Genomic DNA, 57,277 nt, shown 5'->3' on the forward strand with positions numbered 1-57,277 from the left:
ATCACGAAGATTACCAGATCTCACAGCTATGACGTATTGGCAATCACCAGGGCGGCGCAGAGCAGATACGGCCCGGCGGGCCGTCTCTGCATGGCCCGGCGGCTTTGACACCCCCATCAACGCTCGGTATGATACCCTGGGACAGAGAGCGCCGCCCTTCCGTCCCGATGGCGCTGGCACAAACGTCGCTCGTATCGCGACTCCAGCGAGTCTGGTCACCCGTCATGCGGGGAGGGTCTGGAAGGGAGCAGCCTGCAGGAGCTTTCCGTTCGAGAAGTCGCCGGATACGCTACGATAATTAAGGACACAACTCATGCACTCCGCGCAGGACGCGCTTGACTTTCTGGGGATAGATTATGTCGAACTGTACGTCAGCAACGCGCGCCAGGCCGCGCACTTCTACCGCACCACCCTCGGTCTTGTCCCGGTGGCCTATGCCGGCCTCGAAACCGGCCTGCGCGACCGGGCCAGCTACGTGCTGCAACGCCGCGATGTGCGCTTCGTGCTTACCGCGCCGCTGCTGCCTGATCACCCTATCGGCGCCTACCTGGCCCGTCACGGAGACGGGGTCAAAGACATCGCGCTGCGCGTGCGCAATGCTGCCGCGGCCTATGCCGCCGCGCTGCGTAACGGCGCCATCGGCGTTCAGGCGCCGACCAGCTTCGAGGATGCTGGCGGGCGGGTAGTCAAAGCCACCATCGCCGCCTACGGCGATACCGTTCATAGTTTTATTGAACGTGAGGGCTATGAAGGGCTGTTCATGCCGGGTTTCCGGCGCATCGAGCGCCAGGAGCCTGTGCCCGACACCGGCATCTTCGCCATTGACCATATTGTTGGCAATGTTGAAGCCGGGGCGATGGATCGCTGGGTGGCCTTCTACCGCGACGTGCTTGGCTTCAAGCAACTGGTGCACTTCGACGATCGCGACATCGCCACCGAATACTCCGCGCTCATGTCCAAGGTGATGCAGAACGGCAGCGGCAAGATCAAGTTTCCGATCAACGAACCGGCCGAAGGTCGCAAGAAAAGCCAGATTGCCGAATATCTCGAGTACCACGGCGGCCCCGGAGTGCAACACATCGCCCTGGCAACCAGCGACATCTGCGCCACGGTGGACGCGCTCCGCGCCGCAGGCATCTCCTTTCTCACCGTTCCAGCGGCTTACTACGACGACCTCGAACGCCGCGTGGGCGCGATTGATGAGAGCCGCCGGGCTCTCCAGGAGCGGAATATTCTGGTTGACCGCGACGACGAGGGCTACCTGCTCCAGATCTTCAGCCAGCCAGTGCAGGACCGGCCGACGCTCTTTATCGAGATCATCCAGCGAAAAGGCAGCCGTGGATTTGGCAAAGGCAACTTCAAGGCGCTCTTCGAGGCCATCGAGCGTGAACAGGCCCGGCGAGGGAACCTCTAAGCCTGTATCCACCTGGAGGGCCTGGTGGTGCAAGTCTGAGGATTGCACCATTACAGAAGGACTGCTATGCGACTGGTTTCCTTCGTTCCACCCGATGGCGCGCCGCGCGCCGGCGCCCTCCTTGGCGATACGGTGGTTGACCTGGCGGTCGCCGCCCCCCTGGTGATCGAGGAGGCCGAGGGCCTGCGCTGGGATATGGCCAGTCTTCTCCGCGCCGACCAGAACGAGGTCAACCTCGAGAGCGCCGCTGACATTCTGGCCGCCGTGACACACCTGCTCGGCGGCCAGACGGCAACCTCAGAGGAAGACTGGCACGGCGTAGAGTCCGCTGGCCTGGCCGGCAGCCTCTCGATCGGCGGGGCGGCCTTGCTGCTGCCAGTCAGCCAGGTGCGCCTCCTGGCGCCGCTGACTCGCCCGACCAGCCTGCGGGTCTACGAGAGCTTCGAGGAGCACGCCATCGCCGTGCGAACCATTCGCGGCGCCGGTCTGCCCGACACGTGGTACCGCGGCCCGATGTTTGCATTCGCCAACCACGGCGCCATTTTTGGCCCCGATGAGGCGGTGCCGATGCCTCGGGGCGCGATGCTTGATTATGGCCTCGGCCTGGCCTGCGTCATCGGCCGGCAGGCGCGTGACCTGCTCCCCGAAGAGGCCCTGACGGTGATTGCCGGCTATACCCTGGCGAATACCTGGGTGGACCGCGACGCTGAAGAGAATGAACGCGCCCTTGGCCTCGGCCCCGCCAAGTCGCGCGATTTTGCCACCTCGCTCGGCCCCTGGCTCGTCACCCCCGATGAACTTGAACTGTATGCCGACGACGATGGGCGCCTGAACCTGGTGCTGATCGGGCGCGTCAATGGCATCGAACGCTGCCGCGCGGCGAGCGGGAACCAGTTCTACAGTTTCGCCCAACTGATCGCCCACGCCAGCCGTGGTGTGACCCTCTTTCCCGGCGATGTGATCGCCAGCGGCCCCGTCGGCGGCGGTACGCTCCTGGAGAGCGGCGGCGGCTATGGCCCCTGGCTGGAACCCGACGATGTAGTGGAACTGGAGGCCACCGCCCTCGGGGTGCTTCGCAATGTGATCGCCTGAGGGCCGCGAGTTGCGCTGGTACGCCCTATCTGGTATAGTCGCACTAACCTGCCCTCACCGGTGCGAGGGCCTGCAAGGACAGAGTCCTCTCAGAAAACATCCCGGAGGAGCGCGGAGAGCTATAACCTCCGCATCTCCCCCCAGCCGGCACGCCAACGGCTGCACAGCGCAATCGTGTCTACACTCGAACAATGGAAACGAGCGAATACACAACCCTGGCCTCGGTCGAGTTGCGCCACTGGTGGCACCGGGGAATGCGCGCTATCAGTGCGGTCCTGCTTGACCCGCACTACACCAGGTGGCCCGGTCTGCGCCTCCTTGATGCTGGCTGCGGCGCCGGCGGCGACGGGTTGTTTCTCGAACGTTACGGCCAGGTGATCGGCATAGACTACAGTCCCGAAGCGACGGCCTGGGCCAGTCAGCGCATGCCCGGGCGCGTCGGGCGAGCGTCGGTGCTGGCCCTCCCATTTGCAGACGACAGCTTTGATCTGGTTACCTGCTACGATGTGCTCTACCACCAGGGCGTGCCTGACGAGGCCATGGCGCTGCGTGAGTTCCGGCGCGTGCTGCGTCCCGGCGCCCGGCTGCTGCTGCGCCTGCCGGCATACAACTGGCTGCGCTCGCGTCACGACCGGCAGGTGCACACGCGCCGCCGCTACACTGCCAGCGAGGTGCGTGCCATGCTCACCGACGCTGGCTTTGCGGTCGAGCGCTGCACCTACGGGCTAACCCTGCTCTTTCCCCTCTCGCTGGCCACGCGGCTGCTCGAGCGCTTTACTCCCGACCGGGGCGATGCATCGGCCATGGCCCTGCCCGCCGCGCCGATCAATGAGGCGCTTCATAGTATTATGGCCCTCGAAGCCGCCTGGATTGCCGCTGGCAGGAACTTCCCGTTTGGCCTTTCGGTGATCGTCCTGGCCCGAAACGCCAAGCCCTTCACTCCGCGCCCGAAGGCTGTCGCATCACACCCCCAGCCTGTGGAGGTGCCCTGATGTCCCTCGGCGCGCCAGCGACCCTCTTGCAGGAAGCTCTCGACCGCCTCAGCGCCAGCCCGCGGATGTGGGACGCGCTGCGCTGGACGGTGGAAGCTGGCTTTGAGGGCGAACGCCTGGTGATCGCCCGCGAACTGCGCCCCTGGCACGGCGACCGGCGCCGTTTTCTCGATCTAGGTTGCGGCACCGGCATCTTCGCCACGGAGTTTCCGCCCGGGCGCTATATCGGAGTTGATATCGCGCCCGGCTACCTTCGCTTCGCCGCCCGGCGGCGTCCGGGCAGCTATGTCGTCAGCGCGGGCGAGGCCCTGGCATTCGCCGACGCCAGCTTCGATGCGGCGCTGGTGCTCGGCGTGCTTCACCATCTGCCCGACGCCACCGCTCGCGCCGCGATGGATGAACTGGCGCGCGTCCTGCGCCCTGGCGCGATCGCTCTGGTGATGGAAGACACCCCGCCCCCCGAGGGCGAGAACCTCGCCGGTCACCTTATGCACGCCCTTGATCGGGGCGAGCATATCCGCTCGGAGGCCGAATATCGGGTCGTCTTCGGCCCGCGCTTCGCCATCGAACGGGCCTATCCGATGCGGAGCGGTATCTGTGATTATGCCGTTTTCGTTCTCGAACGCACGCCATGATCAGCAATCAGTCGCGCCAGTCTGTCAAACCGTTGCTCCCAGGCGCACAACGCGCACCAGTAAAAAGGTCGGCCATGCTTCCCGTTATCGCCATGCTGCTCACCGCCAGCACCCTGACCGTCGTCGGCGAGGTGCTGCTCAAACTGGGGATGAACGCCGTCAGCGCCCGCGTCGGCCACTTCTCGTTCAATCCCGGCGTACTCTGGGCCACCTTCACCGACTGGCGCGTCCTCATGGGCTTCGCGCTGGTCTTTGGCGGCGCGCTCTTCTGGCTCGGGGTGATCTCCCGCGTCAATCTCTCGTTCGCCTACCCACTGCTGGCGCTGAACTATGTGATCATTCTCATTCCCTCACGCCTGTTCCTCAACGAGACGATCACCCCCTACAAGCTGATCGGCGCGGTGATCGTGGTGATCGGGGTGGTGATTATTACCTGGGGCGCGGCGAGCCAGCACTGATCGCGCCTCGACGGTCATTCTCCGCGCGGGGCCTGTGGGCGGAACTCCTGGCGCTGCTGGGCTGCGCCCTCGCCCTGTGGCTGCTGGCCTACCAGGCCCCCTTCGACCACACGCTGTTCGTCGGCGGCGAGCCGGCCCTGCAGCGCCGCGAGGACGATGCGCCCTTCCTGCGCGGCGCCCATGGCTCCGAACCGCCCGAGCGCGTGCTCACCTCCGACGATCCGCGCGGCTACATCTGGTGGTGGGAGGCGCTGGAACGCACCGGCGGCCGGCCCTACCGCTGGATGCGCCCGGAGGCGGCGATCGTGCTTCCCGGCGCCGGCGGCGGCCTGCACGTGGTCTCCCTGCTTGCCGCGGGCAGCCCGGTCGGCACCGAAACGGTCTGGGAGACCGGCCTGGGGACGCCGTACACCCTCACCCTCCCGCCCGGCGAACCGCGACGCTACCACCTGCTGGCCCGCTCCGCTCGCACTGGCGATCTGCGCATCAATATGCGCTCAACGTCCTTCGTCCCCCCCGGCGATCCGCGCGAATTAAGCTTCATCCTCTACGAAGCGCGCCAGCGTAGCGCGAACGGCCCGCCCCGCGCTCCGGCCTGGCCAGTACTGGCCTGGCTGACTCTGAGTCTGACGGTGATCTTTATCCTCGCCCGCGACCTCGGCGCGGGCCGACGCGGCGCACTGGCGCTCGCTGGCGGGGCCGCGCTGGTCGCCGCCTGGCTCCTGGCCTTTCACCGCCTGGCCCTCACGGTCGTTGCGCCACACCTGGGCATACTGGCGCTCAGTTGCGCCGCTCTGGCTGTCCTGGCTCTGCTGCTGACCAAACCCGGCGCCGGAGCGGCAGCGCGTCCTGTCATCGGCCTGATGGTCCTTGCCTTCGCCCTGCGCATGGGAGGCATGCTGCATCCCCAGGCCCTCTTCAGCGACCTGGGGTTGCATGCCAACAATCTGTTCAAGGTCACGCTGGGAATGGTCTTTTTTACCACCGGCCTGCCCGGCGATGCCGGCGGCGGGCAGCAGCCCTACCCGCCAGGGACGTACCTGCTGCTGCTGCCGGGCCAACTGGTGGCCGCCAGCGACGCGACGCGCCGGCTGCTGGTGCAGGGGGGCGCGGCCCTGCTCGACGTGCTGAGCATTAGTCTGATCTGGGCGCTGCTGGGCCGGGCAGGATTTAGCAGGCGCGCGCGGCTGCTGGGCGCGGCCCTTTATCTGCTGCCGACGCCCGCGCTGGAGTCGTTTTCTATCGGTGAATACGCCAACCTTGGCGGCCAGGCCCTGGCGCTCCCGCTCCTCGCCATGCTCGGCCTGGGGCTGGCAGGAGCACAACCGTCGGCGGAGCGGCCACTGCAAGGGCGCGCGCGCACCATGGCCGCGCTGACGGTCGCAGTGGGGCTGGGGTTGCTGGGCCATTCCGGAGTGACGCTCTCGGTGGGCGCGCTCATTGCCGCCGCCTGGCTCTTCGCCTGGGCCGACCGGTTGAGGGGCCGGACCCCCGCCATCGCGCTGGCGAAACTGACGCTTGCCAGCGCCATCGGCCTGGGAGCGGCGATCCTGTTCTTTTACAGCGCGCCGATTTTCGTTGAAGCCATAGCCGAACGTGAGAGCGGCGGCGGCGGCGCGCCCCTGCCGCAGGTGCTGTGGGACACGCTGGCGGCCCTGGCGGGCCTGGCGCCGCCGCAGGGCGCGCGGGTGCGCCTGCCGCCGCTGATCGGCCCGCTGGCCGTGGCCGGGCTGGCGCTACTATTGCTGCGCCGCGACCCGCAGGCCGCGCCGCTCCGCGTGCTCCTTGCCGCCTGGTGGGCCGGCGTGGCCCTGAGCCTGGGTCTGCTAATCGTGGCAGGCCAGGGGGTGCGCTGGGCCATCTTTCTCTACCCGGCGCTGTGCGTTTCCGCCGGCCTCCTACTGGACAGGCTGGGCCGGCGCGGCCGGGGAGGCCAGGCCGTGGCCCTGGCAACCCTGATCCTCGTTCTGGCTGTGGGCATGGGCGCCTGGATCGTGCAGATCCGCGACTACATTCACACCTGAGGCGGCCACAAACGCGAGGGCGTGGGAGGGCTTTGCCTTCCCACGCCCCTGTTCAGCCTGCAGAAACGCCCGACCCCCCACCGTCGGCGTTACACCCTCAACTCCGCGCAATGTCGCGCACTACATCGGTTACCGACAGCACGCCGATCGGCTTGACCCCCTCGCCAGCATCTTCCACCACGACCACGCGATGGATGCGCCGCTCCATCATGAGACGGCTCGCGTCCTGCACGGTATCATTCGGGCGCACCGAAACCACATCCGTCACCATGATGTGTCCGGCGGTCAGACCGCGCCAGTGCTTCCAGTACTGCTCGTAGAGGCGCGCATTCACCAGATCCGTGCGAGAGATCAGCCCGATCATGTTGCCTTCATCGTTGACCACAACGAGCGCGCTCACATCTTGCTCCGACATCTGTCGCGCCACATCCTGGATCGGGGTCTCGCGACGACACGTCAACACGCCGTGATGCATGACCTCACCCACAAGACGTTCCATATGCGCTGTCCTTTCGAGGCGTGACTATCCATTTGTGACACAGGGTACATACGAGTATAATCCTTCTGACACGCTGCGTCAACTACTCGTGCGGGTAGGACAGGTGGGGAGGGTGAGGCTATCCTCCCTACCCGTTTGCATATGAGGCAGCGGGGCAATGGAGGAAGGGCGTCCAACTACGCCCCCCAACGGTTCTCAGGTGCAGGGTTTTCCGGAACCTCCTCGCGTCACATTCGTCATCAGGGGCATTGGGACGCCCAGATCCTCCCTCTCTACCTACGGTGGAGAGAGGGGCAGGGGGGTGAGGATCAGAAGCGCATTGGAATGCCGAAAACCCCTTCTCGCTCGAAAAACCCTACACCTGAGGCCCCCCAACGGGGAGAAGCTGGGAGGGGGGCGGAAAGGCCAGGAAAATTACTTTACGGACTGTTCAGGAGTAATCCCCGGTCAGCAGAGCGCGCGCCAGAGTGAGGGCCACGACCTGACGGCTGCCCGCGGCGCGGAGCGCCGCTGCGCAGGCGCCCAGGGTCGCGCCGGTAGTCAGTACATCATCAACCAGGATGACATGGAGTGGCGGCGGCGCCGGCGCGTGCCAGGCAAAAGCGCCAGCTACGTTCGACTGACGCTCGCGTCGCCCCAGACGCGCCTGGTGTCCGGTATCACGCTGACGCACCAGGCCGCCAGCAAGCAGAGGAACGTCCCAGCGGCGCGCCAGGTGGCGCGCCAGCTCCGCGCTCTGATTGAAGCCGCGCTCCGCCAGGCGCCGAGGGTGCAACGGCACGGGGATCAGTGCGTCACCGTGCGGACGCTCGTTGATGGTGGCCGCAAGGGCGTCTGCCAGCGCCCGCGCCACGCGCCGTTGCCGCCGGTACTTGAGGGCATGCACCGCCTGGCGCACACTTCCCTCGTAGCGCCAGGCTACCACGACGGCGTCCAGGCCAGGAGGAGGCGGTTGTTCTTCGCATGCCGGGCGCGCCGCCGCGCGACAGGCGGCGCAGAGCAAGGCGCCGGTATGCCCACAACCTGCGCAGCGATCGGGAAAGATGAAGCCCAGCGCGCGCTCCAACCAGTCAACCAGCAGCGCCGCCATCGCGAGACCTCCTGAAGTGAACGAAAGCGGTCGGCGGGGCAGCAGGAATGCCAGTAGCTCCGCAAAGGGAGGGCGCGTGCGTCCCTCGCAGGCATCCTCTTCTTCATTCCAATGTTGGGGCGCGCCGCCCCGGAGCGCCCCGCCATGTATACCGCCGATGCCAGCGCGCAGGTGCGTTGTTGCGAACGTGCTATAATGTTCGACGGTAATCTGTTGGTCATTGGCGCATTGTTATGCCTTTCGGCGCGCATATGTCCATCGCCGGCGGGGTTGCCCGGGCCTTTGCCCGCGGGCGACAGGTAGGCTGCGAGACGATGCAGATCTTTTGCAAGAACGAGCGCCAGTGGGAGGCTCGACCGCTTACGGAGGAGGAGATTGCCGCCTTCCACGCCGAGCGGGCCTGCAGCGGGATCGACCCGGTGTTCGTCCATGCAAGCTACCTCATCAACCTGGCAAGCCCGGATCCGGCGCGCTGGGAGCGCTCGATTGCGGCCTGCGCGGATGAACTGGAACGCTGCGCCCGGTTGGACGTTCCTTATCTGGTGCTGCATCCTGGTTCGCACCTGGGGAGCGGGGAAGAAACGGGACTGGCCCGCGTGGCTGCGGCTCTTAACCGGCTCTTCGCCAGCGGGGCCGGCGCTGCTACCGTGGTGTTGCTGGAGACAACCGCCGGCCAGGGAACGGCGCTCGGGCGCCGCTTTGAGCACCTGGCGCGGCTCCTGCACATGTCGGAGCACGAGCAGCGACTGGGAATCTGTGTGGATACGTGCCACATCTTCGCTGCCGGCTACGATATTCGCTCACACGAAACCTATGCCGAGACCTTTGCCACCCTTGACCGGCTTATCGGCCTCGACCAGGTGAAGTGTTTTCATCTCAACGATTCGCAACGCGAGCTGGGCAGCCAGGTTGATCGGCACACCCACATCGGTCAGGGACAGATTGGCCTGGAAGCCTTTCGCTTGCTGGTGAACGACCCGCGCTTTCGCGACACGCCGATGATCCTCGAAACGCCCAAAGGCGAAGATATGGCTGAAGATGTGGCAAACCTGACCCTCTTACGCTCCTTGATCGTCCCGCTGGCTGCCTAGTGCCGTGACCAGAACCGGAACCGTTGCACTCGCTTGTTGTCAGGAGATAGCGCTATGGCACGCGTACGTCGGTTGCTCTTGATCGGCGCCCTCGCCGGCATCGCCTACCTGGTCTGGCGCTGGCAGCGTACACGGACGGAACATGCGCCCCCCGCAGGGCTTCCAGGCAGCCCGCAGGCCGGCAGCCGCCTGGCCTCGCCCTCGCCAACGCTGCCTTCTGAACAGCCCCCCTCCGGCGGTGCTCCTGCACCGACCAGCGGACCGCGTCCGGTCCCCACCCGGGTGCATCGGGGACCGCCTCCGGCGCCTGGCGCAAAATCACCGCGCGTTACTCAGAGCGTCCCCGAAGCGGCGCCACCGCCAGCAGAAGAAACGCCCGGGCCGGCTGAGATAAGCGCCAGCATCACGCCGCCACCAGTTGAACGCCCGGCCGAAACCGCAGCCACAGTCGCTGAGATCTCTGCCCAGGCCACCGAGACGCCCGTCGAAGAACCGGCCGGGGCTGCCGAGGCCTCCATCGAAGAACTCCGGCGCCCGGTGGAAATCACTCCTGAAGACCTGGCCACGGCAATTTCCACCGATGAACAGGCTTCAACCGCCGCGCAGGCGACCAAAGAAGCGGCCACGGAGGCGCCTGCGGAAGAAGCGGAAGCGAGAGTTGAGACGCCAGCCGAAGCAGCGCTGGCAGCGGCAGAGGCTGCGATGGAAGCCGCGGTGGAAGTGGAAAGCCTGGTTGCCCGCGAAGTAGCGGGCACAACGGCGACGGCCCCGGTTGAAGCCCTGGTCGAGGAAGCGCCGCCAGCGGAGAGCTTCAGCCTGGTAAACATAAACACCGCCGACTATGAAAGCCTGGTAGCTCTGCCAGGCATCGGCCCGGCCCTGGCCCAGCGGATTATCGCCTACCGTGAAGAGCACGGCCCGTTTACCAGCGTGGAACAACTCCAGGAAGTTCAGGGCATCGGCCCCAGGAACCTCGACGAGTTTCGTCACCTGATTACTGTATAGAGCACTGACCGGAACTATTATCCGCTGAGAACCCCAGGCTGTGTGGCTCACTGCGCGCGCGCCGCCATCGTTGCAGGTCAATCGTTTCGAGAAATGCCATCGTGAAGGCGGCGCCAGCAGACTAAAAAAAGGGTGTGGGAAGACTGCGTCCTCCCACACCCTTTGCGATCCTTTTGTTATCGGGCAGTCAACCCTTCGTCGTCGAACTGATGGGGAGCAGGGCTGCGCGGCCCGCTCAACCGCCAGATCAAATTGCCCAGCGCCGGACCAAAACGGTTGATAAAGCGCTGGCGATCGCGGCCCTGGTTGTAGATCTGGAGCGCCAGTTCACGCAACTCGGTCTCGTCGAAGCCCGCGCTGATCGCCTCCTCCTGGGCAACATCAAAGCGCACATCGTCGAGGCCAAAGGTTGCCGCAACGTCTACCAGATAGGGTATAGACTCATAAGGCGGCACGAGTGTCACATCGCCGCGGCTAAAGATACCGTGCTGGCGAGCCTGAGCCACCACCTGCCGCACCTGCCCGCGGGCAGCGGTTGACTCAAATACCTGAGCGGCGTCGATCTGGAAACGCAGGGCCTCACAGCCAGCCCGGGCCATCAGCGTCACCAGATCTGCGTCCAGGCGCCGGGGCTGGGCGATTGCCTCCCACCTGATCCCCAGAGCCGCCTCATCGAGCCGTGTAAGCCATTCCTCCAGCCACGCCCGATCGCTGGTAATCGGCACTTCCGGGATCAGGAAATGGCGAACGCCAAACTCCATGGCTACGCTCCGCAATTCGGCGATAACCTGGGTTGGAGCGCGGAGAATCGTCTCTTCCCTTTCGGCATCACTGGCCCCGATTAAAATAGTCGTCTGCAATTCGCCGCCAACCGCCCGCAACGGATAGCGTTCGAGCGAGAGCAAGTGGCGCGCCGGAAACGGCAACTGATCCAGACCCGAAAGTGCGCCCAGGGTCATAGCGGGCTCGGAGCGGATCTGCGCCAGAATCCGACGGAGCACGCCAGGACAGACCCGCGCAGCATCCAGTCCAGAGCGGCTCATCGACGCGGACACCACCGTGGCGAAGGCATCTGCCCGAAGGATATCGGCAACCGCAGCGAGGAGATCAACGTTCTCCCCGGCGACGACGACGACCTGCGGGCGAAACGAGCGCAGCAACGGCAGCACTGCCGCCAGCGACGCCTCAGGTTCCAGCGCCAGATCATAGATGCGCACGATATGACGCCGCTGTTCGAGCAGCGTAGCCAGGTAGGCCAGGGTCAGAGGCGGGAGCGCTTTCTTCCCCGGACTGGGAAGCGCGATAAGTGCTATGTTCACGCGCGAACCTCACAAGGACAGGGTAGAGGCGCTTTACTGAATACTATACCACGCTTGCCGGCCATTGTTGTTAAATCGTTAATGACTATCTCGCAATCGGAGATGACAATCTTCTTCCCCAATCAGGCCGCCGACTCACCAATAATCTGTTCGCGGCGCACCAGCGGCAGCGCAAATGTAAAGCGACTCCCTTTGCCGACCTCGCTTTCGACCCAGATCCGTCCGCCGTGCCCTTCAACGATCTGCTGGCAGATCGACAACCCCAGCCCCAGATGCGCGCCATGCCGGGAATTGCTGTTCTCGACGCGATAGAAGCGATTAAAGATCTTCTCCTGCTGGTCGGGAGGAATGCCCACTCCGGTGTCAATCACATGCACCCAGACCTCGCTGCCCTGCACTTCACCCGTGATAGTAATGGAACCGCCAGCGGGCGTAGCCTTCATCGCATTCTCGACCAGATTGGTGATGACCTGACCGATCCGCTCGCTATCAATCAGCATTTCAGGCAGATCGTCAGGCGCCTCGGCGCGGATGTTCAGCCCGAACTGTTCGGCCTGCACTTGAAAGCGAGCGCCGGTGGTCAGGATCAGGTCGGTCAGATTCGCCCATTGTGGTTGGAGTCGCAGGCGTCCCGCCTCGAGCCGGTTGAACTCGAGCAGTTCGGTAATCCGTCCCTTCAGCGCATTCGCCTGTTCATCGGCCAGCCCGAGGAACTCGCGTTGGAGCTCATTCAGCGGGCCAGCCTTTTCTTGCAGCACCACTTTCAAGAAGCCATTTAACGTATTCAGCGGGTTCCGCAATTCGTGCGAGACCATCGAGATAAACTCGATCCGCTGCCGCTCCTGGAGTTTCTGATTGGTGATGTCGTGGATGGCAAAGGCCACCAGACTATCGCCGGCGTCGGCGACGCGCACCAGGGAAGCGTAGATCTGATAGTACCGTTCTTCGTCGTCCTGCCCGACCCGCACTTCCTGGCTCACCAGACCGCTGGCCCGCTGACGCACCTCGTCGTTAAGGTGATCGAGCGCTTCGCGGAGGGCGCCGCCGTGGGCGTCGCTGTAGTGGAGGGCCTGATAGGCGGCGGGATTGCCCAGCACCAGGGCGCCCTGTGCATTGACAACAATCAGGCCATCGCCAATATCGCGCAACACTGCTTCGAGCATCAGACGCTGACGGGCCAGCTCGGTATGCAACTGGGCATTGTGAATCGCGACGCTGGCCTGGATACTGAACGAGGTAAGATGGCGCGACTCAGTGGCGGTGAAGACATGGGGCTGCGTACTCACCACCGTCAACGCGCCGAGCACCTGATTATCAGCATCAATCAGCGGCACGCTCAGCGCCGCCCTGGCCCCGGCGCGGTGCAGATCGCGCCATTCGGCGTCCTGAAGCGCATCACCGACGATAACTGGAGCGTGCATATCCACGACGCGCCGCGCGAGTTGCTCGGGCCAGCCGGGCAAGAGCTGCCCCTCGCCCCCCAGGGTGCGATGGGTGCAACCCTCGGCCTGGAGCATGGTGAGCGCCGCGGCGCTGACCCGATTCGGCCCGAGCATCTGCATAAGGCTATCGAGGATCTGCTGCAGCACATCATCGAGGCTCAACGAGCCGGTAATGGCCCGCAGGCTCTCTTCGAGCGCCTGCTGGCGCCTGATGCGCACGCGCAGGTCGTTGTTGACGCTCTCCAGCTCCGCTACCCGCTCGACGTGTTCGGCGCGCGCGATCTCCAGACGCTCGCTGAGGCGGCGCGCGGTCCAGAGTCGGTATTCGGCCAGGCTCAGCAACAGGGTGACGAAAAACGCGCTGCCGCCAACCAGACCGATGAATGCCAGGGCGTGTTCGGTAGAAATCGGGGTCGTCCGCTCGCGGGCGTAGAGGACGGCGAGGAAGAGCACGCCGAGCATCGCCGGCACGCTCATTGTCCAGAGCGCGTAGCGGCGATAGCGCAGCGCCTTCAGCACCATGACGGCATAGATGGGAAAGATGCCGAGGGTCAGCGGCCCGGCGTAGACGAGCAGATAGCCCGCCAGCACGGCGTCGGTGATGGTGGAGGCAAGGATCAGCAGGAGGATGCGCTGTTTGCGGCCGCGGCCCAGATCCGCGTTCACGGCGAGCAGCAACGCGAGGTTGATCAGCGCGTACACTATCAGGCCGAAGGTGGTCACCCTCCCGATGGGCATACGAACGAACCACCACGCCAGCGCCAGCACGGGCAGTGGCAACAATACGCGCAACCCATTGCGTATGCTGGTTCGCAGCCACGGTTCGGCGCGCTCAAAGAGCCTATCGGCTGAGGACATCGCCTATCCGTCCCCCCGGCGGGGCCTCAGGTCAGGCCCGCGCTTCACAGATCCCGCGTCCAGCAGGCAACAAGACGCAGGGCAACGCGCTTCCGCCCTGCGTCTCGATGGCGTCTCCAACACGTTCCGGGCCTATGCGTCTTCGAGGAACGCGGCTTCGCCATACCTCACGGCTCGAACTTATAGCCGAGGTTGCGCACCGTGATGACGTGGCGTGGATGCTCAGGATCCTTCTCGATCTTGGTGCGCAGGCGCCGGATGTACACCGCGACGAGGTTGCTCTCGCCCTCATACTCGTAACCCCAGACCTTGCTGAGGATCTGGCTGATATTGAGGATGCGACCGGAGTTCTTCATCAGGTAATACAACAACCGGAACTCGAGAGGCGTCAACTCCACCGAGCGTCCATCGGCGAAGAGCACTTTGTGCTCGACCGGATCCAGAGTTATGTCACCCTGGCTGAGGCGCGAGGAGGGGTTGAGCATGTCGCTGTTGCGGCGCCGCAGCACTGCTTCGACGCGGGCAAGCAGCTCGGAAGGCTCGTATGGTTTGACCAGATAGTCATCGCCGCCGATTTGCAATCCCATGACGCGGTCCTGCAACTGGGTGCGCCCGGAGAGGAAGATGATGGGCACATCAGAGTTGCGCCGGATCTGGCGGCAAATATCGAACCCGCTCGACTTCGGCATCATGACATCCAGCAGGATCAGGTCGGGATTGTGCTGCTCAACCGCCTGCAGGATGCTCTGCGCGTCATACGCCTTGCAGACCCGATAACCCGCCTCTTCGAGCACGAACGAGGTGAGCTTGACGCTGGGGATATCATCATCGGCAACCAGAATATGCATGGCCTCATCTCCTTCTTGAACAGGGGCTGAAGCTCCGGCGCTGATCCATGGCGCAATGTTGCTGCACTGCATAGGAGACGCCTGGACCCCAACTGACGGGATGCTCGCTGTCAGTATCAACGACCACGGTCGGCGGATTAGCGTTTGCGCCATAACTCGCTCTCGTTAATACTAACTCCCGGCATTACCAGAAAGTTACGCCCCCGGTCAGAAAAAAGAATCATCGCCGGAGCGCTCCTGCGGCCACAGCGCAGGACCACGACATTCAGCATCGTAGCACAGCACCGCCTGATGAGGCGATAAACGAGGCCTGGAGGCCAGAGATTGCGCGCTCGTGGATCCGCCCCGGCGCGGTTGGCGGCGAGACGTGCGGCCATCGCACCATCTCATGTTTGGACGCTTGCTGCACAGGTCCGGTCACAGATACGCTCAGGCGGCCAGACCTGCCAGGTCTGACCCTCCCTGACAAAAAAATCGCGGTTGCTACGGGCGGCGGACGGGTGGACGCTGCCGGATCGCTGAAGGAAACCCGCCCCTCCGCCCTCCACAGCGGCGCGTCACTCGACGACAATACGCTCGGCGACGTGCTGGTCATTGCTGCCGGCGCTGCCGGCCGCGGCCCCTGAGCTGTTGAGGAACTCCAGGCGCCGCTCGCGGATCAGCGACGCGACTATCGAGAGAGTGATGAGCGTGGCCACAACGCCAAGCGAGACGGCTGTAGGAATGGCGAAACTGGCGCCCAACAACAGCTTCGTCAGATCGGGAAGCACCATCTTCACCCCCACGAAGGCCAGCACCACCGCCAGTCCCATGCGCAGGTAATGGAACTTGTGAACCACGCCAGCGAGCACGAAGTAGAGCGAGCGCAGGCCAAGAATAGCGAAGACGTTTGAAGTGTAGATCAGAAAAGGATCGCGGGTAACGGCGAAAACGGCCGGGATGGAGTCCAGCGCGAAGATCACATCGGTGGTCTCGACCATTATCAGCACGAGCAGGAGCGGCGTGGCCATGCGCATACCGTGTTGCACGGTGAAGAACTTCTGGCCATCGTAGGTGGCGCTGACCGGGATGAAGCGGCGGAAGAGGTTCAGGACAGGATTTTTCTCGGGTTCGATCTTCTCGTCGCCAGAGGTGGCCATTTTGATGCCGGTGAAGATGAGAAAGCCGCCAAAGAGCCAGATGACCCAGTGGAAGCGCTTGATCAGTTCGACGCCGGAAAAGATCATGCTCGCGCGCATGAGCAATGCGCCGAGGATGCCCCAGAACAGGACGCGGTGCTGGTATTTTGCCGGCACCGCGAAGTATGAGAAGATCATTACGAAGACAAAAATGTTGTCAACGCTTAAGGCTTTTTCAATCAAGTAGCCGGTAAGAAAGACCAGGGCGGCATCGCCAGCGCTGTAGGAACTGTTGGGCGCCAGGCGTTCCCAGAAGAAGAACAGCAGGAGATTGAAGAGCAGGGCCAGACCGATCCAGACCACGCTCCAGATGGCCGCCTCTTTGAGGGCCACGGCATGGGCCCGGCGGTGGAAGACGCCGAGATCCAGGGCCAGCATGGCGAGCACGAATGCGTTAAATCCCACCCAGAGCCAGAGCATTGTGTCGAACACGGAAGATCCCCCTGCTGCGATTGCGGATCGCGGATCTGCAATTGCGAATTGAACGCTGGCGCGTCCGGGCCAAGGTCAAACTGATGGGCGCACGAGTCGTCTGGAACTTCTTCTCAAAACGATCGGCAATCAGGTGGAGAAAAGCGGCGCAACCAGATCCCCTCGCCTCTCCGCCCAATCGCAGGATCTGCCTGCCCCTCCAGGCATGCACGAGAACACCGAGCGGTCCTGATTCTATCACCGAAACAGAACAGGCGAGACATCCGGCAGCCAGGCTGCCCGATGGTCTCGCCTGCACAGCACATGCGCCCTGCCGGCCGAGGGGCGTCCCCTGTCCTGACGACCGGCAAGCCTGCCTTGCGGCAGGTAGCTACTCCCCAACGCTACACCCTACTATAGCGGGAAAACTCTCCCCGTCAAGGGGGGAAAGGCTTCCCAATTCAGCAGCGCAATCGGCACCCCCCACCCTCCCCAGATTTAGGGGCGGACAGAACGCACGAGCGCAGATGTGATTTATGGCGTTGGGATGCGCCGTTTCACCCTCACCCTGTGCCCCTCTCCCGCACGCGGGAGAGGGGAGGCTGGAGCCGTGCTCGGGGCCGCCTCAATGCGGCAGTGGCGGTGTTCGCTCGGGTGTTCTGTCCGCCCTTAAAAAGCCCAGGATGGGGCGATCAACCCCTTCCGATTGAGCGCGGCTGCGGAAAACCGGGTTTTCGCGCCGCCTTTCAACCAGCGATCTTCACCGCGGATCGAGGAAACATGTCCCAGCAATGCAGGAAACGCTCCTCCTATTCATACGGATGGTTATAAACCACCCGTTGGCAATTTGACAAAATCTCCATAGCGCAACTATACTACGCTACGGTAGGGGAGTAGCCGCTCGCGCCCCGCGAGACGTCGTGTCGTCATTACGAGGCCACGTCCTCCGGCACGGCGAACGTGCATGAACCGTACGTCCGGCAAGACCGCCACGACCTGTAGCGCCGTGGTGGTCTTTCTATTTGTCCACAGCATCGAAGCATCAAGGAGGGAGCAGAGTGGATTTGGTGACGATCGGGTTGATTGTAGGCGGACTGGCGCTGCTGACAATCGGGGGCGAACTGCTGGTGCGCGGCGCGGCGGCGCTGGCGGCGCTGGTCGGGGTCAGCCCGCTGGTGATCGGGCTGACGGTGGTCTCATTCGGCACCAGCTCTCCGGAACTGGCGGTCAGCGTACAGGCCGGTCTGGGAGGCAATCCCGACATCGCCGTCGGCAACGTGATTGGCTCAAACATCTTTAATGTGCTATTCGTGCTGGGGGCCTGTGCGCTGATCGCGCCGCTGATCGTCTCGATACAACTGGTGCGGCGCGAGGTGCCGATTATGATCGGCGTATGTTTCCTGATGGGCGGCCTGGTCCTCGACGGCAACATTAGCCGGCTCGATGGAGCGCTGCTCTTTGCGATCCTGGTGGCGTATACGATCTGGTCAATTGTGAGCAGCCGCCGGGAGACCGAAGCGGCCAAACAGGAGTACGCCGCCGCTTTTAGCGCCGAGCAACTGGCGCCGAAGCGCAGCGCGTGGTCTCTGCTCAAACAACTGGTCCTGGTGATCGGCGGGCTGATCGTGCTCGTGATCGGTTCGCGCTGGCTGGTGACCGGTGCGGTCAATCTGGCGCAGGCGCTGGGGGTCAGCGATGTGATCATCGGCCTGACGATCGTGGCCGCAGGCACCTCGCTGCCCGAGGTGGTCGCCTCGCTGGTCGCCACGCTGAAAAATGAGCGCGACATTGCGATTGGCAACGTGGTGGGCTCGAACGTCTTCAATGTCCTGGGCATCCTCGGCATTTCAGCGCTGGTGACGCCGGAAGGGTTGCCGGTAGCGTCCTCGGTGTTAAACTTCGATCTGCCGGTGATGCTGGCAGTGATGGTGGCATGTCTGCCGGTGTTCTTCACCGGGATGAGCATCGCCCGCTGGGAAGGGGGCCTGTTCCTGGCCTACTATGTGGCCTACACCACCTACCTGGTCCTCGACGCCACGCAGCACGACGCTCTGCCGGCTTTCAGCAGCGTCATGGCGCTGTTCGTGCTGCCGCTCACCGCGGTCACCCTGGGGGTGCTGGGGGTGCATGCGTTCATCGTCAGCCGGCGCGGGGAGCAAGTCACCTGATTTTAGATTTTGGATTTTGGACCAGGCGCGGCGTTGGGTATCCGGTCGATTTCGGACGGAATTCCGACAGGTCGCCCGGAACTTCTCTTAAGGCAGAATCACCAACTCCCCTTGCTCGGTATGGCCCGGCACGGTACAAAACATCCGGAAGGCGCCGGCCTGGCGAGCGGGAAAGGCCAGGATGGCGTCAACTCCGGCCTCGGCGGATACAGTACGCCGACCCGACGGCAATTCAATGGTAAGATTGTGGGCGATCACATCGGCATTCCGAAAGCGAATAAACACCTGCTCGCCCACCCGGGCCTCCAGACGGGGCGAATCATAGCCGGCAGCGGTTACGGTCAACTCCAGTTGCCGTTCCGGCGGCAAGGTTCCGCACGCGCCCAGACCCAGCAGGATCAGGGCCAGAAGACAGATGCGCAAGTTTTGTTTGAGCATAAGCATCCTCATTAACACATGGGAGCATTGTAGTTCGCCGGGGTTCTGCCTGCCGGGAGTGGAAGGGACGCCCCACCGGTTGTTGTAAAAGAAGATCCGGGTTTTTTTGCTCCACTGCCGCAGGCCGGAAGTGGTGAGAAGGGCCAGAGCCTGCGGTAAAAGCCGTTGTTCGTTGCGGGTCGCGAGCGTGCAACGCTTGGGTGACCGAGGAGCGACGTGAAGATCAGGAACGAATGATGCTGGTTCTGATTGTCCTGACAGCCCTGATCATGGCTCCGCTGGGCCTCTTCGCCCGGTACGAGCCGCGCCCTGTGATCGGCTGGATCCTGGCGCCGATTCCGCTGGCGTTGTTCCTTGCTATCAGCGCGCTCACGCCGGAGGTGCTGGCCGGAGGGCAGGTGGTGCAGGCGATTCCCTGGGCGCCCAGGATGGGCCTGGAGCTGCGGTTCATGCTCGACGGCCTGAGCATGCTCTTTGCGCTGCTGGTGTCGGGCATCGGCGCCCTGGTGGTGCTCTACACCGCCTACTATCTGGCCGGCGATCCGGGGATGGGGCGCTTCTACCTGGCGCTGTTCATCTTCATGGGAGCCATGCTCGGGCTGGTGCTGGCCGACAATGTGCTGACCATGTTTATGTTCTGGGAACTGACCTCGGTCAGTTCGTACCTGCTGGTTGGCTATAAACACGATTACCCGGAGGCCCGGCGCGGCGCGCAGATGGGGTTGTTGATCACTGTCGGCGGGGGCCTGGCGCTGCTGGTGGGCCTGGTGCTGCTGGGCACGGCTGCCGGATCATACACGATCTCCGAGATTCTCGCAGCCGGAGAGCGGATCAAGGCTTCACCGCTCTACACGCCAGCGATGCTGCTGATCTTCCTGGGTTGCTTTACCAAGTCGGCGCAGTTCCCCTTTCACTTCTGGCTGCCTAACGCGATGCAGGCCCCCACGCCGGCCAGCGCCTACCTGCACTCCGCCACGATGGTCAAAGCGGGGGTCTACCTGCTGGCCCGGCTGCACCCGACGCTGAGCGATACGACGCTGTGGCTCTATACGCTGACTGTGGTGGGGATGACCACGATGCTGGTCGGGGCGGTGGCGGCGAACCGGCGCGACGACATCAAGGGCCTGCTGGCCTACAGTACGATCAGCAAGCTCGGCACCATGGTGCTGCTGGCGGGCATGGGCGGCCCTGAGGCTCCCGCCGCCCTGGTGGCGACCATCCTGGCCCACGCGCTCTACAAAGGGGCCCTGTTTATGCTGGCGGGCGCGGTGGACCACGAAGCGGGCACCCGCAGCCTGGCCCGGCTTGGCGGGTTGCGCCGGGCCATGCCCTGGACGGCGGCCCTGGCGATCCTGTCGTCGCTCTCGATGGCGGGCGTACCCATCCTCTTTGGCTTCGTCGCCAAAGAAGAGCAGTTGTACGCCGCGGTGGATAATGGCCTGCCGCCGGGCCTTGATGTCGTCGTCCTGATCGCGGTCGTCACCAGCGCGGTCTTCGGGGTGCTCTACTCCTGGCGGCTGGTGAGCGGGGTGTTCTTCGGCGCCCCCGGCAGCGGGATGAAGGAGCACGTTCACGAGGCCCCAGCGGGGATGCTGATCGGTCCGGCCATCTTGACCACCTTTTCAGTGGTGTTGCCGCTTGGCCTGCTTCCGACCACCGGTACATTCCTGCAGCCGGCGGTGGATGCGATCTCGAACGAGGCGGCGAAGATCAGTCTGTACCTGTTCCCCTCGGAGATCAGTCTCCCGCTGATCCTCAGCATGACCGCGCTGCTGATCGGGGCCGTGCTGACGCGCTTTGAACCGCAGATTGTCGCCGCGCCTTCGCCGCTGCCGCCCTGGCTCAACGGCGACCGCATCTACGACGCAGCGGTTGATGGAGTGCTACAGGGCGCCACGGTCTTTACCCGAACTCTGCAAAATGGGAAGCTTCGCAGCTACATGACCTGGGCCGTGCTCTCGCTGATCGCCGTAGTGACGCCGCCGCTCTTGCTCTTCGGATTCAACGGGCTGACCTTGCCGAACCTTGACGGGGTTGAGCCGTTCGAGTTCGTCAGCATGTTGCTCATTCCCATTGGCGTCATCGCAACCCTGCAGGCCCGCTCGCGCCTTGGCGCGATCATCGCCGCCAGTTTCGTCGGGTTGATGGTGGCCTATATTTTCGTGATCTACAGCGCGCCCGACCTGGCCCTGACCCAGTTGCTGGTCGAGATCCTGACCACGGTGTTTCTGGTGCTGCTCTTCGCGGTGCTGCCGGCGAGCTTCGAGCGGCTGACAAGCCCTGCCGAGCAGTCGCGCGACGGGCTGATCGCCGTGATCGGCGGGCTGATGTTTGCCGGGATCGCCTTCGCCGCCTCGAGTAGCACGGAGTTGTCGCCCATCAGCCAGGCGTTTCGCGCTGAAAGCCAGACCCAGGGCTTTGGCGACAATGTGGTCAACGTCATTCTAGTGGACTTCCGCGGCTTTGACACGATGGGCGAAATCGTGGTGCTGTTTATCGCCGTCCTCGGCATCTATGCGATGCTGCGCCTGCGACCGGACGCCAGCCTGGCGCGCGATGACGAGGAAGCGCCGGTGCGGCCGGCCAGACCAGATGAGGCCGTGCTGCACGGGAATGGACAGGACGGCCGTTCAGCCCCCGATGCACGCGAGGCCCCCGTGGCGGGCAAGGGACGCTAGACGTGTTTTCCAGACGGGCGTTGCCGCCTGCCAGTTGCTCCTCAGCCTCACACGCTGCTATGGAGGTGTGGAGGTGTAAGGTGCGGAATGACTGATCCTGAACCATGGTTTTATACTATTTCGAATTGTGAATCGACATATACGGATCATCAATGAAATCTGATAATGATTCGCATACACTGAATAGGAATTGGTATTAGAGGGGATCAGGCCATGTACGACTCGATCATTCTACGGAATGTATCGCGGTTGATGTTTCCCATTCTGCTGTTACTGTCGCTGTTTATGCTGGTGCGCGGGCACAACCTGCCGGGCGGGGGCTTCATCGGCGGCCTGTTAGCGGCGTCGGCGTTCATTCTGCAAATAATCGCTTACGGGCCAATGTATCTCCGAACCACGTTTCAGATCAACTTCCTCAACCTGGCGGCGTTCGGGGTGATCTTCGCCGCATTGTGGGGGCTTGTCGGCCTGGTCACGGGCCAGGCATACATGCTGGCCTTCTGGCTTAAAGAGCCGATTCCGGGCATTGGCAAACTCGGCACGCCGGTGCTGTTTGATGTGGGCGTCTATTTGACGGTGATCGGGGTAACCACGCAACTGGCGCTGGTGCTCGCCGAGGAGCCAACGCTCTACCCCATTCAGCGCCCGCCAGCGCGGCGGGACGCGGTGGCGCCCGAGGCGTAGGAACGATGCTCGACGGCGGATTTCAGATTGCGGATTGCCGTGCGCGGTCTCTCAGGGAGATTCAGCCAGGAGGCGTCTGCGGTCCATATCAACGAGAACAGGTATCAGCGATGAATCTCATTCTTTCCCTGGTTGTCGGCACGCTGTTCGCCGGGGGCATCTTTCTGGTGCTGCGCCGGAGCGTGGTCAAGCTGATCCTGGGGCTGGTGCTGCTGAGTCATGGCGCGCACCTGCTCATCTTTCTGATGGGCGACGGGCTGGTCAAGGCCCGCACGCCTTTTGTCAGGGCGGAGACCGGTGTGGCCCCCCCGGACTCCGCCGACCCGCTCGTCCAGGCTTTGATCCTGACGGCGATTGTGATCAGTCTCGGCCTGCTCACCTTCGTGATGGCGCTGGCCTACCGCGCCGACCAGGCCGTCGGGAGCGACAATCTCGATGATATGACCTCGACTGACCAGTTGTAGGGAACGTTGATGGCACACCACCTGTTTCTTCCGCTGATCGTCCCGCTCGTCAGCGCCGGCGTGGCGACGATCATCAGCGGGCGCCGCTTCTGGGCGCGGGTGATCGCCGTGGCCGCGACGCTCTTCAATCTGGGGTACAGCGTCTGGTTGCTGGCAACCATCGCCGCGACGGGCCGGCAGGTCACTCAGGCGGGAGGCTGGGCGGCGCCGTTTGGCATCACGCTTATGGCCGACGGCCTGAGCGCGATTATGCTGCTGCTCACGGCCCTGCTGACCCTGGCAACGATCATGTTCAGCCTGGCCACGCTTGACGCGCGGCAGGAGCGTTTTTACTACTACCCGTTGCTGCTGCTGCTGATGTTCGGTTGCAGCGGGGCCTTTCTCACCGGCGATCTCTTCAACCTCTACGTCTGGTTCGAGATTCTCCTGGTAGCCTCCTTCGGGCTGATCACGCTGGGCGGCTCGCGGGCGCAACTGGAGGGCGGACTGAAGTACGTGGCGCTGAACCTGTTCGGCAGCCTCTGCTTTCTGGTCGGCGCGGGCCTGGTCTACGGAGTGGCGGGCACGCTCAACATGGCCCATCTGGCCGAACGGCTGAACGCGATCCAGGAACCGACCCTGGTGACGGCAGTGGCCGGCTTCTTCCTGATCGCTTTTGGCAGCAAAGCAGCGCTGGCGCCACTGTTTTTCTGGCTGCCGACGAGTTACCATACTCCGAGCATCGCGGTCACGGCATTGTTTGGCGGCCTGCTCTCGAAGGTGGGCATCTACGCCCTGTACCGGGTGTTTGGCACGGTGTTCCAGAGCGAACTGGGGCGGCTTGCGCCGCTGATCCTGGCGGTTGCCGGGGTGACCATGGTGGTGGGGGTGATCGGGGCGATGGCTCAGATCAATGTACGGCGCATCCTGGCCTTTCACATTGTCAGCCAGGTGGGCTACATGGCCATGGGGCTGGGCCTGGCTAGCGTGGCGGGGCTGACGGCGGGCATTCTGTTCATGGCCCACAACATCGTGGTCAAGACGGCGCTGTTCCTGATCGGCGGAGCGGCCGAACACCTCACCGGCACGGGCGACCTGAAGCAACTGGGCGGCATGGCCCGGCGCGAACCCTTCCTGGCGGTGCTCTGGCTGCTGGCCAGCTTCGCGCTGGTGGGCATTCCGCCGCTGAGCGGCTTCTTCGGCAAGCTCGGGCTGATCCAGGCCGGGGTGGCCCAGGAGCAGTGGCTGATCGTCGCCGTCGCGGCGGGGGTCAGCCTCTTCACTCTGTTCTCGATGCTGAAGATCTGGAACGAGGTCTTCTGGAAGAAGGCCTATAGCGATATGAGCCGCCTGCCACGGGCCGGAGCAGGACTGCTGGCGCCGGCGGTCATTCTGGTCGCGGTGAGCATCGCGATGGGCCTGGGCGCGGCGCCGGCCCTGGAGTACAGCGCGTTCGCGGCGGAGCAAGTGTTCGATGCCGCCGGCCTGGCGCGCGATGTCTGCGGCGCGAATGGCTGCGATGCGGTTGAACTGGCGGTGGCGCGGTAATGATTTTGGATTGCCGATTCTGGATTGCGGATTGGGCCAGGAACATGCGGAACTGCGTGCGGGGGGAATTTCCAGTAGAGCGAAGCCCTCGCAAACCTTCTAAGAAGGCAGGAGTGTGGGGAAACCAGGTTTTCCCACATCAATCCAGCCGGCATGGTACAGATGAAATGGGGTCTGTACGATGAGCGCATTTCAGATCGGGATGACCATCCTGATGCTGGTGGTGAGCGTTTCACTGGGGGCCGCGGTGTGGCGCTTGCTGCGCGGGCCGAGCATTCCCGACCGGGCGGTCGCCTTTGATCTGATCGTGGTGCACGTGGTGGGGCTGATCACCATGTTCGTGGTCACTACCGGCGAACTGGTGCTCCTCGACACGTTGATCGTCATCTCGGTGCTGGGTTTCCTGGGCACGGTGGCCATCGCCCGCCTGATTGAAGTGGGGAGGAACTGATGACCCCGTTGGAAATCGTCACCCTGTTGATTACGCTGGTCGGGGTCTTCTTCGTAGTGGTGTCATCGGTCGGGCTGGTGCGCCTGCCGGACCTCTACACGCGCGTCCACGCGGGCGGCAAGTCGGGCACGCTGGGCATCATCGGGGTGCTGCTTGGCGCGGGGGTTTTCTTTATCACTGACCTGCGGATCGTCATCAAGATGCTAATTCTGATCGCTTTTTTCTTCCTTACCGGCCCCGTGGCGGCGCATATGCTCGACCGGGCGGCGCTGCTGAGCGGGGTGAAGCCGATGGAAGGCACCTACCCGAATGATCTTGAAGGGCGCTATGACCCTGAGACGCGACGGTTGAGTTAGAGATTATCTTTTTGACGATTGACAGAAGGTTGGAGGGGTATGGGGAAACCGGGTTTCCCCATACCCCTGCCCGAAGGGAGGGTCGGGGAGAGTCGCGCCCTCCCCGGGATTCTCGTTTCTCGCCGTGAGGGGCGTGGGGAAACCGGGTTTCCCCACGCCTCTGCCCAGGGCGAGGAGGTATCCCAACAATGGCGCTACGCGGAGCAGGATGTCGCCATATTTGCTTCTGTGAAACGTTGCGGTTACAATACAGCGCAGCCCTGTTGCCCGAAATACTTCCATTGTCGCAAGAGTGGGAACGCTACGATGCTAACCGCGATCGTTCTGAGCATGCTGGCCCTGGCGCCAGTCGGCCTGCTCGCCCGGTATTTGCCCCGTCCACTGGCAGGCTGGGTGCTGGCCCTGCTGCCGCTGGCGGCTTTCGCCGGCTTTGCGGCCCGCGCTCCCCTGGTCCTGAACGGGGGCGTTTTGATCGAGTCGCTGCCGTGGGCGCCGGAGATGGGCCTGAGCGTGCGCTTCAGTCTCGACGGGCTGAGCCTGCTCTTCGCCCTGCTGGTGAGCGGCATAGGCACGCTGATCTTTATTTACACCGCCTACTATCTGGCCGGCGATCCGGGCATGGGGCGCTTCTATGTCTACCTGGCGATCTTTATGGGCTCGATGCTCGGGCTGGTGCTGGCCGACAACGTGCTGCTGCTGTTCATCTTCTGGGAACTGACCTCGGTCAGCTCGTACCTGCTGGTGGGCTACAAACACGATTACCCCGAGGCCCGGCGCGGCGCGCAGATGGGCCTGCTGATCACCGTCGCCGGGGGCCTGGCGCTGCTGGTGGGCCTGGTGCTGCTGAGCAACGCCGCGGGGTCGTTTGAGCTCTCGGAAATGATCGCGGCGGGCGAAGCGTTGCGCGCTTCGCCGTTCTACACCCCGGCGCTGCTGCTGATCTTCCTTGGTTGCTTCACCAAGTCGGCGCAGTTCCCCTTCCACATCTGGTTGCCCAACGCGATGCAGGCCCCCACGCCGGCCAGCGCCTATCTGCACTCGGCCACGATGGTGAAAGCGGGGGTCTACCTGCTGGCCCGGCTGCACCCGGCGCTGAGCGAGACGCCGCTGTGGACCTACACGCTGACGGCGGTGGGCGGCGTCACGATGCTCGTCGGGGCAGTGATTGCGCTGCGGAAAGATGACATCAAGGCGTTGCTGGCCTACAGCACGGTGAGCCTCCTCGGCGCCATGGTGCTGATGACCGGCATCGGCGGCCACGACGCTCCCCTGGCCCTGGTGGCGCTGATTCTGGCCCACGCGCTCTACAAAGGGGCGCTGTTTATGCTGGCCGGGGCGGTGGACCACGAGGCCGGCACGCGCAAACTCAGCGAACTGGGCGGCTTGAGCCGGGAGATGCCGCGCACGCTGGCGTTGACAAGCCTGGCGGCGCTCTCCGCCGCGGGCATCCCGCCGCTGTTCGGCTTCGTGGCCAAGGAGGAGTTGCTGCACGCCACGACCCACAGCAAACTGGCGCCAGGGGTGGACATGCTGGTGGTGGGCGCGACGCTGGTGGCGGCGGTGCTTGGCATCCTCTATGCGTGGCGGCTGGTGAGCGGGATCTTCTTCGGCCCGGCGGCGCCCCGGAAGAAGGCCCATGTCCACGATGCGCCCATCGGCATGCTCGTCGCGCCGGGCGTGCTGACGCTGCTCTCGGTGATCCTGCCCCTGGGCCTGTTGCCCGTCGTCTCGGCACTGCTCCAGCCGGCGGTCGTAGCGATCACAGGCGAACCAGAAGAGATCAGCCTGCACCTGATCCCCTCGGCGCTGAGCCTGCCGGTGGTGCTGAGCCTGGTGGCCATCGGCAGCGGCGCAGCCCTGACGCGCTTCGTGAAGCAGATCAGCGCAGCGCCCTCGCCGCTGCCGGCCTGGCTGGACGGCGACCGGATCTACGACGCGGCCATCAGCTGGTTGCTGGACAGCACAACGGCCTTCACTCGTGCCGTGCAGAACGGCCGGCTGCGGAACTACATCCTCTATTCGTTGCTAGCCCTCCTGGCGGTCATTCTCACCCCGCTGGCCCTGTTCGCCCTGGGCGGCGCGCCGGCGCCCGATCTGTCCGACGTCACCCTGCCGGAGATGGTGGCGGCCCTGCTCGTGCCCCTGGCGATACTCGGGGCGATCCGCGCCCGCTCGCGGCTGGGAGCGATCATCGTGACCGGAGTCGTGGGGGCGATGGTCTCGTTTATGTTCGTCATCTATAGCGGTCCTGACCTGGCGCTGACCCAGCTCCTGGTCGAGGTGATCTCAACGGTCTTCTTCCTGCTGGTGTTCGCGGTGCTTCCGGCCTCGTTCCAGCGCCTGTCGTCTCGCGCTACGCGGGTGCGCGACGGGGTGATCGCCCTGGGCATCGGCGCGACCATGGCGGCCTTCACCTGGATTGCGGCGAGCAGTAGATTGTTCCCCTCGATCAGTGCAGCATTCAAAGCCGAGGCCCTGGCGGAGGGCAAGGGCGAAAATGTGGTCAATGTGATCCTGGTGGACTTTCGCGGTTTTGATACGATGGGCGAGATTACGGTGCTCTTTATCGCCCTGCTGGGAACCTACGCCATGCTGCGCCTGCGGCCCGAGTCCGAGCCCACGATCGCTGATATGCGCGGCAAGACGGAGCCGGACGCGGGCTTCCTCGGACGACGGGGACGCCGCGAAATGGGGCTTGCCAGCCGAGCCGGGCACGAGAATGGGCCGGACGGGTCAGAAGCGCCGGCGCCGGTGGGTCAGGCGCGAGGCGGCCAGGAAGAGCAGTGAGGGGTGTATGTACGAGTCGATGATCCTCCGCACAATCGCCCGGTTGATGTTGCCACTCCTGCTGCTGCTGTCGCTGTTCATGGTGGTGCGGGGGCACCACCTGCCTGGCGGGGGCTTCGTGGGCGGGTTGCTGGCCTCGGCGGCGATTATTCTGCAGATTGTGGCTTTTGGCCCGGACTACGCGCGTGAGATCATCCCGGTCAACTACCTGCGCGTAGCGGCAATCGGGGTCGGTTTCGCCGCGTGCTGGGGACTGCTGGCCCTGCTCCAGGGCGACCCGTTCATGGCCGCGCGCTGGCTGGACACGCCGATTCCGGGCATTGGCAAGCTGGGCACGCCGGTGATGTTCGACGTTGGCGTTTACCTGACGGTCATTGGCGTCACGACGCAACTGTCCCTGGTGCTGGCCGAAGAGCCAACGCTCTACCCGCTGCGGCGCTCGCCTCCTCCCCAGACCGAGCCGGTGGCGCCGGAGGGGTAGCACGATTTTGGATTGCCGCATATGGCGTCTCGGGTGGTCCTTGCTTTCTCCCGTCGCGCTATGCTCGGCGATTCCTACCTTCGGCGGGGGAGCGGGTGAGGACGCGAATCACCGAATCTTCATCATCAGGAGCGACGATCCCATGACCTTTATCCTCTCTCTGGTGGTCGGAAGCCTGTTCGCGGGGGCGGCGTATCTGATGCTGCGCCGGAGCCTGGTCAAGCTGATCCTGGGCATGGTGCTGCTCAGCCACGGCACCAATCTGTTGCTTTTCCTGATGGGCGACGGCGTGGTCAAAGGCAGGCCGCCGTTCGTGGACGAGGCCACCGGCGTCACCCCGACAGCGGCCGCTGACCCGCTGAACCAGGCCCTGATCCTGACAGCAATTGTGATCAACTTCGGCTTTACCGCCTTTATCCTCTCCCTGGCGTACCGGGCCAATCAGGCGGTGAACAGCGACGACCTCGATGATATGGTCGAGACCGACCGGCTCTAGAGCACTGATCGGAATGCTTGATTCACTGAGGACCATGAGCCGTGCGGCTCGCTACGCTTGCGCCGCCATCGTTGCGGGTCAACGGTTTCGAGAACCGCTATAGAACGGGCGTATGGCTAATCACCTCTTTTTTCCTCTGCTGGTCCCGCTGTTGAGCGCGGTGCTGGCAACCCTGGTAAGCCAGCGGCGCGTGGTCGCCCGGACAATTGCGCTGGCGGCCGTGCTCTTCGACCTGGGCTACAGCATCTGGCTGCTGTTCACGGTCGGCGCGACAGGGCGCCTGATTACCCAGGCGGACGATTTCGCCGCGCCGTTTGGCATCTCCCTGGTGGCCGACGGGTTGAGCGCGATTATGCTCACCCTCACCTCGATCATGATGCTGGTGACGGTGCTCTACAGCTTCAGCACCGTCAGTCCCTACCGCGAACGCTACTACTACTACCCGCTGCTGCTCCTGCTGTTGTTCGGCTGCGGCGGGGCCTTTCTTACCGGCGACCTGTTCAACCTCTACGTCTGGTTCGAGGTGCTGCTGGTGGCATCGTTCGGGCTGATCACCCTGGGCGGCGAGCGCGGCCAGTTGGAGGGGGGGCTGAAGTACGTGGTGCTGAACCTCCTGGGGAGCACCAGTTTCCTGATCGGCGCGGGGCTGCTGTATGGAGTAGCGGGCACGCTGAACATGGCCCACCTGGCCGAGCGACTGGGTTCCCTGCAGCAACCTGGCATCGTAACGGCGGTGGCGGGCTTCTTTCTCTTCGCCTACAGCAGCAAGGCGGGGCTGGTGCCGGTCTTTTTCTGGCTGCCGACGAGCTACCACACCCCGACCGTCGCGGTGAGCGCCCTCTTCAGCGGCCTGCTCACCAAGGTGGGGATCTACGCCCTCTACCGGGTCTTCGGCACCGTATTCCAGCGCGAACTGGAGCGTTATGGCACGCTGATCCTGGTGATTGCGGCGTTGACGATGGTGATCGGAGTGATGGGCGCGATGGCCCAGGTGAACGTGCGGCGCATCCTGTCGTTCCACATCATCAGCCAGGTGGGCTACATGATCATGGGCCTGGGGCTGGTGGGTGTGGCGGGCCTGGCGGCGGGCATTCTCTACATGGTTCACCACATCGTGGTGAAAACGGCCCTGTTCATGATTGGCGGCACGGCGGAGCACCTGTCGGGCACCGGCGAACTGAAGCAGATGGGCGGCATGGCCCGGCGCGAGCCGATCCTGGCCATCCTCTGGCTGCTCGCCAGCTTCTCGCTGGCCGGTTTGCCGCCGCTCAGCGGCTTCTTCGGCAAGCTGGGCCTGATCCAGGTGGGCCTGGATCAGGGGCAATGGCTGATGGTGGGCGTCGCCGCGGTTGTGAGCCTGTTCACGCTCTTCTCGATGCTGAAGATCTGGAACGAGGTGTTCTGGAAGAAGGCCTATGTGGATCAAACGAATATGCCTCGAGCCTCGGCCTTGTTGATCGCGCCCAGCGCGCTACTGGTGGCCCTGAGCCTTGCCATTGGCTTCGGGGCCAGTCCCGTGTTGCAGTATAGCCGCTACTCGGCCGAGCAGGTGTTCAATACCCAGGGCCTGGTCCGGGATGTGTGCGGCCCGGCCGGCTGCAATGCGGTGACCTCGACGGCGAATACTCCATAAACAGAGGGTTTACGATATTAACCGCTGAGGACGCAGAGGGCAACGGATTTTGGATTTTAGATTTTGGATTTTGGATTGCCGTACAAGGGTGTTCACCAGGAGAACAACGGTTGGAGGACGACCGAAGGAGCGTTTATGCTGGGGTTAAATCTGCTGCTGGCGCTGGCATGGGTGATGGTCAATGGCTCGTACCACCCGGCTGACTGGATCGTCGGGTTCATCTTCAGCTTCCTGGTGCTGCGACTGGCGTGGCCGACCTTCTCGAACGAGCCGTTTAGCTTCCGGGCCTACTTCCGCTTCTGGTCACGCAACCCGCTGCGGGCGCTGTGGCGCTGGCTGAGCTTCATCGGCTACGGCTTCGTTGAGATCGTGAAAGCGAACATTACCGTCGCGCGCACCGTGCTCTCGCCGAAGATGGATCTGCGACCGGGGATCGTGGCCATTCCGCTGGATCTCAAGAGCGACGAGGGGATCACCACCCTGGCGAACCTGATTACCCTCACCCCGGGTACGGTGAGCCTGGACGTATCCAGCGATCGCAAGACGCTCTACATTCATGCCTTCGACGCCCGTGATCCCGAGGGACTGCGCCGCGCGACGAAGGAGGCCTACGAGCGCCGCGTTATGGAGTTGCTGCCATGAGCCCGTTCCAACTGACAATGACCATTCTGATGGCATTGCTCAGCATATCGCTGGGCATCACCTTCTGGCGCCTGGTGCGCGGCCCGAGCATTCCTGATCGCGCAGTGGCCTTCGATATGATTATGACCCATCTGGTGGGGCTGATCGCGATGTTCGTGGTGCAGTTCCGCCAGCCGATCCTGATTGATGCCGTGATCGTGGTCTCAGTGCTGGGCTTCCTGGGCACGGTAGCCCTGGCCCGCTACATCGAGGAGGGGAGAAACTGATGAGCCTGGTGGAACTGGTCACGGCGCTGCTGATGGGCACGGGCGTGTTCTTCGTCGTCGTCTCGTCAATCGGCCTGGTGCGCCTGCCCGACCTGTACACGCGCGTGCACGCCGCAGGCAAGGCTGGCACGCTGGGGATCATTGGCGTGCTGCTGGGGGTGGGCAGTTACTACATCACCTCAGTTCCTATTGTCATCAAGATGATGGCGATGATCGCCTTCTTCTTTCTCACCGCCCCTGCGGCCACCCACATGATTGACCGGGCCGCTTTCCTGACCGGGGTCAAGCCGATGGAAGGCACTTCGCCCAACGACCTGCAGGGCCGCTATGATTACCAGACGCGGCGCCTGCGATAGCGGCGATCCGCCCACGGTTCCACCGGAGCTCTGCACCCTGACGCCGGTTCCAACACGAAGCAATCAGAGTTCCCCGCGCCCCTGCCCCCGGCGCAGCCAGGTCCCGCGCTTGTGAGATGTGCAAGGCGATTTCGGCCGTGAACGGCGCAGCTACAGGGCAGGGCGCGCCGTGGACGGCTCTTCGGACTGGCGGCTGGCGCGGTTGCCGGGCGCGGGCGCGGGCGGCCGGGGTCGCCGGTGGTTGACGATCAGGGCGACAGTGCAGGCGCCGATGATGGCCAGACTGATAACCTGCGCGACACGCAGCGAGCCAGCGCAATCCCCGCCAACCCCGCTGAGACAGAGGCTGTCGGTGCGCAGTCCCTCAATCCAGAAGCGGCCGATAGAATAGATGATGCCGTAGAGGAATAGCAGGTCGCCCGGGCGCAGCCAGCGGCGTCCGGCGGGCGCGCCGTGGCCGAAGCGCCGGTCGGCAAAGAGCAACAGGCCCACGCCGGCGAAGTTCCACAAGGACTCGTAGAGAAAGGTGGCGTGGAACAGGGTATCAATCGGGTACTGCTGCAAATCGGTGTACGGCGGCACGCGGTATTCCGGGTCAATGCGCACGCCAATAGGCAGGCCGGTGGGCCGCCCATAGGCCTCCTGGTTGAAGAAGTTGCCCCAGCGGCCTATCGCCTGTCCCAGCATGAAGCCCGGCACGCCGACATCAATCCAGTCCCAGAAGGGCAGGCCCTTGCGGCGGGTGTAGATGACCACAGAGAGCAAGGCGCCGATAATCGCGCCGTGGATGGCCAGGCCGCCGGTGGTGAGATTGATGACGCTCCAGGGGTTGCCGGCGAAGCGTTCCCACTCGAAGATGACGTAGTATATCCGGGCGCCGGCAATGCCCAGGAGCAGGCCGAGCATCAACTGGTTCCAGACGTGCTCAGGGTCGTAGCCGCGCGCCACGGCGCGGCGCGTGGAGAAGAAAGCGGCAAGCAGCGCGCCGCTCACGATGATCATCCCGTACCAGCGCACGGAGATGGTCAGTCCAAAAATGGTGATGACGAAGAGATAGGGATCGTCCGGGGGATAGAGTGCCATAGAACTGGTTGTGCAACCACGAAGGTTGCGTCCACAGGGGAAACCGGGTTTCTCCAGGCTCGTTCAAGCCATCTCACAGAGCAGCAGCATAACGCACCGCGTTACGGAAGATGATCAGGCCATCGCCCTCGGCACGGCGGGGTTCACGCGACCAGCGGGGATGTTGCTGGGGCAGCACGGCATTCTCAGGATGGGGCATTAGCCCCAATACATTGCCCTGAGGGTTGCAGATGCCGGCTATGTTATCGAGCGAGCCGTTGGGATTGGCGGGGTAGCTCGCGGGCGCGCCGTCTTCGCCGACGTAGCGCAGGGCGATCAGTCCCTGGGCGCGCAGCGTCTCGAGCGTGGCAGGATGGTCCACAACGAAACGGCCCTCCCCGTGGGCGACGGGGGTCTCGATGGGGCGTTCGATGCCTTCCAGGAAGCGACAGCGGCTCCCCGGCGCCGGGGCGAGGCGCACCCAGCGACACTCAAAGCGGGCCGACTCGTTCTCGGTCAGGGTCACACGCGGAGCGGAGGCCGGTTCGTTGGACGCCGGGGGCAGACCGGGCAAAATGCCGGCTTTGACCAGCACCTGGAAGCCGTTGCAGATCCCGATCACCGGGCGGCCATCGGCGATGAAGCGGTGCAGCGGCTCGCCAAGGCGGTGGATGAGGTCAACGGCGAGGAGCCGGCCCGCGCCAAGGTGATCGCCATAGGAGAAGCCGCCCGGAATGACCAGCATGGCATAATCGGCGAGCCGGACGGCGCCCGCTGCCAGGCGGTTGATATGGATGCGTTCCGGGTCGCCTCCGGCGAGCTGGCATGCCAGGGCGGCGTCGCGATCGCGATTGATGCCCGGGGCGCGCAAGATCAAGACCCTTGGTGCCGGCATAGGTTCACCTGTTGGCTACATCCAGCGGAACTCGATCTCAACCTCGCCAATCTTGATGCGGTCCCCGTGGCGGAGGGGCTGAGGAACGCGGGGAGGGATCAGTTTGCCGTTGAGGGTTGTCCCATTGGTGCTGCCGAGATCGGTGATGGTATATGCGTCGCCGGTGCGCTGGATGGTGGCGTGATGGCGCGAGGCGATGCCACGGTCGTGTTCGGCGAGATCGAGTTCGGGATAATGGCGCTGGCGCGGATCGCGCCGCCCGATGCGCAGGGGCAGCTTATCAATGCGCTGTTCCCAGGTGCGATAGGGCGACCTGACGCGCAGCCAGGCGACGGGCAAGCCAGCGATGGGCGCGCCGCAGGAGGCGCAGAAACGGGCCTGCTTCTTATTGAGCCGGCCACAACGAGGGCACGGGCGCGTCTCCGGAGGAGGAGCAGGCTCGGGAGCGGGCCGGACCGAGGGCGCCGGGGCCGGGGCGGGCTGGGCCGCCGGGGCCGGGGCGGGCACGGGTTTGACCGGAGGGCGCGGAGCGGCGACGGTGGGATCCACATAAGGCCGGTCAAGACAGGCATGCAGGGCCTGTTCCATCTCGGCCATGGTGGCGAAGCGCCGTTCGCGATTCAGATCCATGGCGCGGATGATTACCTGCTCGGTCTGCGCGTCCACCGACGGGTTCAGCCGGCTGATCGCGCCGGGCTGAGGGGTCTGTAACGGGACAGGGGGCAGGTTGGTGAGCAGGTGGAGCATGGTGGCGCCGAGGGCGTAGATATCGCTGCGGGCGTCGGTCTGCCCCTTGCCGTACTGTTCGGGGGGGGCGTAGCCAGCGGAGCCCATGGCGACGGTGTCCTTGCTCTTCCCCGGCTTATGGGTGCGGGCGACGCCAAAGTCAATCAGCTTGAGCACCCCTTCGGGGGTGAGCATGATATTCGAGGGTTTGAGGTCACGATAGACAATCGGCGGCTGGCGAGTATGCAGGTAATGCAGCACCCGGCAGAGCTGAATGCCATAGGCGACCACTTGCTGTTCGAGGAGCGGAGCGTTGGCCTCGCGGAGCCGATCTTCGAGCGTCTGCCCGGGGACGAACTCCATCACCAGGGTGGGGCGGCCCTCGTACTCAAACAGGTCGGCGACCACCGGGAGATTGGGGAAGGAGAGCGAACGGAGCAATTCAGCTTCCTGGAGGAAGAGCTTGCGGTTCTCGGCCAGCTCTTCGGGAGAGAGATCTCCCTGGGGCCGCATCTCCTTGAGCGCCCAGATAGTATTGTCGGAGATGCGCTGCACACGGTAGACGGCGCCCATGCCGCCGCGCCCGATCAAGTTCAGCACGACATAGCTATCGGCGGCGCCGCGTACTATCGTATTTGGGGGCAGGAGATCGAGCGTGATCACGTTCCGGTTTAGATATGAGTAACGACGCGCCGTGCAGCCCGCGCACCCTCAGATTATACCACGGGCAGGGGAAAAGGTTCGGCGCGCGCAGAGACGGCCTGCTGGTCCGTCTCTGCGATAAACCGGAACACGTGCCTGTTGGACCGGATTTGCATGCCCCACATCGTTGTGCTATAATTCGTCTGAAATCGGGCGATTAGCTCAGTTGGCTAGAGCGCTTCCTTCACACGGAAGAGGTCAGTGGTTCGAGTCCACTATCGCCCACCAGGATGATGAGTGGAATGGCAGCCTGACGGCTGCCGTTATGTTTTGGCGAGGGCCGTCCTCCGGGAGAACCGGGGCGCGCGTTCAGATTTACCGCAGAGCACGCAGAGGAACGAAGAGGAGTCTTTTGAAGCCCTCCGCCCTCCTCCGCGCCCTCTGCGGTGCATAGCGGTAGATGTGAGCGCTATTGAGCCGAACTGAGGTTGACCTGCCCCGCCAGCACGACATATAATACAAACGCCGGGCGGGCCGCTAGCTCAACGGCAGAGCAATCGGCTCATAACCGACAGGTTCTGGGTTCGAATCCCGGGCGGCCCACCAGATGACCGGTGATCGGGTGCGGGCGCGTTTTGGCTCTGCCCCGCACCCGATTATCATCTCTGGCATGGCAGACAGACCCCCGCTCTCGGCGATCATCCCCACCTGGAACGGCCTCCGCTACCTGCCGGCATGCCTGAGCGCGCTGCGGGCGCAACTGAACCCGGACGATGAGATTATCCTGGTGGACAACCGTTCCCGCGACGGGGCAGGAGCCTGGGCGCGCCGCTACGCCCCTGATGTGCGGGTGCTCGAACTTCCAGAGAATCGCGGTTTCGCCGGAGGCACGGCCGCTGGCATCGCAGCGGCGCGAGGGGCCCTATTCCTGCTGATCAACGATGATGCTATGGCCGAGCCAGGCTGTGTGGCGGCGCTCTGGGACGCTCTGCGCGCCGCGCCGGGGGCCGGCGCGGCGGCGGGAGTGCTCACCTTCAGCCGGCGCCCCGATACGGTGGCTTCGGCGGGCATCCGCTTCCAGCGTGATGGCGTCGCCACCGACCACCTGCTGGGCCTGCCGGTGGCGGCGCTGCCATCCGGCCCCGAGCCGGTGTTCGGGGCCAGCGGCGGCCTGGCCTTGCTTCGCCGCGAATTGATCGCCGATGTGGGCAGCTTCGAGCCCGCCTTCTTCAACTACCTGGAAGACGCCGACCTGGCCTGGCGCGCCCGCCTGCGCGGCTGGGGGTGCGTACTGGCGCCAGGAGCGCGGGCGCGGCACGTGTACTCGGCCAGCAGCGTCGAGGGCAGCCCCTTTAAACAACGCCTGTTGGCCCGCAACCGGCTGCGAGTGATCGTCCGTTGCCTGCCCGGGCCGCTGCTGCGCGATTGCTGGCCGGCTATGCTCCGCTACGACCTGCTGGCCCTCGGCTATGGGCTGCTGCGGGGGCAACCGGCGATCCTGCAGGGCCGGTTCGAGGCGCTGAGGGAATTGCCTGCCCTGCTGGCCCAGCGGCGTGTCATCCAGGCTGGCCGCACCGCCAGTCTTGCCGACCTGAACGCCTGGATCGCCTCCGCCGTTCCGCCCGTGGTGGCGCTGCGCGCTCGTCGCCGCCTGAGTGAGGCGCTTGCACGCAAGTAGGAGACGGTATGACCGAGATGTACATTCCCTATCCGGACGGCACGGTCGCGACCTATGTGGCCACACCGGCGCGCGAGGGGCCGTGGCCCGGTGTGGTGGTGATCCACGACGCTTCGGGTATGACCACCGACCTGCGGCGCCAGGCCGACTGGCTGGCGAGCGCGGGCTACCTGGCCGCGGCGCCTGATCTGCTCAACGGCGGCAGTATTCTGAAGTGCCTGCGCCAGATCTTCTTCGACTACCTGACCTGGGAGAGCCAGGTGTTCAGGCAGATCGAGGCGGTGCGAGGCTGGCTGGCCGGGCAGGAGCGCTGCACCGGCAAGATCGGGGTGATCGGCTTCTGCATGGGCGGCTCCTTCGCCCTGATGCTCGCCCCTGGCCGCGGCTTTGCCGCGTCGAGCGTTAACTACGGCCAACTGCCCAAAGATGCCGAACGCCTGCTTCGCGATGCCTGCCCGATCGTCGGAAGCTACGGCGCCCGCGACCGTTCACTGCGCGGGGCCGCGGCCAGGCTGGAGCAGGCGCTCACCGCGGCCGGCGTTCCCCACGACGTCAAGGAGTACCCCGATGCTGGCCATGGTTTCCTCAATAACCATCGCTCGGCGGAGGTCCCGGTGTTGCTGCGGGTCATGGGGAGCTTTGTCCACACGGCGTACCACGAACCATCGGCCCGGGATGCGCGGCGCCGCATCGAGGCCTTCTTTGCAATCCATCTACCGTAAGAGGAACGCGTTCAGATTTACCGCAGAGCACGCAGCGGAGCGTAGAGGATGAGCTTTTTTGAAGCTCTTCGCGCCCCTCCGCGCTCTCTGCGGTGTGAGCGTGTTCGGTAGAGGTGAACACAAGCCGTAAGAGGGGATGGGGAAACCGGGTTTTCCTATCTCCTCAGGTGTAGGGTTTTTCGAGCGAGAAGGGGTTTTCGGCATTCCAATGCGCTTACGATCCTCACCCCCCGCCCCTCTCTCCCGCTCGCGAGAGAGGGGGGAGCTGGGCGTCCCCATGTCCCAGACGGCGAATGCGACGCGAGCATGCGCCGGAAAACCCTACACCTGAGAAGTTTTCTCATCCCTCTGCTTGTGCGAGGACGTGATCGACGCGCCGACTAGAGCTCATCGGGCACGGGCGGCGTCTTCTCCTTCTTCGGCTCGGGGGCGTCCACGATCAGCGCCTCGGTGGTGAGGATCATGCCTGCCACGCTGATCGCGTTCTCCAGCGCCGTTCGCACCACCTTGGCCGGGTCAATGATCCCGGCGGCCATCAGGTCCACGTAGGTCCCGGTGAGCACGTCGTAACCGTAGTTGTGGTTGTTGTGCTTGCGCTGAGTGGTGCGCACCTGGTCCACGACCACCGAGCCGTCGTCGCCAGCATTGATCGCCAACTGGCGCAGGGGCTCTTCCAGGGCGCGGCGCAGGACGTTGAGGGCCATGCGCTCCTCGTCGAACTGGGTCTGCACCTCATCGAGGGCGGGGATGGCGTTGAGCAGGGCCACACCGCCGCCAGGCACGATGCCCTCTTCGACCGCGGCGCGGGTGGCGTTCAGGGCATCCTCAACGCGGGCCTTGCGCTCCTTCATGGCCGGCTCGGTGGGCGCGCCGACTTTGATCACCGCCACGCCGCCGGAGAGTTTGGCGACGCGCTCCTGGAGCTTCTCGCGGTCGTAGTCCGAGGTGGTGGTCTCGATCTGCTGCTTGAGCTGGGCGATGCGGGCCTGGATGGCCTGCTTGTCGCCGTGGCCCTCGACGATGACCGTGTTGTCCTTATCGGCCTTGACGCGGCGGGCGCGCCCGAGATCCTGCAGGGTGGTGTTCTCCAGCTTGCGCCCGATCTCCTCAGAGATCACCGTGCCTCCGGTGAGGATGGCAATATCCTGGAGCATAGCCTTGCGGCGGTCGCCGAAGCCCGGGGCCTTCACCGCCAGACCGTTGAGCGTGCCGCGTAGCTTGTTGACCACCAGGGTGGCCAGGGCGTCGCCGTCCACGTCCTCGGCGATGATCACCAGATCCTTCTTGCCGGTCGCCAGTACGGCCTCGAGGATCGGCACCAGGTCGTTAATCGCGCTGATCTTCTTATCGGTGATCAGAATGTAGGGGTCGTCAATCACCGCCTCCATGTGGGCGGAGTCGGTGACGAAGTAGGGGGAGATGTAGCCCCGGTCGAACTGCATGCCCTCGACCAGTTCATGCTCAAGGACGGTGCTCTTGCCCTCTTCGACGGTTACTACGCCATCGCGACCGATCTTATCCATCACCGTGGCCAGCAATTCGCCGACCTCGGAGTCCTGGGCCGAGATGGTGGCTACCTGGCGGATCTCCTCGCGGCCCTTGAGGGTGATCGCCTGCTGCTTGATGCGGGCCACGAGGGCCTGGCCGCCCTTGTCCAGACCACGCTTGAGCAGCATAGGGTTGGCGCCAGCGGCAACCAGCTTGAGACCCTCGTTGATAATCGCCTGGGCCAGCACCGTGGCGGTGGTGGTGCCGTCACCAGCGACATCGTTGGTCTTAATCGCCGCCTGTTTCAGGAGTTGCACACCCAGGTTCTCGAAGGGGTCCTTGAGTTCGATCTCCTTGGCGACGGTGACGCCATCGTGGGTGACATTCGGCGCGCCCCACTTCTTATCGAGCGCGACATTGCGGCCACGGGGCCCAAGGGTGGTCTTCACCGCCATTGCCAGGGTATCGATGCCGTGCTTGAGCGCCGCGCGGGCCTGCTGATCAAAGACCAGTTGCTTCGCCATAGCTCATGCTCCCTCGATAGTGCTGAAATCAGGCTGTTGCGGAAGAATCAGACACTCCATTGTGGTTCATCAGGCAAATCCTGCTCCAGAGGGTGCGGCACAGAGTGGCGCAGGTGCATACATCTCTTTAGATAGTGAAGCTGTGTTAGTCGGCTGTAAACGGAATATTAGCGTTTTGTTAGAGCATCGGGGGAGGAGAGGGCGGTTCAGGTTGCCCGTCCTTGTCCACGGTCCCTTGTCCAGCGCCGGGGATTGGCGGCGATATAAGCGCGGATAGCCCGCAACGCCCAGTCATCGTGGATGATGACATCATAGAAGCGTTCCTGCCAGGCGAAATCACAGTATCCGGCAGCGTGGATGCGTCTGGTGGCCATTGATTTGAATTGGCCGATGATCGTCCCAAGCGACGCCCCGGCCCCGCGGGGCGATGGCGGCGCGTCGGGCTCCGCCCGCGTCCCATCGGCGGCGGATGCGGCCCCGCGGGGGGCGGCGGACGCGCCGGGCGGATTCGGTATCGGTCAATGGCGGGGCGTTGATGCCAATAATCGCATCATGTGGCCCCTCGCCGATCATCCCGACCTCGACCGCCCCTCGCAATCCGCAATCTCCTACGCGGCGTCAAACACCTCGTCCACGCTCACGCTGAACCCGGCGAGGAGCTTTGAGACGGCGCGCTCACCGCGATGGAAGACGCCGTGGGTCACGTAGGCGTCGCCTTCGAGGACGAGCACCGTAATCGCGCTGGCCTGGGGGTCCACGATCCAGTATTCCGGGATGCGCGCCTCGGCGTAATCGTGCGGCTTCTCTTCGGTGTCGCGCCCACGGTCATCGGGGCTGACAATCTCGACCACCACGTCGGCGCCGGTCCAGTACGCGTTTTGCGCGCGGGGGTCGTTCTTGTTCAGAACAAGCAGCAAATCTGGCTCGCGGAACTTGCCCGGTCTGATCTGGAGGCGTAGCGGCGCGTAGAAGACATCGCCGCCAATGCGCTGGACGGCGACGAGCAAAGCGAGGAAGAGCACCCTGGAGATGGCCTGGTGGTATTTGGTCGGCATAGGCAGGACCTCGATCGTGCCGTCGGTGTACTCCAGCAGCCGGTTGGTCTGGTCAGTAATGAGCAGGTACTGCTCCTCCGTCCAGTGGCCCTGGAGCGGGTCGAGGCTGACTACGAGTTCGCCATGCTGTTCCCAGATCATCCGCAGGTTCGCCTGTTTCGTCTCAATGGCCATAGCTGGCTCCTCTCGGAAAGGTTTGACGGAAAGTCGCAAAGGCGGAAGCGATGCGTTGCGGCTTAGCGACCTGGCGTCAAACCCGACCCGGCGAGAGAACTGCGTTTTACCGCGATAGTGATGCCGGAAACACGCAAACAAGGAACTCCGCGCCCTCGGCGGTGCGTTCCCGTTCGGTAGATTGAACACATTGCATACGCCAGCCAGAATTGGCGGGAAGGCCATGCGGGGCGATCCGCAATCACAATAACGGTTGCCGAACGCCAGGCCCTCACCCGACCAGATTGTGTTGCACCGCCACGCCGACCGCTTCGGTGCGGTTGGCGACGCCCAGCTTGCCGAGAATGTTATGGACGTGGTGGCGCACGGTGTTGCGGCTGATGAAAAGTTGCTCGGCGATCTGCTCGTTGCTTAGCCCGGCAACCATCAGGCGCAGCACCTCCAACTCGCGCTCGGACAGGTCGCTCCCCGGCGCCGGCGGCGCGTTGAGGGCGCTGACCAGGGCCCGGGTGGCGTCGGGGCTGAGCACCGGCGCGCCAGCGAAGGCGGTGCGGATGGCCCCGATCAGGTCGCCGGCCTGCATATCCTTCAAGAGGTAGCCGATCGCCCCCGCCTGCAGCGCCTGCTGCACCAGGGCGCCCTCGCTGAAGCTGGTGAGCGCCAGGACGCGCACATCCGGGAAGCGCCGGCGCAGTTCCCGGGTGGCGGTAATGCCGTCCATCTCGGGCATCATCACGTCCATGATCACCAGATCAGGCGCCAGGCTGGCCACAAGCTCCAGGGCCTCGACGCCGCTGGCCCCCTCGCCGACGATCTCAATGTCGTCGGCGCCGCCGAGCAAAAAGCGCAGGCCCCCCCGCACGACGGCATGGTCGTCAACCACAAGCACTCGGATGCGTGACTTCGTCATGTTCCACCTCTGGCCTGCCCTACGATTGCTCGCGGGGCGTGAGGGGTATGGGAACACCCGGTTCCCCCGCTGGCCGCGCGGCCCTGGCCGCTGCGCCCCAACGGAATTATACCCCCTGGCCGCGTTCCGTGGGGGCGCAGGAGGGGCGGGGGGGGGGGGGGGCGCCGCGGGCCCCCCCCCCCCCCCGCCGCACAAGACGGGCGCCCCCCACACAAAACGGGGGCCCGGGCGGGGGGCTGTTGGGGCGCTGGGCGCTGCGCCCCTACGGCGCCGCGATCCACTGCTCGGCGGCCTCCATCGCTTCCTGGAGCGACTGGCCGATCCGTTCGTCCACCAGGAAGACGTTGTTCCGGCCGATCGTCTGCAGATGGCCGGTGCGTTCCAACTGGATCAGCACCCCCGGGTCCACGCCGGCCAGCATCAGCTTGCTCTCCCGCTCCCGTAGCGCCTGCGCGTAGCGGGCCAGCACCTCCATGAAGGTGCTGCCCAGCTCCGTCTCGCCGCGCAGCACCAGGATCACCGCCGCGTGGCGCGAGCCCTCGGTCACCGCGGGGAGCTGTGCGTTGAACACCGGGGCGGCGGCAAAGAACAGGCTGCCGTAGGGAACGAGGACAGTCACCTGGCGCCCGGGCACCTCTGCCGGCGGCTCGCCCTCGACCGGGTACTGCCCCGGCTCCACGCGCCAGGCCACCACCCGCACCCGGTTCGACTGCTGGAACACGTAGAGCAACACCGCCAGGCCCACGCCCATCAGCACCGCGTACTGGAGCGGCACCAGCAGGCCGGCGATGAACGTCAGGAGCATCACAGTCTGCTGCACCGGTCCGGTCTTCCAGACCGTCACCACCTGGCCGAGCTTGAGGGTGCGGAAGCCGATGATGATCAGCAGCCCCGCCAGGGCGGGCATGGCCATCAGGCCCACCAGGCGCCCGAAGAGCACGATGCCCAGGGCGATCACCACGCCGGCGACGATGTTGGCCAGGCGCGAGCGGGCACCCGCCCCGATCACCAGCGAGGTCGCCGACATCGAGGCGCCCACCGGCATCCCCTGGAGCACCCCGGCGACGATGCCCGCCGCCCCCTGTCCAACGAAGTCGCCCGAGGCGTTGGGGAAGCTGCCGTCGGGGTTGGCGACCGACGCGCTGATGCTCGCGCCCTGCACCAGCCCCACAAAGGCCAGGGAGAGCGCGGGGATGAGCAGCGTGGGCACGAGGGCCAGCGACGGCAGCACCGGCAGTGGCAGTGAACTGGGGATATCGGCGACGTCCCTGGCCAACGCGATCTGCTCGGCGCCAGCCAGGGGCACCACCAGCGAGACGAAGAACAGCGCCACCACCATCCCCAGGGCCTTCAGGCGCGTCCGCTCCAGGGTCAGGATCAAGATGATCGTCAGCACCCCGGCCGCCAGGGTCGGCACGTGGACCTGGTCCAGATTGCGCAGGAGATCGAGGGTTCGCACCACCCGATTCGGCCCCGAGCTGCTGTAGCCGGTAAAGGTGTCGAGCTGCCCGAGGATGATCAGCAGGGCTACGGCGTTGACGAAGCCGACCATCACCGAATTGGGCACGAAGCGCACCAGCTTGCCGAGACGGAGCAGACCCGCCACGAGCATGATCAGCCCGGTGAGCACCGTTAGCGTAAAGAGCGGGACGTTGGGGTCCGACGCCCGGATCACCTCGGGCACGCTGGCGACGATCAGCGCCATGGCGCTGGTGGCCTGCACGGACATCAAGACCGAGCTGGTGAACAGCGCGCCGGTGATCACGCCGGTCATGTAGCTGTTGAGGCCGTAGACCGGGTTGACCAGCGCAAGCAGGCCCGAGGCCAGCCCATCGGGGATGCTCTGGATGCCCAGCACCAGGCCGGCGGAAAGATCCTCGCGGACGGTGGCGCGGTTGAAATACTGCCGGCGCAGGAACGGGAGGTGCATGAGCGTCTCCGCGACACGGGGAGATCTGGTAGTCTGTAGACGAAGTTTTCCGCTAAACCCCCAGCCCTTCCCCAACTCTCCCTCGCTGGGGGAGGGCTCCCGGCGCCCAACGGGGGGAGGCTGGGAGGGGGTCGGAAATGCCAGGCAAAGTTCATATAGCGGTCCTACGCCATCTTTGAACAGCGGCCGTGCATAAGGACGCAGCGCGCTGCGTCCCGACGGGTACGTCTGATGCTCCGGACTTCAAAACCTGAAGAGGACTGCTATATCAGCCACTAACGAGTTCCGGGAAAACCTGCTCCCAGTCGCGCTGCATACTCACCACCGTCCAGCCCTGGGCATAAGCCGTCTCCAGCGCCCGCTCGGCGCCCGCCGTGTAGGCGAACTCGCGTTCGGCGTCGTCATGTAGGACGAGCAGACGCAGTGCCGGCAACGTCGGGCTGCCGGCGAACTGCAGCATCGGCAAGTCGCCGTTGGCGTTGCCCGCCGCCAGAATGGGCCGGCGCCCGACAACATCCCAGATCTGAACGGGCTTGGCCGGTCCATCGTTGATCACATCAAGTTCGGCGCGCTGCACAATCGTCCCCACGCCGTCGCGCACCTCGTAGCTGTATGCCACGGCGCTCCCGATCACGCGCTCGCGCGGGATAGCGTAGAGTTGCTCGGCGAAGCCGCGCATGAACTCGCGCCCACCGCCGGAGACGATGTAGCAGGTGAAGCTGTGGTCCTCGAGGTAGCGCAGCAACTCGAGCATCGGCTGGTAGAGGCATGTGGCGTAGGGCCGGCCGAGGGTGGGATGCCGCTCCCGGGCCACGAAGGCCGCGGCCTCGGCCTCGACCTCCTCGACGGGGCGGGCGTCCGCGAGGGCCAGGATGCCGTCAATGATCGCGTGCACGTCGCTACTATCACCCTGATAGTGGCGGGTGATTGCCCCGCTCAGCCAGGCGTAGTCCTGCTGGTACGCCGCCTGCCACGGCTGCCGCTCGCGCAGGGCCGGGTTCTGCGCGGCCTGCGCGGCCAGTTTGCGCAGCAGCAGGTCGAGCTGTACATACATCGGTTTCTCGCACCACAGGGTGCCGTCATTGTCGAAGACGGCGACCCGATCGGGGGGCGGCACGTAGCGCGGGTCGGCCTCGTCGGTGACGGCGGCTACGAAGTCGAGGATGGCCTGCCGGGTCGGCGTTTCGTTCCAACTGGGAAGGCTGTTGTGTGTCATAGTGGTTCCGTGAGAGTAGGAGAACCAGGCGCACCCACATCATACGGCATGGTTTCAAGCTAGCTTGACAGGCTGGCCCTTGCTGCCACACCTCCACAGCGCTATGGGATATAGAGCTGTGGAGGTGTGGAGGTGTAGAGCAACGGCAGGGCATGTTTTTCAGTGGCTTGTCTGTCTGCTCCCCATCTCCACGCCTCCACGCCTCCACGCCTCCATACCTCCACGGACCGATTATGTGAACGTATGGAGCAACGGCTAAGCTGAAAGGCATGCTTCCGAAACGCGCCTGATCAGTTGTTACTCAGGGCCTGTTCCATCTTCTCCAATACCTGATCAATGCTGAAGCTGGCCGGTTTCATGCGCGGCGGGAACTCCTTGAAGGTTTCAAGGAAGTTCTGTACGAGAAACTGGGCCGCATACGTGATGTAAGCCCGGTCAATCAGCCAGTCCCAGTAGGTATTCGAGGTAATATCCGCCCGCTCGAACGGATCGGTACGCAGGTTGAAAATCTTGGGGACTCGCAGGAAGACAAAAGGCTCGGCCCAGATCTGTAATGAGCCCTGCACGCGCTGTTCGGCGAAGACAACCTTCCAGTTGTCGAAGCGCAGCGCTACCAGGTCGCCGTCGTCGGAGAAGTAGAAGAAGCCCTGCCGCGGCCCTTTTGCCTGCTCGCCGGTCAGGTAGGGCAGGAAGTTGTAGCCGTCCAGGTGAACCTTGTACGTTCGATCGCCGATCCGGTGGCCCGCCTTGAGTTTTGCGCCAATGTCCGGCTCGCCCGCGGCGGCGAGCAGGGTGGGCAGCCAGTCCTCGTGGCTGAAGATCTCGTTAGAGATGGCGCCCGCCGTAATCTTGCCGGGCCAGCGCACTAGCATTGGGACGCGGAAGGCGCCTTCCCAGTTCGAGTTCTTCTCGTTGCGGAAGGGGGTCATCGCGCCGTCGGGCCAGGTGTTCATGTGCGGGCCATTGTCGGTTGAGTACATCACGATGGTGTCCTCGGCGATGCCAAGCTCGTCGAGCAGGTCGAGCATGCGGCCCACATGTTTGTCGTGCTCAATCATGACGTCGTGGTAATACGACTGCCAGCGCCCGGCCTGGCCGAGCACATGGGCCGGCGGGCGGACGCGGAAGTGCATCCAGGTGGTATTGAGCCAGACGAAGAAGGGCTTCTTGTCGGCGTGAGCGCGCCTGATGAAGTCCTGGGCAGCCTCGACGAACTCGACATCAACGGTCTCCATGCGCTTGCGAGTCAGCGGACCGACTTCCTCGATGCGCTGCTTGCCGACGCGGCCCCAGCGGGGGTGCTCGGTCGGGTCGTCTACGTCGGTGGCCCAGGAGCGGACCATGCCTCGGGGCCCAAAGAGCTTCTTGAAGTTGGGAAAATCGGCCTCCGGCGGGTAGTCCTCATGCTCGGGCTCCTCCTCGGCGTTAAGGTGGTAGAGGTTGCCGAAGAACTCGTCGAAGCCGTGAACGGTGGGCAGGTACTTGTTGAGGTCGCCGAAGTGGTTCTTGCCAAACTGGCCCGTGGCGTAGCCGAGGGGCTTGAGCAGCTCGGCGATGGTGGGGTCCTCGGCATGAAGGCCCTTATCCGCCCCCGGCATGCCCACTTTGCTGAGGCCGGTACGGAAGGGGCACTGACCGGTGATAAAGGCCGCGCGGCCCGCGGTGCAGCTCTGCTGACCGTAGCTGTCGGTGAAGCGCATCCCCTCGTTGGCGATGCGGTCGATATTGGGCGTGCGGTAGCCCATTAGCCCGTCGCTGTAGCAACTCAGGTTAGTAATGCCGATGTCGTCACCCCAGATGACCAGGATGTTTGGTTTACCGTTGGGCATGGGTTCGGGATCTCCTTTCTAGTCGGACCGAAGCATCGGCAAAACCGATGCTTCGACCCTATGACAGAAGCCGGGGCGATGCCCCATGGCAATGTTTGAGCTTGCGCCCGCTGCCACAGGGGCAGGGGTCGTTGCGCCCGGCTTTCGCCAGGGCACGCTGAAATGCAGCCTCCTCGCGGGCCAGGATCGTCATCACCTCGGCGGCCGGGCGGCCCCGGCGGATCAGTTCGGCGATCAGCCGCATGGGCCGGTCAATATGGGTGAAGAAGCGCCGGTAGCCGGCGCACAGGTAGTTCAGCCCCGGCTCACCGTCAGGGGTGAGGATGAAGCGGTTCTTCGGGCACTCGCCGTTGCAGGCGAACAGCACCGGGCACTCCCGGCAGTACTGCGGCAGGGTGTCGCGCTTGTCCTGGCCGAACTTGCGCATCTGCTCCGAGGCCACCAGTTCGATCATCGGCGTTTCTTTGATGTTGCCGAGCCGGTGCTTCGGCTCCACGAAGTGGTCGCAGGTGTAGAGGTCGCCGTTGTGCTCCAGGGCCGGCCCCAGGCCACAGGTCTGGTCGAAGACGCACATGCGCGGGCTGAGGCCGAGCCAGCTTCGCGCGGCGGCCTCGAAGGTCTGCACGAAGACCCGGCCCACGTCGTGGCGCACCCACTCGTCGAAGATCGTGGTCAGGAAGCGCCCGAACTGTTCGGCGCCAACCGAGCGCTCCGAAACGGTGTCGCCCTCCTGGAGCAGCGCGCGCCCGTCGGCGTTGATCCGCTCGACCACGGGGATGAACTGTATCCAGTCAGCGCCGACTTCGTCGCGCAGGAAGCAGTAGACCTCAAGCGGATGGTCAGCGTTGGCGCTGTTGACGGTGGTGAGCACGTTGAAGGCGACACCGTGGGCTTGCAGCAGGCGGAGGCCGCGCATGACCTTCTCGAAGGTCGGCTTGCCGCCCTTGTCGTAGCGGTAGCGGTCGTGAAGCTCCGCGGGGCCATCCAGGCTGATGCCGACGAGGAAGCCGTGCTCCTTGAAGAACGCGCACCACTCGTCGGTCAGGAGGGTGCCGTTGGTCTGGATGGTGTGCTCAAAGCGCATGTCCGGGCGGCGGTGGCGTTCGGCGACGGCCATGGCGCGGCGGAAGAAGTCCAGGCCCATCAGGGTTGGCTCGCCGCCCTGCCAGGCGATAATGACGTGGTCGGTGCTATGGGCGGCGATCAACTGGCCGATGTAGGCCTCGAGCACATCGTCGGCCATGCGGAACTTCGAGCCGGGGTAAAGTTGCTCCTTGGCCAGGAAGAAGCAGTAGGCGCAGTCAAGGTTGCAGATCGCCCCGGTGGGCTTGGCCAGAACGTGGAAGGCCGCGGGCCGCGGGCCGCCGGCTGTGACTGGCGTGCCCGTGTTGGCGCTCGCGCTGAGTGCGATCATGCGCGCTCCTTAGTGAGGGCTGATACCCGTTCCCGTTGACTGGATCGTCTGACGCCCTCACCACTCCCGGCTCAACTCGGCGATGGCGGCATCGGCGGCGGCGGTGGCCTGCTGAAAGGCCTCGGTGGTGATCAGGTCGGCGTCAACCAGGGCGTCAATGGCCGCGGGAGCGTCGGCGTCGGTGAGCAGCCCGGCGACCACCAGGGCGCGCACCGCCTCGGCAGCGATGGCCATGCGGAAGGTGTCCACGGCCTCCACGGTGGCGGCGGCCTGGGCGATCGCGGCCTGCTCCAGCGACGCCGCCGCCTCCAGGGTGCTCAGCGTGTCGAGCAGCGCTGCGCCCCGCAGCGCCGCGGCCCGCTCGATCGCCACCTCGGCCTCGACGATCGCGTTCAACTCGCGGCCAACGGCCAGCAGCGCGTCGCGGGTAAGGAAGCCCTGTGCCACCATGCGTCCCCCGGCTTCGCGAATGGCCGTTGCAAGACCGATGGCCCAGGCGTGCTCGAGGAGCACCACGGCTGCGGCCGTACCGGGCGCCAGGTCGGTGGCCGCGAGGCGGATCTCGTTAAGGGTAAGCCCCGGCCCCTGCTCCGGGATCAGCATCGTTTCAAGCTCCGCCGGCTCGGGCTGTGACTCGACGGTCACCCCCAGGCCCAGCAGGGGGTCAATCAGCGTGCCGACGCTGCTCACGCTTCCGTCGGGCAGGTCCTGCTCCTGAAGGGCGCGAATGGTCCCGTCGGCCTCTTTCATCACGAAGCGCAGGTCAATGATCCGGATCAGGCCATGGGCGCGCAGTTCGTCAAGCTCGCGCAGGATCTGCCCCTTGAACTGATCAACGCGGTCGAAGGCGATGGCAATCGCCTGAATTGGTCCCGTTTGCATGGCAATGCTCCTTACATCCTCGGCCCTGTGCCGGGCGATGGGGTTTCTTTCTCAACAGAAGGGAGATTCCTGGGAAGGTGAAGCCCTCCCGGACCTTCCCCCGCGCGGGGGGTTGCGCCCTTCCAGCGCCTCCCACGGGCAGGAGTACGGGGAAACCTGGTTTCCCCGGGGCGCTTATTAGTCTGTGAACTGAGTTTTTCGGTAACTCCGCCCCCTCCCCAACCCTCCCCCGCTGGGGGAGGGAGACCGGCTCCTCCCCCCAACGGGGGGAGGTTGGGAGGGGGGCGGAAATGCCAGGAAACTTCGTTCACAGACGAATCAGCGCCCGCCGTGGGCCATCATGTCGATCACGATCGTCACGGCCAGGATCAGCGCCTCGTTCTGGCCGGGCTCGATCTGCACGCCGTACTGGTCGCGGATGCGAAACCACTTCTTCGAGACCTCGGCGATCTTGCGGTTGCCTTCGCCGATGGTGTACTCGTGGTGGAGGATGTTGCCCTGCACCTCGAGGTCGGGCCCGTCGCCGACCTTGACCGTCCAGCGGTCGCGCAGCGGCGTGATCAGCGCCTTGCGCACGGTGGCCATGCGCTCACCGTTCGGCCCCTCGATCTCCATCGTGTCACGCACGCGCAGCATGCGCTCCTGCACCCGGCACTGCACCTGGCCCTGGGCGTCCTCGATGATCAGGGTACTGCGGATGCGCAGGGCCTTGCCGTCGACCTTGTAGGCGCGGCGGCCGTCGCTGTCCTCGATCCAGAAGTCGTCGCCGATGGCGACCATGCGCTGGCGCACCTTGTAGCGCACGGCGGTGCCGCGCCGGCCGAAGGTCTCACGCTCCTGCTGGCGCTGCTCGCGCGCCTGTTGTCGTCCTCGCATTGCTCGTCCCTTTCCTCAGTATCAGCCGTACAATGACTCGATAAGCAGCGCGGGCGGCTGGTCCTTGCTGACGAAGGCGTCGGCCCCGGCGGCGAGCGCCCGCGGCTCGTCGTCGGGCCGCGCGCTGAGCACGATCACCCGCACGGGCGCGAAGACACGGCGCAGCGCGCCAAGCACCTGTGGGGCCAGGTGGGCCGGCAATTCCCAGTCCAGCAGCACCACGTCGGGCCGCAGCGCCAGCAGCCGCGCCACCAGATCGGGCCGGGGGCCGAAGGCCCCCACGAGCTGGACGCCGGGCCGTGTCGCCAGGATGAAGCAGAGGGCGGCCCGTACGTGATCGTGGGCTTCGACGATGCTGACCCGCATAGGCGCCTCGTATGTCCGTTTCGCGTCGCCACTTCCACGGCTCTGAGCTGTGGAGGTGTGGAGATGTGGAGGTGTGGAGGTGTGGAGGTGTGGAGGTGTGGAGGTGTGGAGCAACCACGGGAAGAGCATGTCACCTCCACATCTCTACATCTCCACATCTCCACATCTCTACACCTCTGTCAGGTGTCGGGAGCAACCTTCATCGTTATACCGGATCGGCCCTTGCGGCACACGCCCCCCGGGAGCGGTTTGCCGCTGGCTCGGGTAGATAGCCACAGCGAGACGGTTGGGGATGATCGCCCGCCCGTCCGCATGGATAGCGCGCGCTCAGCCATACAGGCGTATAATGCCCCATATGGGCCTGCTGGCCATTCTTCGTGTTACCAGTCTCGAAAAGACCCGTCGCTGGGCGACGCTGGTCTTTGTGGCATTGATGCTCCTCGCCCCGACGCGCAGCGTCGTCGCGCAGGCGCCGGCGCGTCCGGCCGGCGGTCTCCCCATCAGGATGCTCGGCATCGCTGAAGGGCTGCCCCATCCCGCCGTGTATGCCATCGCCCGCGACCGCTTCGGCTTCCTCTGGTTCGGCACGCTCGAGGGGCTGGCGCGCTACGACGGCCACCGCTTCGTCGTCTACCGCCCCGATCCAGGCAACCCGAACACACCGGCGAGCGCCCAGATCGACACGCTGTACACCGACCGCGCAGGAAACCTCTGGATCGGCACCTTCGCCAGCGGGCTCAACCGGTACGACCCGCTGAGCGAGCGGTTCACCCTGTACCGCTTCGACCCCGCCGATCCAGCCAGCCTGAGCAGCGACGCGGTGCGGGCCATCTGCGAAGATGGCGCTGGAGGACTCTGGGTCGGCACGCTCGGTGGCGGGCTCAACCGTCTTGACCCGGCCACGGGGCGCTTCACCCGCTACCACCACGACCCCGCCGACCCGTACAGTCTGAGCGACGATGACGTCACGGCCATTCTCGACGACGGGCGGGGCGGGCTGTGGGTCGCCACGGCGGGAGGGCTGAACCGCTTTGACCCGGCCACGGGGCGCTTCATCCGCTACCGCCACGACCCCGCCGACCCCGCTTCCCTGGGCGGGGACAGGGTGGCGACGTTGTTGCGTGACAGCGCAGGCGCCCTCTGGGTGGGCGTCACCGGCGCCGGCCTCTATCGCTACGACGAGGCGCGCAACCGGTTCACCGGCTATCGCCGCGACCCCGGCGCGCCCGCCGACCAGCCCGGCGATAACGTGGTGGCCCTGGCCGAGACCAGCCCAGGGCAACTCTGGGTCGCCACCTACGGCGGCGGTCTCGCCCGCTTCGACGTGGCCAGCGGTCGCTTCACCGACGTGAACCGCCTGGCTCTCCCGGGCAGCGGGCTGGCGACAAATAGCATCGAAAGCCTCTTGCCGGGCGCCGACGGCTTGCTCTGGGTCGGGACGGAGAACCGCGGCGTCGCCCTGGTTGACCTCCAGCCCGGGCCGTTCACGATCTACAGAGCACGACCCGATCCGGAAGCCTTTCCCGACGCGCTCTGGCCCGGGGTGATCAGGGCTGCCGTGGAAGACAACGACGGCGCGTTGTGGCTCGGCGTGGCCGACTCGGGCGTCGCCCGCTTCGACCGCCAGCAAGGCGTGGTGCGCCACTACCGCCACGACCCCGCCGACCCCCACAGCCCTGCCGGCAACCGGCCCCAGGCCATGCTCCTCGACCGGAGCGGGAGGCTGTGGATCGGCTACCATACCGGTCTCGACCGCTTCGACCACGCCACCGGCCAGTTCGTCCACTACCCGGCCAACCCCGACGACCCGGCGGCGCTGAGCCAGGCCGACATCTTCGACCTGTACGAGAGCCGCGATGGGGCGATCTGGATCGGCACGCGCGGCGGCGGCCTGAACCGCCTCGACCCGGCCACCGGGCGCTTCAGCCGCTACCGCCACGATCCCAACGACCCCGCCAGCATCAGTTCGGATAACGTCGGCGCGATCGTCGAGGACCAGTGGGGCAATCTGTGGCTCGGCCACGAGGGCGCCGGAGTGAGCCGTCTTGATCGGGCCACCGGCCGCTTCACCAACTATCGCCACGAGCCCAACGACCCGAACACGCCGGGTTCGAATACGGTGCTGGCCTTTTACGCCGACCCGGCGGGCAACATCTGGGCCGCCGCCTGGAACAGCGGGCTGGACCGGATCGACCCGGCCACCGGCCGCTTCACGCGCTATACGGTCGCCGACGGTTTGCTGAGCGGGAAGATCAACGGCATCCAGCCCGACGACGCCGGCAACCTCTGGCTCACCTCGAACCAGGGCCTGATGCGCTTCGACCCGCGCACCGGGAAGAGCGTGGCCTACACGCCGGCCTCGGCGGGCCTGCCGCCCGGCGGCTTCGCCCTGAACGGCTCGGCGCGCACCCGCGCCGGCGAGATCGTGCTGGGCGGCTTCGATAGCCTGGTCACCTTCTTCCCGCGCGAGGTGCGGCCGCAGACCGAGGTGGCGCCGGTGGTGTTCACCAACGTCCTGGTCGCAAACCGACCGGTCGCCCTCAGCCCGACGGCGCCCCTGACGACCACGATCAACGCCGCAACGGAACTGACGCTCTTCTACCGCGACCGGGTGCTGAGCCTGGAGTTCACCGCCCTCGACTACCGCGCCCCCGAGGCTGCCCGCTACCGCTACCGGCTGGTGGGCTTTGAACCGGAGTGGGTGGAGGTTGACAGCCGGCGCCGTGTTGCCACTTACACCAACCTCGACCCGGGCGCCTACACCTTCGAGGTCCAGGCCGCCAATGGCGAGGGCGTCTGGGGAACGCAAACGCGGCGGCTGCGGATCATCGTCGTTCCACCCTGGTGGCAGACGTGGTGGTTCACCCTGCTGGCCGGCGCGACGGTGGTCGCCTCGGTTGGCGGCGGGGTGGGTCTGCGCCTGCAGGGGGAGAAACGCCAGCGGCGCCGGTTGGAGGCCGAGGTCGCCGCCCGCACCGCGGCCCTGACCGCCGCCAATGCCGGCCTGGAGGGCCAGGTGCGACTTGAGCGCACCCTGATCATGAGCCTCGACCTCGACACGCTGCTCGGCGGCATCCTCGAACAAATCGGCGAGGTGGCGCCCTTCAGCACCGCGGCGATCTTCACCGTCGAGGACAGGTCGCTCACGCTCCGCGCGCTGCGGAGCCGGGACCTGGCGCCGGCCAGCGTTCCGGTGCGGCTCGACCTGGAGCAACTCCCGCAGCTAGGCCCGGTGCTGGCCGGGGGGCGCACGCAGGTGCTGCACCGGGCCAATGCCAGCAGCGAGGCCATCAGCTACCTCGCCAGGATGTTTGGGCAGCCGGTGCGCGCGCAGACGTGGCTGGTGGCGCCGCTGGTGGTGCAGGAGCGGGTGATCGGCGCGCTGGTGCTGGCACACCCGCAGTCCGATGTCTATGGCGCCAGCGAAGTGGCGCAGATCGAGCCGTTCGTCAGTCCGGTCGCGCTGGCGCTGGAGAACGAGCGGCTGCGGCAGCAGGCCCGCAGCGCCGCGATGCTTGAGGAGCGCGCCCGCATGGCCCGCGAGTTGCACGATGCCGTCACCCAGACCCTCTTCTCCGCCAGCCTGATCGCCGAGGCCCTGCCCGAGGCCATCGAGCGCGACCGTGAGCGCGCGGCCCGGGGCGCCGCCGAACTGCGCCGGCTGACCGCGGGGGCCCTGGCCGAGATGCGCACCCTGCTGCTCGAGCTACGCCCCCGATCCCTGACCGAGCTGTCACTGGGCAGGCTGGTGCAGATCCTGGCCGCCTCGCTCTGTACCCATAGCCCCCTCACCGTCACCGTGACGGTCGAGAACGACTGCACGCTGGCGCCGGAGGTGCAACTGGCCTGTTACCGCATTGTCCAGGAGGCGCTCAACAACGTGGTGAAGCACGCCGCCGCGGCACGGGTTGAGGTCACGCTGGACTGCACCCCGGCGGAGGTGCTGCTGCGGGTGCGCGACGATGGCCGCGGTTTCGACCCGGCCCGGGCGTCGCGCGGCGGCCTGGGCCTGGACATCCTGCGGGAGCGGGCGAGCGAGATCGGGGCGCAACTCACGATTGAGACCGCGCCGGACGCGGGCACGACCGTCCTCCTTCACTGGCAGGCGCGCGATGGGTCGTCGTAGGGCCTACGACGACGCCAATGCTTCGGCCCTACGTTAACCCCATTCGGACGCCAAATACGGCAATCCAAAATCCACAATCCGAAATGGTATGACGCGAGGAGAACCTCATGACCTCCCTGGCAGGCGAATTGCTGCCGATGATCCTCGGCAACGTCCTGGCGCCGCTCTGGCTCATTATCGTCCTGTTGCTGCTCGCCAGCCCGGGTGGGCTCGCCAAGGGGGCCGGTTTCGTCCTCGGCATGACCCTCACCCGTGTGGTGCAGGGCGTGCTCTTCGGCGTGGTCTTCGCCGCCTCAGCAGACGAGACGGCGGGCGGCGGCGCCCCTGTGGCTGCGACCATGAAGCTGCTCCTCGGCATTCTGCTGTTGATCGCCGCGTACAAGAAATGGCGCAAGGAGGAGGACCCGGACGATCCGCCGCCGAAGTGGATGCAGTCGCTTAATCAGACCACGGCCCTCAGAGCGTTCGGCATGGGCGCGCTGGGCGTCGCGGTCGCCCCGAAGCTATGGGCGTTTACGCTCTCGGCCCTTGCCGTCATCAACGCCGCAGGGCTCGACCGGACCGGCGCGATCATCGCCTACGCCGCCTACATCGTGTTCGCGCAGATCCTGCTCATTCTCGCCGTGCTTGTCTCCGCAGTCGCGCCGCGGCGCTCGCATACGCTCCTCCAGCGGGCGATTGACTGGCTCACAACCTACAATCGGCCGATCTCCATTACGGTCGCCCTGGTGTTCGGCCTTTTCTTCGCGTGGAACGGCGTGAGTGGACTGCTGGGTTTGTGACGCTGCTGATGAACCGCCAGCAGTGGAGCTTCGGGTGATCCACATGGATGTGCCAGCGCTCGACCAGACGATGCCCACAGGCTCAACCAGACGGACGATGGTGAAACGCTCCTGGCGTGTGATCCGGGTCGCGGCCGCGTATGCTGTAATGACTCCGCACAAGGGCCAGGGCCGGCAAGTTAGTGGAACGGCCCGGCGATGTACGGTCGAAGGAGTGATAATGGCCACGCTAAGTGTACTCAAGTTCAACTCGGTTGACGGGGCGGATCAGGCCCTGAACCTGCTGGAAAGCCTTCAGAAGCAGCAGTTGATCCAGGTGCTCGACGCAGCGGTGGTGAGCTGGCCCGCCGACAAGAAGAAGCCGAAGACGCGCCAACTTTACTCGACCGCTGGCGCTGGCGCTCTTAGTGGAGCTTTCTGGGGTATGCTCTTCGGCCTGCTGTTTCTCATTCCCTTCCTCGGCATGGCCATCGGCGCGGCCATGGGCGCGCTCACCGGCCGCTTTGCGGACTATGGCATCGATGACAGGTTCATCAAGTCGGTGCAGGAGAAGGTGACCCCCGGGACATCGGCCCTTTTCCTGATGAGCCAGGCCGCGGTGACGGATAAGGTGATCGAGGCGATGAAGAGCCTGCCGCCTTTCGAGATCATCCAGACCAACCTCTCGCAGGAGCAGGAGGAGCGTCTGCGCGCCGAGTTCGGCGAGGAGTAGTGACGCCCTCTCCGTTCACTGGCCTGGCGGCCCACCTGGTTGGCGCCACCGGGCTTTCTGGCTCCGAGAACCCCCTTCCATTCTTCGGGATGGGAGGGGTATGTGTACCCCACGGATACGGAGACGGAGACGGCAAATGTTTCCCTACCTACTGATCGCCACGGGGCTCGTGGTTCTCGTCGTTGGCTCGCGGCTGACCATCGCGGGAGCGGCGGTTGGCGCCATCCTCGGACTCGCCCTGCTGCGCCTGCTGCCAGGGAACCAGGGTTTCTGGCTGGCGCTGCTCATTACGCTCGGGTTCGCGGCACTGTCCTTCTTCGGTGCGAGCCGGGCGAGAGGGGCCCTGGGCCGCCTCACCCTCATCCTCGGCGCCGTGGCGGGCGCCGCGATCACGCTGAACGTGCTTGACCTCTTCCGCCTCAGCTTCGGCCTGCTCGACTGGATCCTGGCCGTGGCCGGCGCCTGCATCGGGGCCGTACTGGTCATCAGTTTCAAGGATTGGGCGGTGATCATCCTCGCCGGGCTGGCAGGGTCAATGCTGACCATGCGCGGCATCGGCATGCTGCTACCCTGGCTGGATGGGCTGCTTGCCACATCGCTCGCGCTCGTGCTGGCCGCAGCGGGTATCGCCTACCAGGCCGGCCTGTTCACGCGGCGCAAGCCCCTGCCTCGATGAGGCATGGAGTGGTTCTATGACTCTCCTGCGTAGAATCGCCGGTGGCGTGGTGTTCGTGGTTGCGCTGATCACCTTCCTGCTGTGCGTGACCGGCACAATCGGCGCCTGGTTCGCCAAGGCCACCGTTGATGCGACCTCGCTGGCGGTGATCGATACGCTCACCGACTATCTCGATCTGACGGTCCAGACGATTGACACACTCGATGCTAACGTTGCTGGCGTAGAACAGAAGCTCGAGGTGCTGCGGAGCGAGCTGCCGGCCCTCCGCGCAGAGCGCGCCGACAGGCCGGCGGTGCAGCGGGTACAACGGTTCGTCACCGACGAACTGCAACCCGCGCTGGAACAACTGACGCTCCGCGCGCAACGCCTCCAAGACGGGCTGGAGCGCTTCAATCAGCGGCTCGAACAACTCGGCCGTTTGCCGCTTCCGAAAGTGCCGGCTCTCCCCGGCGCGCTGGCCAGGCTGGACGAGCAGATCGAGGCCGCGCGCGCCCAGGCCGAGGAGATGCGTGCGGCAATTGAGACCCGTGATCCCGTGCGCCTCGAGTCTGCCGTCGAAGATACATCCCAACGTCTGGGACAGATACGCGCTGTTCTGGAGGACGTCGCTTCGCGCGTCACTGCCACCCGTGCGTCGCTAGGCGATATTCGCCAGGCGCTGACCTTCTGGTCAACGGTGAGTACCGCTGCCGTCAGCGCGCTACTGGCCATCTTTGCCGCCGGCCAGATCAGCCTTGCCGTACACGCCTGGGGTTGGATGCGGGGGCAGCGGCAATCCTGAGGTGAACATCGGCGGGTAGGGCCGCAGC

At 65.0% G+C, this 57,277-nt stretch carries 51 protein-coding genes and 2 tRNA genes; 31 read left to right on the top strand and 22 right to left on the bottom strand.

The window, feature by feature from the left end; all coding sequences use genetic code 11:
- Nucleotides 1–313: 313 nt before the first annotated feature.
- The 5 genes from hppD (at nt 314) to NZU74_12545 (ending at nt 4,591) form a co-directional block, all read left to right on the top strand.
- Nucleotides 314–1,414, top strand: a complete 1,101-nt coding sequence (gene hppD, locus NZU74_12525) for a 4-hydroxyphenylpyruvate dioxygenase (protein ID MCS6882150.1) — start codon at nt 314–316, stop codon at nt 1,412–1,414.
- Between the two features lie 66 nt (nt 1,415–1,480).
- Entirely contained in the window at nt 1,481–2,506 is a 1,026-nt protein-coding gene (locus NZU74_12530; protein MCS6882151.1) for a fumarylacetoacetate hydrolase family protein, read from the top strand.
- A 191-nt stretch (nt 2,507–2,697) separates the two neighbouring features.
- Nucleotides 2,698–3,498, top strand: a complete 801-nt coding sequence (locus NZU74_12535; GenBank protein MCS6882152.1) for a class I SAM-dependent methyltransferase — start codon at nt 2,698–2,700, stop codon at nt 3,496–3,498.
- Nucleotides 3,498–4,133: a class I SAM-dependent methyltransferase gene (locus tag NZU74_12540; protein MCS6882153.1), complete on the top strand. Its 636-nt coding sequence runs from the start codon at nt 3,498–3,500 to the stop codon at nt 4,131–4,133. The genes NZU74_12535 and NZU74_12540 overlap by 1 nt, the downstream gene beginning before the upstream one ends.
- A 74-nt stretch (nt 4,134–4,207) precedes the next feature.
- Nucleotides 4,208–4,591, top strand: coding sequence for an EamA family transporter (locus NZU74_12545; protein ID MCS6882154.1), 384 nt, complete (start codon nt 4,208–4,210; stop codon nt 4,589–4,591).
- 14 nt (nt 4,592–4,605) lie between these two features.
- Here the strand turns inward: NZU74_12545 and NZU74_12550 are convergent, their stop codons facing one another.
- A complete protein-coding gene (locus NZU74_12550; protein MCS6882155.1) occupies nt 4,606–4,773 on the bottom strand; it encodes a hypothetical protein in 168 nt (55 codons plus the stop codon).
- A gap of 21 nt (nt 4,774–4,794) precedes the next feature.
- Between NZU74_12550 and NZU74_12555 the strand changes: the two genes are divergently transcribed.
- Complete coding sequence (locus NZU74_12555) at nt 4,795–6,615, top strand: hypothetical protein (GenBank protein MCS6882156.1); 1,821 nt, start codon at nt 4,795–4,797, stop codon at nt 6,613–6,615.
- A 97-nt stretch (nt 6,616–6,712) separates the two neighbouring features.
- Here the strand turns inward: NZU74_12555 and NZU74_12560 are convergent, their stop codons facing one another.
- Together NZU74_12560 and NZU74_12565 are read right to left on the bottom strand one after the other, a co-directional pair.
- Nucleotides 6,713–7,114, bottom strand: a complete 402-nt coding sequence (locus tag NZU74_12560) for a CBS domain-containing protein (protein MCS6882157.1) — start codon at nt 7,112–7,114, stop codon at nt 6,713–6,715.
- Nucleotides 7,115–7,544: 430 nt separating this feature from the next.
- Nucleotides 7,545–8,204: a phosphoribosyltransferase family protein gene (locus NZU74_12565; protein MCS6882158.1), complete on the bottom strand. Its 660-nt coding sequence runs from the start codon at nt 8,202–8,204 to the stop codon at nt 7,545–7,547.
- A gap of 233 nt (nt 8,205–8,437) precedes the next feature.
- Here NZU74_12565 and NZU74_12570 point away from each other — a divergent pair, with 233 nt between their 5' ends.
- Both NZU74_12570 and NZU74_12575 read left to right on the top strand, forming a co-directional pair.
- Nucleotides 8,438–9,295 carry a deoxyribonuclease IV gene (locus tag NZU74_12570; GenBank protein MCS6882159.1) on the top strand — a complete coding sequence of 286 codons (858 nt, stop codon included), beginning with the start codon at nt 8,438–8,440 and terminating at the stop codon, nt 9,293–9,295.
- 54 nt (nt 9,296–9,349) lie between these two features.
- On the top strand, nt 9,350–10,300 hold the full coding sequence (locus tag NZU74_12575) for a helix-hairpin-helix domain-containing protein (protein MCS6882160.1): 951 nt from the start codon (nt 9,350–9,352) through the stop codon (nt 10,298–10,300).
- 176 nt (nt 10,301–10,476) lie between these two features.
- Here NZU74_12575 and NZU74_12580 read toward each other — a convergent pair whose 3' ends face one another.
- The 4 genes from NZU74_12580 to NZU74_12595 form a co-directional block, all read right to left on the bottom strand.
- Nucleotides 10,477–11,619, bottom strand: coding sequence for a hypothetical protein (locus NZU74_12580; protein ID MCS6882161.1), 1,143 nt, complete (start codon nt 11,617–11,619; stop codon nt 10,477–10,479).
- A 122-nt stretch (nt 11,620–11,741) separates the two neighbouring features.
- Nucleotides 11,742–13,919 carry an ATP-binding protein gene (locus NZU74_12585; protein ID MCS6882162.1) on the bottom strand — a complete coding sequence of 726 codons (2,178 nt, stop codon included), beginning with the start codon at nt 13,917–13,919 and terminating at the stop codon, nt 11,742–11,744.
- A gap of 167 nt (nt 13,920–14,086) precedes the next feature.
- Complete coding sequence (locus NZU74_12590; GenBank protein MCS6882163.1) at nt 14,087–14,767, bottom strand: response regulator transcription factor; 681 nt, start codon at nt 14,765–14,767, stop codon at nt 14,087–14,089.
- A 557-nt stretch (nt 14,768–15,324) separates the two neighbouring features.
- Nucleotides 15,325–16,365, bottom strand: a complete 1,041-nt coding sequence (locus NZU74_12595; GenBank protein ID MCS6882164.1) for a TerC family protein — start codon at nt 16,363–16,365, stop codon at nt 15,325–15,327.
- Between the two features lie 1,049 nt (nt 16,366–17,414).
- Here NZU74_12595 and NZU74_12600 point away from each other — a divergent pair.
- The gene (locus NZU74_12600) at nt 17,415–18,524 is read left to right on the top strand and encodes a calcium/sodium antiporter (protein MCS6882165.1); all 1,110 of its coding nucleotides are present in this window, start codon (nt 17,415–17,417) and stop codon (nt 18,522–18,524) included.
- Between the two features lie 87 nt (nt 18,525–18,611).
- On the opposite strand, the gene NZU74_12605 is transcribed toward NZU74_12600, so the two are convergent.
- Nucleotides 18,612–18,962, bottom strand: coding sequence for a cupredoxin domain-containing protein (locus NZU74_12605; protein MCS6882166.1), 351 nt, complete (start codon nt 18,960–18,962; stop codon nt 18,612–18,614).
- Nucleotides 18,963–19,198: 236 nt separating this feature from the next.
- Here NZU74_12605 and NZU74_12610 point away from each other — a divergent pair, with 236 nt between their 5' ends.
- The 13 genes from NZU74_12610 (at nt 19,199) to mnhG (NZU74_12670) (ending at nt 31,783) form a co-directional block, all read left to right on the top strand.
- Nucleotides 19,199–21,640 (top strand): DUF4040 domain-containing protein, encoded by a 2,442-nt coding sequence (locus NZU74_12610; protein MCS6882167.1) that lies wholly within the window; start codon nt 19,199–19,201, stop codon nt 21,638–21,640.
- A gap of 213 nt (nt 21,641–21,853) precedes the next feature.
- Complete coding sequence (locus NZU74_12615) at nt 21,854–22,324, top strand: Na+/H+ antiporter subunit B (GenBank protein ID MCS6882168.1); 471 nt, start codon at nt 21,854–21,856, stop codon at nt 22,322–22,324.
- A gap of 110 nt (nt 22,325–22,434) precedes the next feature.
- On the top strand, nt 22,435–22,788 hold the full coding sequence (locus tag NZU74_12620) for an NADH-quinone oxidoreductase subunit K (protein MCS6882169.1): 354 nt from the start codon (nt 22,435–22,437) through the stop codon (nt 22,786–22,788).
- A 9-nt stretch (nt 22,789–22,797) separates the two neighbouring features.
- Nucleotides 22,798–24,315: a short chain dehydrogenase gene (locus NZU74_12625; protein ID MCS6882170.1), complete on the top strand. Its 1,518-nt coding sequence runs from the start codon at nt 22,798–22,800 to the stop codon at nt 24,313–24,315.
- A gap of 181 nt (nt 24,316–24,496) precedes the next feature.
- Nucleotides 24,497–24,766: a monovalent cation/H+ antiporter complex subunit F gene (locus NZU74_12630; GenBank protein MCS6882171.1), complete on the top strand. Its 270-nt coding sequence runs from the start codon at nt 24,497–24,499 to the stop codon at nt 24,764–24,766.
- Entirely contained in the window at nt 24,766–25,122 is a 357-nt protein-coding gene (gene mnhG / locus NZU74_12635) for a monovalent cation/H(+) antiporter subunit G (GenBank protein MCS6882172.1), read from the top strand. The genes NZU74_12630 and mnhG (NZU74_12635) overlap by 1 nt, the downstream gene beginning before the upstream one ends.
- A 306-nt stretch (nt 25,123–25,428) precedes the next feature.
- Entirely contained in the window at nt 25,429–27,909 is a 2,481-nt protein-coding gene (locus tag NZU74_12640) for a DUF4040 domain-containing protein (protein MCS6882173.1), read from the top strand.
- Between the two features lie 7 nt (nt 27,910–27,916).
- The gene (locus NZU74_12645) at nt 27,917–28,390 is read left to right on the top strand and encodes a Na+/H+ antiporter subunit B (protein ID MCS6882174.1); all 474 of its coding nucleotides are present in this window, start codon (nt 27,917–27,919) and stop codon (nt 28,388–28,390) included.
- 142 nt (nt 28,391–28,532) lie between these two features.
- On the top strand, nt 28,533–28,886 hold the full coding sequence (locus NZU74_12650) for an NADH-quinone oxidoreductase subunit K (GenBank protein MCS6882175.1): 354 nt from the start codon (nt 28,533–28,535) through the stop codon (nt 28,884–28,886).
- A 112-nt stretch (nt 28,887–28,998) separates the two neighbouring features.
- A complete protein-coding gene (locus NZU74_12655; GenBank protein ID MCS6882176.1) occupies nt 28,999–30,519 on the top strand; it encodes a short chain dehydrogenase in 1,521 nt (506 codons plus the stop codon).
- Nucleotides 30,520–30,654: 135 nt separating this feature from the next.
- On the top strand, nt 30,655–31,161 hold the full coding sequence (locus NZU74_12660) for a Na+/H+ antiporter subunit E (protein ID MCS6882177.1): 507 nt from the start codon (nt 30,655–30,657) through the stop codon (nt 31,159–31,161).
- Entirely contained in the window at nt 31,158–31,427 is a 270-nt protein-coding gene (locus tag NZU74_12665; protein MCS6882178.1) for a monovalent cation/H+ antiporter complex subunit F, read from the top strand. The genes NZU74_12660 and NZU74_12665 overlap by 4 nt, the downstream gene beginning before the upstream one ends.
- A complete protein-coding gene (gene mnhG / locus NZU74_12670) occupies nt 31,427–31,783 on the top strand; it encodes a monovalent cation/H(+) antiporter subunit G (protein ID MCS6882179.1) in 357 nt (118 codons plus the stop codon). The genes NZU74_12665 and mnhG (NZU74_12670) overlap by 1 nt, the downstream gene beginning before the upstream one ends.
- A 150-nt stretch (nt 31,784–31,933) precedes the next feature.
- Here mnhG (NZU74_12670) and lgt read toward each other — a convergent pair whose 3' ends face one another.
- The 3 genes from lgt to NZU74_12685 all read right to left on the bottom strand — a co-directional run bounded on the left by lgt (nt 31,934) and on the right by NZU74_12685 (nt 35,129).
- Nucleotides 31,934–32,866, bottom strand: coding sequence for a prolipoprotein diacylglyceryl transferase (gene lgt, locus NZU74_12675; GenBank protein ID MCS6882180.1), 933 nt, complete (start codon nt 32,864–32,866; stop codon nt 31,934–31,936).
- A 73-nt stretch (nt 32,867–32,939) separates the two neighbouring features.
- Complete coding sequence (gene purQ, locus NZU74_12680) at nt 32,940–33,740, bottom strand: phosphoribosylformylglycinamidine synthase I (protein ID MCS6882181.1); 801 nt, start codon at nt 33,738–33,740, stop codon at nt 32,940–32,942.
- A 15-nt stretch (nt 33,741–33,755) separates the two neighbouring features.
- Nucleotides 33,756–35,129: a protein kinase gene (locus tag NZU74_12685; protein ID MCS6882182.1), complete on the bottom strand. Its 1,374-nt coding sequence runs from the start codon at nt 35,127–35,129 to the stop codon at nt 33,756–33,758.
- Between the two features lie 190 nt (nt 35,130–35,319).
- On the opposite strand from NZU74_12685, the gene NZU74_12690 reads away from it, so the two are divergent.
- From NZU74_12690 to NZU74_12705, 4 genes are all read left to right on the top strand, one after another.
- Nucleotides 35,320–35,396: transfer RNA gene (locus NZU74_12690), tRNA-Val, on the top strand.
- Between the two features lie 243 nt (nt 35,397–35,639).
- Nucleotides 35,640–35,714: transfer RNA gene (locus NZU74_12695), tRNA-Ile, on the top strand.
- A 64-nt stretch (nt 35,715–35,778) separates the two neighbouring features.
- Entirely contained in the window at nt 35,779–36,786 is a 1,008-nt protein-coding gene (locus tag NZU74_12700; GenBank protein ID MCS6882183.1) for a glycosyltransferase, read from the top strand.
- A gap of 8 nt (nt 36,787–36,794) precedes the next feature.
- Nucleotides 36,795–37,508, top strand: a complete 714-nt coding sequence (locus NZU74_12705) for a dienelactone hydrolase family protein (GenBank protein ID MCS6882184.1) — start codon at nt 36,795–36,797, stop codon at nt 37,506–37,508.
- A gap of 380 nt (nt 37,509–37,888) precedes the next feature.
- Here NZU74_12705 and groL read toward each other — a convergent pair whose 3' ends face one another.
- The 11 genes from groL to NZU74_12760 all read right to left on the bottom strand — a co-directional run bounded on the left by groL (nt 37,889) and on the right by NZU74_12760 (nt 50,172).
- Nucleotides 37,889–39,520 carry a chaperonin GroEL gene (groL, locus tag NZU74_12710; GenBank protein MCS6882185.1) on the bottom strand — a complete coding sequence of 544 codons (1,632 nt, stop codon included), beginning with the start codon at nt 39,518–39,520 and terminating at the stop codon, nt 37,889–37,891.
- A gap of 206 nt (nt 39,521–39,726) precedes the next feature.
- Entirely contained in the window at nt 39,727–39,894 is a 168-nt protein-coding gene (locus tag NZU74_12715; protein MCS6882186.1) for a hypothetical protein, read from the bottom strand.
- Between the two features lie 234 nt (nt 39,895–40,128).
- On the bottom strand, nt 40,129–40,749 hold the full coding sequence (locus NZU74_12720; protein ID MCS6882187.1) for a Uma2 family endonuclease: 621 nt from the start codon (nt 40,747–40,749) through the stop codon (nt 40,129–40,131).
- Between the two features lie 271 nt (nt 40,750–41,020).
- Nucleotides 41,021–41,659 (bottom strand): response regulator transcription factor, encoded by a 639-nt coding sequence (locus NZU74_12725; GenBank protein ID MCS6882188.1) that lies wholly within the window; start codon nt 41,657–41,659, stop codon nt 41,021–41,023.
- Nucleotides 41,660–41,921: 262 nt separating this feature from the next.
- A complete protein-coding gene (locus NZU74_12730; protein ID MCS6882189.1) occupies nt 41,922–43,589 on the bottom strand; it encodes a SulP family inorganic anion transporter in 1,668 nt (555 codons plus the stop codon).
- Between the two features lie 268 nt (nt 43,590–43,857).
- Nucleotides 43,858–44,805, bottom strand: coding sequence for a haloacid dehalogenase-like hydrolase (locus NZU74_12735; protein MCS6882190.1), 948 nt, complete (start codon nt 44,803–44,805; stop codon nt 43,858–43,860).
- Between the two features lie 290 nt (nt 44,806–45,095).
- Nucleotides 45,096–46,634 (bottom strand): arylsulfatase, encoded by a 1,539-nt coding sequence (locus NZU74_12740; GenBank protein ID MCS6882191.1) that lies wholly within the window; start codon nt 46,632–46,634, stop codon nt 45,096–45,098.
- A 58-nt stretch (nt 46,635–46,692) separates the two neighbouring features.
- Nucleotides 46,693–48,048, bottom strand: a complete 1,356-nt coding sequence (locus tag NZU74_12745) for an anaerobic sulfatase maturase (GenBank protein ID MCS6882192.1) — start codon at nt 48,046–48,048, stop codon at nt 46,693–46,695.
- Nucleotides 48,049–48,105: 57 nt separating this feature from the next.
- The gene (locus tag NZU74_12750) at nt 48,106–48,930 is read right to left on the bottom strand and encodes a hypothetical protein (GenBank protein ID MCS6882193.1); all 825 of its coding nucleotides are present in this window, start codon (nt 48,928–48,930) and stop codon (nt 48,106–48,108) included.
- A 318-nt stretch (nt 48,931–49,248) separates the two neighbouring features.
- Nucleotides 49,249–49,806, bottom strand: coding sequence for an LURP-one-related family protein (locus tag NZU74_12755; GenBank protein ID MCS6882194.1), 558 nt, complete (start codon nt 49,804–49,806; stop codon nt 49,249–49,251).
- Nucleotides 49,807–49,827: 21 nt separating this feature from the next.
- Nucleotides 49,828–50,172 carry a response regulator transcription factor gene (locus NZU74_12760; protein ID MCS6882195.1) on the bottom strand — a complete coding sequence of 115 codons (345 nt, stop codon included), beginning with the start codon at nt 50,170–50,172 and terminating at the stop codon, nt 49,828–49,830.
- 346 nt (nt 50,173–50,518) lie between these two features.
- Here NZU74_12760 and NZU74_12765 point away from each other — a divergent pair, with 346 nt between their 5' ends.
- The 5 genes from NZU74_12765 (at nt 50,519) to NZU74_12785 (ending at nt 57,249) form a co-directional block, all read left to right on the top strand.
- Entirely contained in the window at nt 50,519–54,298 is a 3,780-nt protein-coding gene (locus NZU74_12765) for a histidine kinase (protein MCS6882196.1), read from the top strand.
- A 107-nt stretch (nt 54,299–54,405) separates the two neighbouring features.
- A complete protein-coding gene (locus NZU74_12770) occupies nt 54,406–55,080 on the top strand; it encodes a GAP family protein (GenBank protein ID MCS6882197.1) in 675 nt (224 codons plus the stop codon).
- 220 nt (nt 55,081–55,300) lie between these two features.
- Nucleotides 55,301–55,792, top strand: a complete 492-nt coding sequence (locus tag NZU74_12775) for a DUF1269 domain-containing protein (protein MCS6882198.1) — start codon at nt 55,301–55,303, stop codon at nt 55,790–55,792.
- A 136-nt stretch (nt 55,793–55,928) separates the two neighbouring features.
- The gene (locus tag NZU74_12780) at nt 55,929–56,468 is read left to right on the top strand and encodes a hypothetical protein (GenBank protein ID MCS6882199.1); all 540 of its coding nucleotides are present in this window, start codon (nt 55,929–55,931) and stop codon (nt 56,466–56,468) included.
- A 16-nt stretch (nt 56,469–56,484) separates the two neighbouring features.
- Nucleotides 56,485–57,249: a hypothetical protein gene (locus NZU74_12785; protein MCS6882200.1), complete on the top strand. Its 765-nt coding sequence runs from the start codon at nt 56,485–56,487 to the stop codon at nt 57,247–57,249.
- Nucleotides 57,250–57,277 lie beyond the last annotated feature (28 nt).

The sequence above is a fragment of the Chloroflexaceae bacterium genome, from assembly GCA_025057155.1.
GTDB lineage: Bacteria > Chloroflexota > Chloroflexia > Chloroflexales > Chloroflexaceae > JACAEO01.

Coding starts and splice junctions, on each gene's coding strand:
- hppD (MCS6882150.1), top strand. CDS start 314: ATGCACTCCGCGCAGGACGCGCTTGACTTTCTGGGGATAGATTATGTC.
- NZU74_12530 (MCS6882151.1), top strand. CDS start 1,481: ATGCGACTGGTTTCCTTCGTTCCACCCGATGGCGCGCCGCGCGCCGGC.
- NZU74_12535 (MCS6882152.1), top strand. CDS start 2,698: ATGGAAACGAGCGAATACACAACCCTGGCCTCGGTCGAGTTGCGCCAC.
- NZU74_12540 (MCS6882153.1), top strand. CDS start 3,498: ATGTCCCTCGGCGCGCCAGCGACCCTCTTGCAGGAAGCTCTCGACCGC.
- NZU74_12545 (MCS6882154.1), top strand. CDS start 4,208: ATGCTTCCCGTTATCGCCATGCTGCTCACCGCCAGCACCCTGACCGTC.
- NZU74_12550 (MCS6882155.1), bottom strand. CDS start 4,773: ATGGGCGCCGCGCAGGAAGGGCGCATCGTCCTCGCGGCGCTGCAGGGC.
- NZU74_12560 (MCS6882157.1), bottom strand. CDS start 7,114: ATGGAACGTCTTGTGGGTGAGGTCATGCATCACGGCGTGTTGACGTGT.
- NZU74_12565 (MCS6882158.1), bottom strand. CDS start 8,204: ATGGCGGCGCTGCTGGTTGACTGGTTGGAGCGCGCGCTGGGCTTCATC.
- NZU74_12570 (MCS6882159.1), top strand. CDS start 8,438: ATGCCTTTCGGCGCGCATATGTCCATCGCCGGCGGGGTTGCCCGGGCC.
- NZU74_12575 (MCS6882160.1), top strand. CDS start 9,350: ATGGCACGCGTACGTCGGTTGCTCTTGATCGGCGCCCTCGCCGGCATC.
- NZU74_12585 (MCS6882162.1), bottom strand. CDS start 13,919: ATGTCCTCAGCCGATAGGCTCTTTGAGCGCGCCGAACCGTGGCTGCGA.
- NZU74_12590 (MCS6882163.1), bottom strand. CDS start 14,767: ATGCATATTCTGGTTGCCGATGATGATATCCCCAGCGTCAAGCTCACC.
- NZU74_12595 (MCS6882164.1), bottom strand. CDS start 16,365: ATGCTCTGGCTCTGGGTGGGATTTAACGCATTCGTGCTCGCCATGCTG.
- NZU74_12605 (MCS6882166.1), bottom strand. CDS start 18,962: ATGCTCAAACAAAACTTGCGCATCTGTCTTCTGGCCCTGATCCTGCTG.
- NZU74_12610 (MCS6882167.1), top strand. CDS start 19,199: ATGCTGGTTCTGATTGTCCTGACAGCCCTGATCATGGCTCCGCTGGGC.
- NZU74_12615 (MCS6882168.1), top strand. CDS start 21,854: ATGTACGACTCGATCATTCTACGGAATGTATCGCGGTTGATGTTTCCC.
- NZU74_12620 (MCS6882169.1), top strand. CDS start 22,435: ATGAATCTCATTCTTTCCCTGGTTGTCGGCACGCTGTTCGCCGGGGGC.
- NZU74_12625 (MCS6882170.1), top strand. CDS start 22,798: ATGGCACACCACCTGTTTCTTCCGCTGATCGTCCCGCTCGTCAGCGCC.
- NZU74_12630 (MCS6882171.1), top strand. CDS start 24,497: ATGAGCGCATTTCAGATCGGGATGACCATCCTGATGCTGGTGGTGAGC.
- mnhG (MCS6882172.1), top strand. CDS start 24,766: ATGACCCCGTTGGAAATCGTCACCCTGTTGATTACGCTGGTCGGGGTC.
- NZU74_12640 (MCS6882173.1), top strand. CDS start 25,429: ATGCTAACCGCGATCGTTCTGAGCATGCTGGCCCTGGCGCCAGTCGGC.
- NZU74_12645 (MCS6882174.1), top strand. CDS start 27,917: ATGTACGAGTCGATGATCCTCCGCACAATCGCCCGGTTGATGTTGCCA.
- NZU74_12650 (MCS6882175.1), top strand. CDS start 28,533: ATGACCTTTATCCTCTCTCTGGTGGTCGGAAGCCTGTTCGCGGGGGCG.
- NZU74_12655 (MCS6882176.1), top strand. CDS start 28,999: ATGGCTAATCACCTCTTTTTTCCTCTGCTGGTCCCGCTGTTGAGCGCG.
- NZU74_12660 (MCS6882177.1), top strand. CDS start 30,655: ATGCTGGGGTTAAATCTGCTGCTGGCGCTGGCATGGGTGATGGTCAAT.
- NZU74_12665 (MCS6882178.1), top strand. CDS start 31,158: ATGAGCCCGTTCCAACTGACAATGACCATTCTGATGGCATTGCTCAGC.
- mnhG (MCS6882179.1), top strand. CDS start 31,427: ATGAGCCTGGTGGAACTGGTCACGGCGCTGCTGATGGGCACGGGCGTG.
- lgt (MCS6882180.1), bottom strand. CDS start 32,866: ATGGCACTCTATCCCCCGGACGATCCCTATCTCTTCGTCATCACCATT.
- purQ (MCS6882181.1), bottom strand. CDS start 33,740: ATGCCGGCACCAAGGGTCTTGATCTTGCGCGCCCCGGGCATCAATCGC.
- NZU74_12700 (MCS6882183.1), top strand. CDS start 35,779: ATGGCAGACAGACCCCCGCTCTCGGCGATCATCCCCACCTGGAACGGC.
- NZU74_12705 (MCS6882184.1), top strand. CDS start 36,795: ATGACCGAGATGTACATTCCCTATCCGGACGGCACGGTCGCGACCTAT.
- groL (MCS6882185.1), bottom strand. CDS start 39,520: ATGGCGAAGCAACTGGTCTTTGATCAGCAGGCCCGCGCGGCGCTCAAG.
- NZU74_12715 (MCS6882186.1), bottom strand. CDS start 39,894: ATGGCCACCAGACGCATCCACGCTGCCGGATACTGTGATTTCGCCTGG.
- NZU74_12720 (MCS6882187.1), bottom strand. CDS start 40,749: ATGGCCATTGAGACGAAACAGGCGAACCTGCGGATGATCTGGGAACAG.
- NZU74_12725 (MCS6882188.1), bottom strand. CDS start 41,659: ATGACGAAGTCACGCATCCGAGTGCTTGTGGTTGACGACCATGCCGTC.
- NZU74_12730 (MCS6882189.1), bottom strand. CDS start 43,589: ATGCACCTCCCGTTCCTGCGCCGGCAGTATTTCAACCGCGCCACCGTC.
- NZU74_12735 (MCS6882190.1), bottom strand. CDS start 44,805: ATGACACACAACAGCCTTCCCAGTTGGAACGAAACGCCGACCCGGCAG.
- NZU74_12740 (MCS6882191.1), bottom strand. CDS start 46,634: ATGCCCAACGGTAAACCAAACATCCTGGTCATCTGGGGTGACGACATC.
- NZU74_12745 (MCS6882192.1), bottom strand. CDS start 48,048: ATGATCGCACTCAGCGCGAGCGCCAACACGGGCACGCCAGTCACAGCC.
- NZU74_12750 (MCS6882193.1), bottom strand. CDS start 48,930: ATGCAAACGGGACCAATTCAGGCGATTGCCATCGCCTTCGACCGCGTT.
- NZU74_12755 (MCS6882194.1), bottom strand. CDS start 49,806: ATGCGAGGACGACAACAGGCGCGCGAGCAGCGCCAGCAGGAGCGTGAG.
- NZU74_12760 (MCS6882195.1), bottom strand. CDS start 50,172: ATGCGGGTCAGCATCGTCGAAGCCCACGATCACGTACGGGCCGCCCTC.
- NZU74_12765 (MCS6882196.1), top strand. CDS start 50,519: ATGCCCCATATGGGCCTGCTGGCCATTCTTCGTGTTACCAGTCTCGAA.
- NZU74_12770 (MCS6882197.1), top strand. CDS start 54,406: ATGACCTCCCTGGCAGGCGAATTGCTGCCGATGATCCTCGGCAACGTC.
- NZU74_12775 (MCS6882198.1), top strand. CDS start 55,301: ATGGCCACGCTAAGTGTACTCAAGTTCAACTCGGTTGACGGGGCGGAT.
- NZU74_12780 (MCS6882199.1), top strand. CDS start 55,929: ATGTTTCCCTACCTACTGATCGCCACGGGGCTCGTGGTTCTCGTCGTT.
- NZU74_12785 (MCS6882200.1), top strand. CDS start 56,485: ATGACTCTCCTGCGTAGAATCGCCGGTGGCGTGGTGTTCGTGGTTGCG.